The organism is Mesorhizobium sp. M1D.F.Ca.ET.231.01.1.1 (assembly GCF_003999155.2).
Taxonomy (GTDB): domain Bacteria; phylum Pseudomonadota; class Alphaproteobacteria; order Rhizobiales; family Rhizobiaceae; genus Mesorhizobium.
This window is the reverse complement of sequence record NZ_RZOZ02000001.1, coordinates 155,215-210,869: the sequence shown is the minus strand read 5'-3', so window position 1 is coordinate 210,869 and position 55,655 is coordinate 155,215. Positions and strand designations below refer to the sequence as shown.

At 63.2% G+C, this 55,655-nt stretch carries 55 protein-coding genes and 3 tRNA genes (1 of these 58 running past the window's edge); 21 read left to right on the top strand and 37 right to left on the bottom strand.

Features of this window, described 5'->3' with window-relative positions; genetic code table 11:
• From EN874_RS01025 to EN874_RS00990, 8 genes are all read left to right on the top strand, one after another.
• Positions 1-231 carry the 3' portion of a hypothetical protein gene (locus tag EN874_RS01025; RefSeq protein ID WP_127428128.1) on the top strand. The gene continues 72 nt to the left of window position 1, outside the view, so only the last 231 of its 303 coding nucleotides appear in the window; its start codon lies beyond the left edge, outside the window; the stop codon is at positions 229-231.
• A 15-nt stretch (positions 232-246) separates the two neighbouring features.
• Positions 247-573: a hypothetical protein gene (locus tag EN874_RS01020; protein WP_127428127.1), complete on the top strand. Its 327-nt coding sequence runs from the start codon at positions 247-249 to the stop codon at positions 571-573.
• Between the two features lie 352 nt (positions 574-925).
• Positions 926-1,810 (top strand): cytochrome c oxidase subunit II, encoded by an 885-nt coding sequence (locus EN874_RS01015; protein ID WP_126088797.1) that lies wholly within the window; start codon positions 926-928, stop codon positions 1,808-1,810.
• A 21-nt stretch (positions 1,811-1,831) separates the two neighbouring features.
• The gene (ctaD, locus tag EN874_RS01010; RefSeq protein ID WP_127428126.1) at positions 1,832-3,607 is read left to right on the top strand and encodes a cytochrome c oxidase subunit I; all 1,776 of its coding nucleotides are present in this window, start codon (positions 1,832-1,834) and stop codon (positions 3,605-3,607) included.
• Positions 3,604-4,308: a cytochrome c oxidase subunit 3 gene (locus tag EN874_RS01005; RefSeq protein WP_127428125.1), complete on the top strand. Its 705-nt coding sequence runs from the start codon at positions 3,604-3,606 to the stop codon at positions 4,306-4,308. The genes ctaD and EN874_RS01005 overlap by 4 nt, the downstream gene beginning before the upstream one ends.
• Positions 4,309-4,318: 10 nt before the next feature.
• Positions 4,319-5,041: a heme-copper oxidase subunit III family protein gene (locus EN874_RS01000; protein WP_127428124.1), complete on the top strand. Its 723-nt coding sequence runs from the start codon at positions 4,319-4,321 to the stop codon at positions 5,039-5,041.
• Between the two features lie 23 nt (positions 5,042-5,064).
• Positions 5,065-5,457, top strand: coding sequence for a cytochrome C oxidase subunit IV family protein (locus tag EN874_RS00995; RefSeq protein ID WP_126088793.1), 393 nt, complete (start codon positions 5,065-5,067; stop codon positions 5,455-5,457).
• A 125-nt stretch (positions 5,458-5,582) separates the two neighbouring features.
• Positions 5,583-6,056 carry an aminoacyl-tRNA deacylase gene (locus tag EN874_RS00990; protein WP_127428123.1) on the top strand — a complete coding sequence of 158 codons (474 nt, stop codon included), beginning with the start codon at positions 5,583-5,585 and terminating at the stop codon, positions 6,054-6,056.
• Positions 6,057-6,130: 74 nt separating this feature from the next.
• On the opposite strand, the gene EN874_RS00985 is transcribed toward EN874_RS00990, so the two are convergent.
• From EN874_RS00985 to tig, 4 genes are all read right to left on the bottom strand, one after another.
• A complete protein-coding gene (locus EN874_RS00985) occupies positions 6,131-6,949 on the bottom strand; it encodes a DUF2189 domain-containing protein (RefSeq protein WP_126089800.1) in 819 nt (272 codons plus the stop codon).
• Between the two features lie 469 nt (positions 6,950-7,418).
• Positions 7,419-7,799: a cytochrome c family protein gene (locus tag EN874_RS00980; protein ID WP_127428229.1), complete on the bottom strand. Its 381-nt coding sequence runs from the start codon at positions 7,797-7,799 to the stop codon at positions 7,419-7,421.
• A 186-nt stretch (positions 7,800-7,985) separates the two neighbouring features.
• On the bottom strand, positions 7,986-8,504 hold the full coding sequence (locus tag EN874_RS00975) for a hypothetical protein (protein ID WP_126088791.1): 519 nt from the start codon (positions 8,502-8,504) through the stop codon (positions 7,986-7,988).
• Between the two features lie 186 nt (positions 8,505-8,690).
• Positions 8,691-10,190 carry a trigger factor gene (tig, locus tag EN874_RS00970; RefSeq protein ID WP_127428122.1) on the bottom strand — a complete coding sequence of 500 codons (1,500 nt, stop codon included), beginning with the start codon at positions 10,188-10,190 and terminating at the stop codon, positions 8,691-8,693.
• A 352-nt stretch (positions 10,191-10,542) separates the two neighbouring features.
• On the opposite strand from tig, the gene EN874_RS00965 reads away from it, so the two are divergent.
• Positions 10,543-10,627 (top strand) — tRNA-Leu (locus EN874_RS00965).
• A 95-nt stretch (positions 10,628-10,722) separates the two neighbouring features.
• Here EN874_RS00965 and EN874_RS00960 read toward each other — a convergent pair.
• Together EN874_RS00960 and EN874_RS00955 are read right to left on the bottom strand one after the other, a co-directional pair.
• Positions 10,723-11,304, bottom strand: coding sequence for a GDYXXLXY domain-containing protein (locus EN874_RS00960; protein WP_127428121.1), 582 nt, complete (start codon positions 11,302-11,304; stop codon positions 10,723-10,725).
• Positions 11,301-12,419, bottom strand: coding sequence for a DUF2157 domain-containing protein (locus EN874_RS00955; protein ID WP_127428120.1), 1,119 nt, complete (start codon positions 12,417-12,419; stop codon positions 11,301-11,303). Before EN874_RS00955 ends, EN874_RS00960 begins: the two co-directional genes overlap by 4 nt.
• A gap of 234 nt (positions 12,420-12,653) precedes the next feature.
• Here EN874_RS00955 and EN874_RS00950 point away from each other — a divergent pair, with 234 nt between their 5' ends.
• The 3 genes from EN874_RS00950 (at position 12,654) to trmFO (ending at position 14,752) form a co-directional block, all read left to right on the top strand.
• On the top strand, positions 12,654-12,794 hold the full coding sequence (locus EN874_RS00950; RefSeq protein WP_071031999.1) for a DUF1127 domain-containing protein: 141 nt from the start codon (positions 12,654-12,656) through the stop codon (positions 12,792-12,794).
• Positions 12,795-12,844: 50 nt separating this feature from the next.
• Positions 12,845-12,985 (top strand): DUF1127 domain-containing protein, encoded by a 141-nt coding sequence (locus tag EN874_RS00945; protein WP_071096637.1) that lies wholly within the window; start codon positions 12,845-12,847, stop codon positions 12,983-12,985.
• Between the two features lie 357 nt (positions 12,986-13,342).
• Complete coding sequence (gene trmFO / locus EN874_RS00940; RefSeq protein WP_127428119.1) at positions 13,343-14,752, top strand: methylenetetrahydrofolate--tRNA-(uracil(54)-C(5))-methyltransferase (FADH(2)-oxidizing) TrmFO; 1,410 nt, start codon at positions 13,343-13,345, stop codon at positions 14,750-14,752.
• On the opposite strand, the gene EN874_RS00935 is transcribed toward trmFO, so the two are convergent.
• The 7 genes from EN874_RS00935 to yajC all read right to left on the bottom strand — a co-directional run bounded on the left by EN874_RS00935 (position 14,753) and on the right by yajC (position 21,704).
• Positions 14,753-15,703 carry a sterol desaturase family protein gene (locus EN874_RS00935; RefSeq protein ID WP_127428118.1) on the bottom strand — a complete coding sequence of 317 codons (951 nt, stop codon included), beginning with the start codon at positions 15,701-15,703 and terminating at the stop codon, positions 14,753-14,755.
• On the bottom strand, positions 15,703-16,128 hold the full coding sequence (locus EN874_RS00930) for a hypothetical protein (protein ID WP_127428117.1): 426 nt from the start codon (positions 16,126-16,128) through the stop codon (positions 15,703-15,705). The genes EN874_RS00935 and EN874_RS00930 overlap by 1 nt, the downstream gene beginning before the upstream one ends.
• 80 nt (positions 16,129-16,208) lie before the next feature.
• A complete protein-coding gene (locus tag EN874_RS00925; protein ID WP_127428228.1) occupies positions 16,209-17,033 on the bottom strand; it encodes a phytoene/squalene synthase family protein in 825 nt (274 codons plus the stop codon).
• Positions 17,034-17,057: 24 nt separating this feature from the next.
• Positions 17,058-17,447 carry an Mth938-like domain-containing protein gene (locus tag EN874_RS00920; RefSeq protein WP_127428116.1) on the bottom strand — a complete coding sequence of 130 codons (390 nt, stop codon included), beginning with the start codon at positions 17,445-17,447 and terminating at the stop codon, positions 17,058-17,060.
• 228 nt (positions 17,448-17,675) lie between these two features.
• The gene (gene secDF / locus EN874_RS00915; RefSeq protein WP_127428115.1) at positions 17,676-20,228 is read right to left on the bottom strand and encodes a protein translocase subunit SecDF; all 2,553 of its coding nucleotides are present in this window, start codon (positions 20,226-20,228) and stop codon (positions 17,676-17,678) included.
• 89 nt (positions 20,229-20,317) lie between these two features.
• A complete protein-coding gene (locus EN874_RS00910; protein WP_127428114.1) occupies positions 20,318-21,313 on the bottom strand; it encodes a hypothetical protein in 996 nt (331 codons plus the stop codon).
• Positions 21,314-21,365: 52 nt separating this feature from the next.
• Positions 21,366-21,704, bottom strand: a complete 339-nt coding sequence (gene yajC / locus EN874_RS00905; protein ID WP_067000009.1) for a preprotein translocase subunit YajC — start codon at positions 21,702-21,704, stop codon at positions 21,366-21,368.
• Between the two features lie 268 nt (positions 21,705-21,972).
• On the opposite strand from yajC, the gene EN874_RS00900 reads away from it, so the two are divergent.
• Complete coding sequence (locus tag EN874_RS00900) at positions 21,973-22,845, top strand: ATP-binding protein (RefSeq protein ID WP_127428113.1); 873 nt, start codon at positions 21,973-21,975, stop codon at positions 22,843-22,845.
• 102 nt (positions 22,846-22,947) lie between these two features.
• Here EN874_RS00900 and EN874_RS00895 read toward each other — a convergent pair whose 3' ends face one another.
• The 11 genes from EN874_RS00895 to EN874_RS00845 form a co-directional block, all read right to left on the bottom strand.
• On the bottom strand, positions 22,948-24,477 hold the full coding sequence (locus EN874_RS00895) for a LysM peptidoglycan-binding domain-containing M23 family metallopeptidase (protein WP_127428112.1): 1,530 nt from the start codon (positions 24,475-24,477) through the stop codon (positions 22,948-22,950).
• A gap of 325 nt (positions 24,478-24,802) precedes the next feature.
• Positions 24,803-25,456 (bottom strand): protein-L-isoaspartate(D-aspartate) O-methyltransferase, encoded by a 654-nt coding sequence (locus EN874_RS00890; RefSeq protein WP_127428111.1) that lies wholly within the window; start codon positions 25,454-25,456, stop codon positions 24,803-24,805.
• Between the two features lie 13 nt (positions 25,457-25,469).
• Positions 25,470-26,228 carry a 5'/3'-nucleotidase SurE gene (gene surE, locus EN874_RS00885; RefSeq protein ID WP_127428110.1) on the bottom strand — a complete coding sequence of 253 codons (759 nt, stop codon included), beginning with the start codon at positions 26,226-26,228 and terminating at the stop codon, positions 25,470-25,472.
• Positions 26,229-26,232: 4 nt separating this feature from the next.
• Positions 26,233-27,537 carry a serine--tRNA ligase gene (gene serS / locus EN874_RS00880; RefSeq protein WP_127428109.1) on the bottom strand — a complete coding sequence of 435 codons (1,305 nt, stop codon included), beginning with the start codon at positions 27,535-27,537 and terminating at the stop codon, positions 26,233-26,235.
• Between the two features lie 109 nt (positions 27,538-27,646).
• On the bottom strand, positions 27,647-28,510 hold the full coding sequence (gene tatC / locus EN874_RS00875; protein ID WP_127428108.1) for a twin-arginine translocase subunit TatC: 864 nt from the start codon (positions 28,508-28,510) through the stop codon (positions 27,647-27,649).
• A complete protein-coding gene (tatB, locus tag EN874_RS00870) occupies positions 28,507-29,247 on the bottom strand; it encodes a Sec-independent protein translocase protein TatB (protein WP_127428107.1) in 741 nt (246 codons plus the stop codon). Before tatB ends, tatC begins: the two co-directional genes overlap by 4 nt.
• A 44-nt stretch (positions 29,248-29,291) precedes the next feature.
• Positions 29,292-29,510 (bottom strand): twin-arginine translocase TatA/TatE family subunit, encoded by a 219-nt coding sequence (locus EN874_RS00865; protein WP_127428106.1) that lies wholly within the window; start codon positions 29,508-29,510, stop codon positions 29,292-29,294.
• A gap of 180 nt (positions 29,511-29,690) precedes the next feature.
• Positions 29,691-30,446: an SMC-Scp complex subunit ScpB gene (gene scpB, locus EN874_RS00860; RefSeq protein WP_126088775.1), complete on the bottom strand. Its 756-nt coding sequence runs from the start codon at positions 30,444-30,446 to the stop codon at positions 29,691-29,693.
• Positions 30,443-31,243, bottom strand: coding sequence for a ScpA family protein (locus EN874_RS00855; protein ID WP_126089797.1), 801 nt, complete (start codon positions 31,241-31,243; stop codon positions 30,443-30,445). Before EN874_RS00855 ends, scpB begins: the two co-directional genes overlap by 4 nt.
• A 63-nt stretch (positions 31,244-31,306) precedes the next feature.
• On the bottom strand, positions 31,307-32,326 hold the full coding sequence (gene nagZ / locus EN874_RS00850; protein ID WP_127428105.1) for a beta-N-acetylhexosaminidase: 1,020 nt from the start codon (positions 32,324-32,326) through the stop codon (positions 31,307-31,309).
• Between the two features lie 133 nt (positions 32,327-32,459).
• On the bottom strand, positions 32,460-35,273 hold the full coding sequence (locus tag EN874_RS00845; RefSeq protein ID WP_245513396.1) for an SPOR domain-containing protein: 2,814 nt from the start codon (positions 35,271-35,273) through the stop codon (positions 32,460-32,462).
• On the opposite strand from EN874_RS00845, the gene EN874_RS34205 reads away from it, so the two are divergent.
• A complete protein-coding gene (locus EN874_RS34205) occupies positions 35,172-36,194 on the top strand; it encodes a hypothetical protein (protein WP_245513389.1) in 1,023 nt (340 codons plus the stop codon). The genes EN874_RS00845 and EN874_RS34205 overlap by 102 nt on opposite strands.
• On the opposite strand, the gene argS is transcribed toward EN874_RS34205, so the two are convergent.
• Both argS and EN874_RS00835 read right to left on the bottom strand, forming a co-directional pair.
• The gene (gene argS / locus EN874_RS00840) at positions 36,178-37,935 is read right to left on the bottom strand and encodes an arginine--tRNA ligase (RefSeq protein WP_127428103.1); all 1,758 of its coding nucleotides are present in this window, start codon (positions 37,933-37,935) and stop codon (positions 36,178-36,180) included. The two genes, EN874_RS34205 and argS, sit on opposite strands and share 17 nt — an antisense overlap.
• Before the next feature lie 61 nt (positions 37,936-37,996).
• Entirely contained in the window at positions 37,997-39,214 is a 1,218-nt protein-coding gene (locus EN874_RS00835) for a deoxyguanosinetriphosphate triphosphohydrolase (protein ID WP_127428102.1), read from the bottom strand.
• 70 nt (positions 39,215-39,284) lie between these two features.
• On the opposite strand from EN874_RS00835, the gene erpA reads away from it, so the two are divergent.
• From erpA to EN874_RS00815, 4 genes are all read left to right on the top strand, one after another.
• Entirely contained in the window at positions 39,285-39,632 is a 348-nt protein-coding gene (gene erpA / locus EN874_RS00830) for an iron-sulfur cluster insertion protein ErpA (RefSeq protein WP_127428101.1), read from the top strand.
• 6 nt (positions 39,633-39,638) lie between these two features.
• Positions 39,639-40,031, top strand: a complete 393-nt coding sequence (locus tag EN874_RS00825; RefSeq protein WP_127428100.1) for a VOC family protein — start codon at positions 39,639-39,641, stop codon at positions 40,029-40,031.
• Between the two features lie 7 nt (positions 40,032-40,038).
• On the top strand, positions 40,039-40,833 hold the full coding sequence (gene xth / locus EN874_RS00820) for an exodeoxyribonuclease III (protein WP_127428099.1): 795 nt from the start codon (positions 40,039-40,041) through the stop codon (positions 40,831-40,833).
• A gap of 79 nt (positions 40,834-40,912) precedes the next feature.
• The gene (locus EN874_RS00815; protein WP_127428098.1) at positions 40,913-41,206 is read left to right on the top strand and encodes a hypothetical protein; all 294 of its coding nucleotides are present in this window, start codon (positions 40,913-40,915) and stop codon (positions 41,204-41,206) included.
• A 72-nt stretch (positions 41,207-41,278) separates the two neighbouring features.
• Here the strand turns inward: EN874_RS00815 and EN874_RS00810 are convergent, their stop codons facing one another.
• The 3 genes from EN874_RS00810 to EN874_RS00800 form a co-directional block, all read right to left on the bottom strand.
• Positions 41,279-42,106: a tetratricopeptide repeat protein gene (locus tag EN874_RS00810; RefSeq protein WP_127428097.1), complete on the bottom strand. Its 828-nt coding sequence runs from the start codon at positions 42,104-42,106 to the stop codon at positions 41,279-41,281.
• Positions 42,093-43,817 carry a dihydroxy-acid dehydratase gene (ilvD, locus tag EN874_RS00805; protein ID WP_127428096.1) on the bottom strand — a complete coding sequence of 575 codons (1,725 nt, stop codon included), beginning with the start codon at positions 43,815-43,817 and terminating at the stop codon, positions 42,093-42,095. Before ilvD ends, EN874_RS00810 begins: the two co-directional genes overlap by 14 nt.
• A 290-nt stretch (positions 43,818-44,107) precedes the next feature.
• Positions 44,108-45,346, bottom strand: coding sequence for an OmpP1/FadL family transporter (locus tag EN874_RS00800; protein WP_127428095.1), 1,239 nt, complete (start codon positions 45,344-45,346; stop codon positions 44,108-44,110).
• Between the two features lie 90 nt (positions 45,347-45,436).
• Between EN874_RS00800 and EN874_RS00795 the strand changes: the two genes are divergently transcribed.
• Complete coding sequence (locus tag EN874_RS00795; protein ID WP_128261482.1) at positions 45,437-45,685, top strand: hypothetical protein; 249 nt, start codon at positions 45,437-45,439, stop codon at positions 45,683-45,685.
• 18 nt (positions 45,686-45,703) lie between these two features.
• Here the strand turns inward: EN874_RS00795 and EN874_RS00790 are convergent, their stop codons facing one another.
• From EN874_RS00790 to EN874_RS00765, 6 genes are all read right to left on the bottom strand, one after another.
• The gene (locus EN874_RS00790) at positions 45,704-48,487 is read right to left on the bottom strand and encodes a valine--tRNA ligase (RefSeq protein ID WP_127428093.1); all 2,784 of its coding nucleotides are present in this window, start codon (positions 48,485-48,487) and stop codon (positions 45,704-45,706) included.
• 322 nt (positions 48,488-48,809) lie between these two features.
• Positions 48,810-49,622 carry a PopZ family protein gene (locus tag EN874_RS00785; protein WP_127428092.1) on the bottom strand — a complete coding sequence of 271 codons (813 nt, stop codon included), beginning with the start codon at positions 49,620-49,622 and terminating at the stop codon, positions 48,810-48,812.
• A 235-nt stretch (positions 49,623-49,857) separates the two neighbouring features.
• Positions 49,858-51,252, bottom strand: a complete 1,395-nt coding sequence (locus EN874_RS00780; RefSeq protein ID WP_127428091.1) for a TolC family outer membrane protein — start codon at positions 51,250-51,252, stop codon at positions 49,858-49,860.
• A gap of 184 nt (positions 51,253-51,436) precedes the next feature.
• Entirely contained in the window at positions 51,437-52,111 is a 675-nt protein-coding gene (locus EN874_RS00775; RefSeq protein WP_127428090.1) for a protein-L-isoaspartate O-methyltransferase, read from the bottom strand.
• A gap of 126 nt (positions 52,112-52,237) precedes the next feature.
• Positions 52,238-52,311: transfer RNA gene (locus tag EN874_RS00770), tRNA-Cys, on the bottom strand.
• Positions 52,312-52,485: 174 nt separating this feature from the next.
• Positions 52,486-52,746, bottom strand: a complete 261-nt coding sequence (locus EN874_RS00765) for a hypothetical protein (protein WP_127428089.1) — start codon at positions 52,744-52,746, stop codon at positions 52,486-52,488.
• Between the two features lie 217 nt (positions 52,747-52,963).
• Here EN874_RS00765 and EN874_RS00760 point away from each other — a divergent pair.
• Positions 52,964-53,038: transfer RNA gene (locus EN874_RS00760), tRNA-Asn, on the top strand.
• 1,015 nt (positions 53,039-54,053) lie between these two features.
• Complete coding sequence (locus tag EN874_RS33540; protein WP_168247330.1) at positions 54,054-54,206, top strand: hypothetical protein; 153 nt, start codon at positions 54,054-54,056, stop codon at positions 54,204-54,206.
• 438 nt (positions 54,207-54,644) lie between these two features.
• Here EN874_RS33540 and EN874_RS00755 read toward each other — a convergent pair whose 3' ends face one another.
• Positions 54,645-54,926 (bottom strand): hypothetical protein, encoded by a 282-nt coding sequence (locus EN874_RS00755; RefSeq protein ID WP_127428088.1) that lies wholly within the window; start codon positions 54,924-54,926, stop codon positions 54,645-54,647.
• A 295-nt stretch (positions 54,927-55,221) separates the two neighbouring features.
• Positions 55,222-55,655, bottom strand: a 434-nt coding sequence (locus EN874_RS00750) for a thermonuclease family protein (RefSeq protein WP_168247329.1), incomplete at its 5' end; no start/stop codon positions are given.

Here is a 55,655-nt window from a genome sequence, read left to right as displayed (position 1 = left end):
AAAGACATTGCGGCAAAGATCGGATGCTCACTGGCGAGTTTGAAAGTCAGCGCCAGCAAACTTGGCTGCACTCGAACTCCAAAAGAAGCGGCTGACTTTCGACGCGGCTTCAGCATACCGGAAAACAAGCGACAGGACTATCACCAACTTATGACAGTCGGGCAATATAGATCTCGCGAATGCGCACAGATTTTGGGATTATTGACAACGCAATCGCCGATCATGGAGTAACATTACTAGAAGGCTGTGGACAACATCGTTCAAGCCTCGGTGATAAAGGCCCGCCGCGGAGAACGGCCGGCGGGCCCGGAAAGGTTCGCTCAAATGCTGCGTCGCCGTTTCAATCGCACCTGTCTTAGCCCTCTCGATCTGGCTGTTTGCGAACGCGTGTTCAATCAGGTCTGCGCGGATGAACAGCTCGATCCCTTGGACCCGGACGCCGAAATCTTGGCGGTATTGGTTGTGGCCATTTTTCGCAATGCTCACACCAACGAGCGCGAACTGCTGGAGGCGGTCAAAGCTCGCCGACAATTGACCACGACAGCCGCGCGGATGCCTAAAATTACCAATTGATCACCCGCCTGCGTCATCAAGCCGGGCCATTTCGCCGCTCTCACTCGGAACGCGGCTTCGCTGCCGGTGCGGACCGCAAATATCGACGGGCGATAAGAAACGGCTCGATCCGCCGTCGCAACCGTCGCGACCTCAAGGCGGCAGCCGGCTCGATCGTTGCGCGCAGAATGGCAACACCGGCACGAAGGGCTGCTGCCGATCCAAAGCGGTACACCGCTCCCGGCGGTTCGAAAAGTTACTTTTCCACCGGCAAGTAGTCGGCTCTGGAATTTCAACCACAAATCACGCTAAGATGACCCTGGCATCCGCCGGGACGGCTTCGCGCCCCCTCGGAATGCCGGGAGGACGGGACATGGCCATTGCGCTTGTACTCGTTTTGATCGTCGTGGGCTCGGTGTTGTTCCACTTCCTGAGCCCATGGTGGTGGACGCCGATTGCGTCGAACTGGGACTATATCGACAACACCATCATCATCAGCTTCTGGATCACCGGCGTCGTCTTCTCCGCCGTTGTGCTTTTCATGGCCTATTGCGTGTTCCGCTTCCGCCATCGCGAGGGCAACCACGCCGCCTATGAGCCCGAGAACAAGCGGCTCGAATCGTGGCTGACGGTCGGCACCGCGGTTGGCGTCACCGCCTTGCTGGTCCCTGGCCTGTTCGTCTGGAGCCGCTTCGTCAACGTTCCCACTGGGGCGGCCGATATCGAGGTTGTTGCCCAGCAATGGCAATGGAGCTTCCGCCTGCCCGGCAAGGACGGCAAGCTCGGCACGTCCGACACCCGCGACGTATCGGCTGAAAATCCGCTCGGCATCGCGCCCGGCGACCCCAACGGCCAGGACGATATCGTGGTAGAGGCGGCAGACCTGCACTTGCCGGTCGGCAAGCCGGTCAAGGTGCTGTTGCGCTCGATCGACGTCCTGCACGATTTCTACATCCCGGAATTCCGCGCCAAGATGGACATGATCCCGGGTTCGGTCACCTATTTCTGGTTCACCCCTACCAGGACCGGCACCTTCCAGGTCCTGTGCGCCGAGCTGTGCGGCCAGGGACACCCGCTGATGCATGGCGTGGTCGTGGTCGACACCGAGCAGGACTATTCGGCCTGGGTCGGCCAGCAGCAGACCTTTGCGCAGTTGTCGGCGCCCAAGCAAACGGGCTCGGCGAGCCAACCGACAGGAAAGACGATGGCGTCCGCTTTGGACGTCGCGGCAAAACTCGAAACGCTCGAGGCCCGCTGAACACGGCACGGAGGTGCTCCGATGGTCGACGTCACACCGGCAGATGCCGTCCCCCCCGCCGAAGTCGGGGAGGTGGAACTCTACCATCCGCACAGCTGGTGGACGAAATACGTCTTCTCGCAGGACGCCAAGGTCATTGCCATCCAGTATTCGGCGACGGCGACGGCGATCGGCCTTGTGGCGCTGGTGCTGTCCTGGCTGATGCGCCTGCAGCTCGGCTTTCCCGGCACCTTTGATTTCATCACCCCGGAGGCCTATTACCAGTTCATCACCATGCACGGCATGATCATGGTGATCTACCTGCTCACGGCGCTCTTCCTCGGCGGCTTCGGCAACTACCTCATCCCGTTGATGGTCGGTGCCCGCGACATGGTCTTTCCCTATGTCAACATGCTGAGCTACTGGGTCTATCTGCTCGCCGTTCTGGTGCTGGTGTCGAGCTTCTTTGCGCCGGGCGGACCGACGGGCGCGGGCTGGACGCTTTATCCGCCGCAGGCGATCATGACCGGCACGCCGGGCGGCCAGGACTGGGGCATCATCCTGATGCTCTCCTCGCTCATCCTGTTCATCATCGGCTTCACCATGGGCGGCCTGAACTATGTGGTGACGGTGCTGCAGGGCCGCACCCGCGGCATGACCCTGATGCGCCTGCCGCTCACCGTCTGGGGCATCTTCACCGCCACCGTCATGGCGCTGCTCGCCTTCCCGGCGCTGTTCGTTGCCTGCGTGATGATGCTGCTCGACCGTGCGCTCGGCACCTCCTTCTTCATGCCGGCGATCGTCGAGATGGGCGAGCAGCTGCAGCACAATGGCGGCAGCCCGATCCTGTTCCAGCACCTGTTCTGGTTCTTCGGCCACCCGGAAGTCTACATCGTGGCGCTGCCGGCCTTCGGCATCGTCTCCGACCTTATCAGCACTCATGCGCGCAAGAATATCTTCGGCTACCGCATGATGGTCTGGGCCATCGTCGCCATCGGCGCGCTGAGCTTCGTGGTCTGGGCGCACCACATGTATGTCAGCGGCATGCACCCCTATTTCGGCTTCTTCTTCGCCACCACCACCTTGATCATCGCGGTGCCGACCGCGATCAAGGTCTATAACTGGGTGCTGACGCTCTGGCGCGGCGACATCCACCTCACCATCCCCATGCTGTTCGCGCTCGCCTTCATCGTCACCTTCGTCAATGGCGGCCTGACGGGCCTGTTCCTGGGCAATGTCGTCGTCGACGTGCCGCTCTCCGACACGATGTTCGTCGTCGCCCATTTCCACATGGTCATGGGCGTCGCGCCGATCCTGGTCATCTTCGGCGCGATCTATCATTGGTATCCGAAGGTCACCGGACGGATGCTGGACGAGACGCTCGGCCGCTTCCATTTCTGGGTGACCTTCCTCGGCGCCTATCTGATCTTCTTCCCCATGCACTATCTCGGCCTGATGGGCATCCCGCGGCGCTACGCCGAACTGACCGACATGACCATCATGACGGAGTCGGCCCACCACCTGAACTCGTTCATCTCCATCATGGCCTTCATCGTCGGCTTCGCCCAGATGGTGTTTCTGTTCAACCTGGTCTGGAGTATCCGCCATGGCCGCGAGGCCGGCGGCAATCCGTGGCGGGCAACGACGCTCGAATGGCAGACGCCCCATACGCCGCCGGTGCACGGCAATTTCGGCAAGGAGCTGCCGATCGTCTATCGCTGGGCCTATGATTACAGCGTGCCGGGCGCCAAGGAGGACTTCATCCCGCAGAACGTGCCTGGTTCCTTCGGCCTCGGCCCTTCCAGGGAGCCAGCATGAGCGTCATCCTGGTCTTCTTGGCTGTGATCGCAGGCTTTGCCGGGTGGTGGCTTTCGCACCAGCGGCTGACCGCGAAGCCGTGGCTCGAGCAAGGCCTGGCGGGGGATTTCGTCGGTCTCGATCGGTCGGCGCTCCCCACCGCCAAGATCGGCCTCGGCGTCTTCCTCGCTGTCGTCGGCTGCCTGTTCTCGCTCTTCACCAGCGCCTACTTCATGCGCATGGGCCTGCCGGACTGGCAGCCCCTGCCGTTGCCGCGCCTGCTCTGGCTGAACACCGGCGTGCTGATGCTGAGCAGCGTCGCGCTGCAATGTGCCGTGGTCGCCGCGCGCAGAAGCCAGCCGGACATGGTCAGGCTCGGTCTTGCAACGGCCGGACTGACCGCCCTCGCCTTCCTTGCCGGCCAGTTGATGGCCTGGCGGCAGTTGACCGAAGACGGCTACCTCTTGGCCTCCAATCCGGCCAACAGCTTCTTCTATCTGATCACCGCAATGCATGGTCTGCACATACTGGGCGGGCTGGTCGGCCTCGGCAGGACGAGCGCGGCCGCCTGGAACGGAGCGCGTCCGGAGCGGCTGCCCCTCAGCGTCGAGCTGTGCGCCATGTATTGGCATTTCCTGCTTTTTGTCTGGCTCTGCATCTTCGCCGTTCTGGCCGGCTGGGCGGCGACTTTCATCGACATTTGCCAACGGCTGCTGACCTAGGAGACCGGCGATGGCCGAGACGACCCTGATGCATACCGACCGGACAGCGCCCCGGCCAACCGGCTGGCAAGGCATCGCCGCCGACTGGGCCTCGGATCAGCGCGCGTTCAAGAACGTGTCCTGGGGCAAGGCCATGATGTGGATCTTCCTGCTCAGCGACACCTTCATCTTCGGTTGCTTCCTGCTTTCCTACATGACGGCGCGCATGTCGACGCGCGTGCCATGGCCAAACCCGAGCGAGGTCTTCGCCCTGCGCATCGGCGGCTCGGAGATCCCGCTCATCCTGATCGCCATTATGACCTTCGTGCTGATCTCGAGCAGCGGCACCATGGCCATGGCGGTCAATTTCGGCTACCGCCGCGATCGCCGCAAAACCGCGATCCTGATGCTTTTGACCGCCGCGCTCGGTGCGACTTTCGTCGGCATGCAGGCCTTCGAATGGACCAAGCTCATCACCGAAGGAGTACGGCCCTGGGGCAACCCCTGGGGAGCCGCGCAATTCGGATCGTGCTTTTTCATGATCACCGGCTTCCACGGCACCCACGTGACCATCGGCGTGATCTTCCTGATCATCGTCGCGCGAAAAGTCTGGCGCGGCGATTTCGACGTCGGGCGCCCCGGGTTCTTCACCAGCCGCCGGGGCCGTTACGAGAATGTCGAGATCATGGGTCTTTACTGGCACTTCGTCGACCTGGTCTGGGTGTTCATCTTCGCGTTCTTCTATCTTTGGTGAGAGGCGGGCTTTGAGAGGAAGACATGGCTGAAGCAACCGCAAACGGTCTCGGGCAACACGCGCTGCACTCCACTCACGATGCGATGGCCGCCGCCAAGGCGGACACGCATCAGGAGCACCCGATCAAGCTCTATCTGGTGGTCTGGGCATGGCTGTTCATCTTGAGTACCTGCTCCTATCTGGTCGACTATTTCGGCCTCCACGGTTACCTCAGATGGTCGCTGATCCTGATCTTCATGATGCTCAAGGCAGGACTGATCGTCGCCGTATTCATGCATATGGCTTGGGAGCGGCTGGCGATGATGTATGCGATCATCCTGCCGCCGATCCTGGTGCTGGTCTTCGTGACGATGATGGTCTTCGAGGCCGACTATACGCTTTTGACCCGTATCGCATTTTTCGGGCCCGGCCCCTGACGCGGTTCGAGTCCGGCCGCAGCACAACCAGCCGGGCACGGTGGGGCCTGCCATGAAACCATCGGGCCACCGGTCCGTTTTTGGTTTGGCGTGAGCGTCGTAAACTCAAGCAGAGGACGCGGACAATGACGATAGCAAACAGACTGAGAGACTTTATCGACGGCAAGGGCATCCCCTACGACACCGTCGCACATCATCGAACCGCCACCAGCAGGCAGGCCGCCATCGCGGCGCATGTGCCCGGCAGCATGATGGCGAAATCCGTGCTCGTTCATCACGAGCTCGGCTATGCGCTGGCGGTGGTCCCAAGCACCCACAGGATCGAGCTCGCCAAGCTGCAGGATGTCATGGACAAGCGCCTCGGCCTCGCTTCCGAGGACGAGGTGGTATCGCTCTTCGATGATTGCGACATCGGCGCCGTACCGCCGATCGGCGCGGCCTATGATGTGCCGGTCATCCTGGACGAGAGCCTCGGCGAGGCCGCCGATATCTATTTCGAGGGCGGCGATCACAAGACGCTCGTGCATGTCAGCGGCAAGGATTTCCGCAACCTGACCACAGGCGCGCGTCAGGCACGGTTCAGCCACCCGGCCCTGTAGGAGAGTACCGACACTTTCGCCGGTGCTCTTGACCTCGGCCGGTACTCCGGACCGCTACCCGTGACGGGGTTCGCTCAGGTCGCCGGTCTTGGCACGGCCGGCGCTTCCACCACCTTGCGATACACGTGCCATGTGGCATGGCCGAGGACTGGCAGCACGACCGCCAGCCCCGCAAACACCGGCAGCGATCCGATGATCAGCCCGACGGCGACGATAAGTCCCCAGACGGCCATGACGATCGGGTTCGCCAGCACAACGCGCACAGATGTGTGAATGGCTTCATAGGCGCCGACATCGCGATCAAGCAGCAGCGGGAAAGCCACCACCGTGGTGCACAACACGACCACGGCGAATACGAACCCAATGACGTGACCCAGCACGATCAGGCTCCAGCCGCGCCCGGTTGCGAATATCTCGGTGATGAAGCTGGACAGCGACGCCGGTGGCTCGGGGCCGAACAGCTGCTCGTAGAAAATCTTGGCGGTCAAAAGCCACGTGATGAAGATGGCAAACAGCATGATCCCGACCGCGGCGATTGCCGGCAGCGCCGGGGAATTCCTGACCTCGAACGCGTGGCGCCAGGATGTATCGAGACCGGCTTCCCGTCTGCGGCTGATTTCGTAGAGGCCGATCGCCGCGAACGGGCCGATCAGCGCAAAGCCGGATACCAGTGGAAATAGCAGCGGCAGCGCGTTCGCCCCCGATGTCCAGGTCGCGAGCACCACGCCGACGAGCGGATAGATCATGCACAGAAACACGATGTGAGAGGGTTTGACCATGAAGTCGTCGATACCGCGCCTCAGCGCATCAAAAAGATCGGAAATACCGATCTTTCTCACTCTCGTATGCTCCAGCGTTTCGCTGGCCCCTGCAATCACGTGAAAATTTGCCATGACCATTCCTCCAGACAAGGTCCGGCAAGGTCGCGGATATGACGGTGCAACCGCTCTGCGTGACTGGCACGCAAACCGCGACCTGCACCGGCAGCCAACATACTCCTTCGTGCCCGATTTGTCGTCTCTTCATTGGACCAGGCGCGGTGGCCAGCCGGCGCTATACACTGGTTCCACAGGTTTTTTTGCAGTATTCTCCTGTAGCGCCGCGCGTCCCTGGAGGGGCGCGCAAAGGACGCGGGATCACTTTGATTGGCCCATGATCCTGTCCCGATTTTCGGGATCATGCGCCCGGTCGAAGGCGAATATCATGGACACGCGGACGCTTCTCATACTCGGCCTTGGCATCCTTATTCTGCTGGTGTTGGGATTCTTTGCCCTGCCGGCATGACGGCGCCGGGCGCGGCACTTCAGCAACGCAATCGGCCGGGGCGGGCCGGCGACCACCGACGAGCCTATGAGAACCCGCTTACTTGGAAAACTGCTTCAGGTAAGCGATGACGTTGGCTACGTCCTCATCGTTCTTGAGACCGGGAAACGCCATCTTCGTCCCTTTGACCATCGCCTTGGGGTCGTGAAGATATTTTGTCAGCGTAGGCTCGTCCCATTTGATGCCGGATTTTCCAGCTTCGATCATGGCCGTGGAATAAGTGAAACCGGGATGCGTGCCTGCGGTGCGCCCGATGACGCCGTTCAGAGACGGGCCGACCTTGTTCTGGTCCTGGTCGGCGATGTGGCAGACCTTGCACTTGGTGAAGACCTTCTCGCCTGCGGCAGCATCCTGGGCCTGCGTTGGGCTTGCGAGGAAGGGTATAGCGGACAAGACGATGAAAAGCGCGATTGAGCGCATGGCACTTCCTCCCTGAACGTCGTTTGCGCCGGACGATCCGCACCACACCAGCCCGCTGGCGTGCCCTGCACGGTAAAGCGGAATATTCACGTCCTTCGTGGAATTGCGGCATCTGCATACCACAGAATCCTCGCAGTGGGTAGAAAAAGCCCGCGTTTGCGAAGCTTTAGGCCGCGCGCGGACAGGTCACGGCGGATCGGTGTTGCAGCTTGAGGCCATCTGTCCGATCGCCTCGGACAGCCCGGCGAGGTCGAAATCGGCCTCGCCGCGTCCGGACAGCAGGCCGAAGCGCCAGGACAGCAACAGCCGGCTCGCCGAAACCAGCCGCTTGATGCCGTCATCGCCTTCCCTGACCAGAAGCTTGCCGCGTGGCCCGACGGACCAGCTTTCGTCGAATTTGCTGCCGCCGTCGAGCATGACCGACATGGTGATCTTGCGGCTGGCCGACACAGCGTCGTTGAGCTGCAGCCATTCGCTCCAGCGCGGTTCGCCGCCCGGCCGGCAGGCCAGCGTCAATACCGGACTGTAGCCCAGCGCGCCGTTGCCGGTGATCAGCTTGTTGGTGGCGTAAAGCGATGCCGTCACCTGGCCGTCGCTGCCGGCATCGACGCGCCAGTTGCCGAGATCGGGTCCGGCCTGTGCCACACAAGCGGTGGCAAGCAAGAGCGCCGCGGCAACAACCACGCCCCTCGTCTTGAATGCCATGATCACCCGTGCCTCCAAACGACCCTGCCGAATGCGATATCGCGCAGATAATCATCAACGTTCGGTATCGCCAGCAGCGGACATCCATCCGAAGCCGGTTGTGTTGCCGCGCGGCAACAAACGAATACGGCAACGAAAAAGGCCGCCCTCGAGGGCGGCCTTTCGAAATCGCGTTGATGAGCCGTATTACTCGGCGTCCTTGGCTGCCTTCTTCTTCGGCGCGGCCTTCTTCTTGGGCTCTTCGGCCTCGCCGGCGGCTTCGCCCGCCTTTGCTTCGCTTGCCTTGGCCTCGGCCTTCTTCGAGGATGCCTTCTTCGCCGGCTTCGCCTTGGTTGCGGTTTCCGCCTCCTCGTCGTCGGCCATCAGCTCTTCCTTGCTGACCTTGACGTCATCGACCGAGATCTGACCGAGCAGGTAGTCGACGACCTTCTCCTCGAACATCGGCGCGCGCAACGAATTGATCGCTTCCGGGTTGCTGCGATAGAACTCGAAGGCTTCCTGCTGCTGGTTGGCCGGGAAGCGGCGGACCTGCTCGAACAGGCCGCGCTGCAGCTCTTCGTCCGACACGCTGACGCCGGCTTTCTCCCCGATCTCGGCGAGAACCAGGCCGAGACGCACCCGGCGTTCGGCCAGACGCATATATTCGGCGCGCGCCTCTTCTTCCGTCGTCTCCTCGTCGGCGAAGGTGCGGCCGGCAGCCTCGAGGTCGCGGTTGACCTGCGCCCAAATGTTGTTGAACTCGGCCTCGACGAGCTTCGACGGCGCCTCGAAGGAGTAGGCGGCATCGAGCTGGTCGAGCAGCTGGCGCTTCACCTTCTGGCGGGTCATCGAACCGAATTGGTTCTCGATCTGGCCGCGCACGATCTCGCGCAGGCGTTCCAGCGATTCCAGGCCGAGGTTCTTGGCCGTCTCGTCATTGATTTCCAGCGCGCCGGGCGCCGAAACTTCCTTGACTGTCACGTCGAAGATGGCTTCCTTGCCGGCCAGATGCGCCGCCTGGTAGTTCTCCGGGAAGGTGACGGTGACCTGCTTCTCGTCTCCCGCCTTGGTGCCGATCAACTGGTCCTCGAAGCCCGGGATGAATTCCTTGGAGCCAAGCACCAGCGGCTGGTCGGTGCCGGCGCCGCCGGCGAAGGCCTCGCCGCCGATCTTGCCGACATAGTCGATGCTCACGCGGTCGCCTTCGGCGGCCTTGCCGTCCTTCGGCTCGTAGCTGCGAGCCGACTCGGCGACCCGCTTCACCTGGTCTTCGACTTCCTGTTCAGGCACGTCGTAGACCTGACGCGTCACCTTGATGTCGGAGAAATCCTTGACCTCTATGGCCGGGATGACCTCGTAATTCAGGCGGAACTCGAAATCGGCGCCGCCGGCCAGGATCTTTTCGGCTTCCTTCTCGTCTTCGGTCATAATGACTTCGGGCTGCATGGCGGCCTTTTCGCCGCGGCCCGAGATGATCGAACGGGTCGAGTCGTTCAGGATCTCGTTGACGACCTCGGCCATGAACGACTTGCCGTACATCTTGCGCAGGTGCTGCACCGGCACCTTGCCGGGGCGGAAGCCGTTGATCCGCACCTTGTCGCGGGCGTCGTTCAGCCGCGCCATCAGCTTGGCTTCCATGTCACCGGCCGGCACGGTGATCTTGATCTCGCGCTTGAGACCGGAGTTGAGCGTTTCGGTGACCTGCATCCTAAAACCTTTGTTTTCACCAATGAGGCTGCCAAACGGTTCTTAGCCGTTCACAGCCTGCCGGTATAATCTTGCCGGAAATGGCTTTTGGTACGGAACCCAGTGATTTGACCGCTAACGCGGCTCAAACTCTCCTGAACTGCGCTTCCAAAATGTGAAGAAGTCTTTGTTTTTCCTACTTCTTTTTACATTCTGCAGAAGCGGATAGTCGCGTCCCGTCACATTCGACACGCCTTTTGTCACAGGCTAGGCTAATTTTCAACCATCTTCGCGATTGGGCGAATGAGGGTGCCCCCGACCCATTGGACCCCGACATTGACAGAATGATGGCTACATGGGATTGCCGGGGAACGCGGATGTGGCGGAATTGGTAGACGCCCTGGATTTAGGTTCCAGTGCCGAAAGGCGTGGGGGTTCGAGTCCCTTCATCCGCACCATCCTTCGCTCTTCGAGCTTCGGGTGGCAGGCCACCCCAGTTCGTTAGGCCTAGTCGTTAGACGAAGGCGTAGCCTCCGAAGCCTTCGAAGGGGGATTAATAAAGCGGCTCCTCGAACAGCGTTTTGTCGCCGTCCATCAGCGCCTTGATCTGCGCCGTGCCGTCGGCCGCGAGCGCCAGCTTGATGCCGAACGGCCGCACGCGGATGTCGTCCTGGATCAACGTCCCTTCGCCTTCCGGCACATAGAAGCGATCGATTCCGTATTCCGGCGCGATCGTCATGTCGGGTGAGCGTAGATCCCAGCCATCCGCCACATGCCCTACGATGTCGGCCTCATCGGAAACGGCAGGCGCCGGCGCTTGGTTGAACCATGCCGCGGTCGGCTGCCAATAGCCGTCGGCACCCTTCTTCAACCTGACGACGAGCTCGGAGTCGTTGCTCGTGACCCTGCCTGGCGGAATGTTGGCGATGAGCTTCACCGGGATCCGCGAGATGTTGTTGTTGACCGAAATATAGTCGCCGCGCAGGAGATCGCGCGGATCGACGGGCTCGACCTTGAGCAGGACTTCCTTGCCGTTGCGCAGGATCGCCGCGCGTCCGGCAATGATCCAGCTGAGGAAGCCTATCTGGACGAGCGCCAGCGCCAGCGCCGCGATGATCAGTCTTTTGCCGCTCATGCCGCTGCTCCTCCACCGGCGGGCGTTTTCATGCGTTTTTCGACGCGGATGATGACCAGAGCCAGTATCCCCAGCAGCACGCCCGCGGACAGGAAGAAGCCCGCCGTGTCGAGCATCGACTGCAACATCACCACATAGATGATGGCGAGTTCGAAGGCGAAGCCGGCATAGGCCACCCAGCGCAAGCCCCTGCTCTCACGGCCGCCGAGCATGATCGCCGCGACGATGCCGGCAAGCGCGACCGCCGAGGCAACGGCAAAGCCGCTATTGTAGCTCGCCTCGTCGGCCAGTTCGAACTGGACCATTGCCAGGCCGGCAAGAAAGCCGATCAGCGCGTGCAAGGGCAGCCGGCCGCCGAGTTGCGCGATCCTGTCGACGGGCTCGGCGGCGAAGACCGCCGCTGCAAACAGCAGCGCCGAGACGAGCACGAGGGGAATCGCGACCTGGAGCGTGTTGTGGTCTATGGCCAGCAGCGCCAGATAGAACAGGATCGACAGGATGATCAGGTGTCGCGCCGCCTGGCTGCGTGTCCAGAATGAAATGGCGAACAGCACCAGCGCCACGGCGGCGAAGAGATAAGGAAACTCGGCCCGGCGGAAAAATCCGCCCCATTTGAGGAACAACCAGGCGTCGGCGATGCCGACCGACGCGACGGTGAGCGGGTTCGAGCGCAATGCGACCGCCGCCAGCGCCGTGCCGGCGCACCAGGTCAGCAGCGCCGAGGTCTCGTCGCCCGACAGGTGGTACATCTGGCCGATCAAGGCGATCGATCCGCCGAAGGCCGCGGCGGCGACGACCCACAGCGCCTCGCCGATCGCCGCGTGGTCGCGTGTCTTCAAGACGGCGCCGCCGACATAGCCGCCGAGGATGACGGCAAACAACGCCGCCACCCGCGCCAGCCGCGGAATGGCTTCCCAATTGGCCGCGACGAAGATCAGGATCGCTGCGCCGAACAGCAACGCCGCCATCATCGCCAGGATCGAGCCGAAGCTCAGCGAAGTGCGCTCGTTGGCGGCCACGTCGCGCGCCAAGGCGTCCGCGGTTGGCGCGTCGATCAGGCCCGCCTCCCGCCAGCGGGCGATATCCGCCCCCACCCGTGTCACATAGCCCGCCATGCGTTTCCCCCGAGCTTGGCCCTTTTTCTAGCCGCGCGGCCCAAACCGTTGACGCAGCGGCATTTTCCGATTCGGTCTTCTTTGCGTCTGAAGCGTGAATGGCCGTTAATGTTGCATTGCACAATTTGCATTGCTGCCATGCGCCAATGGCACTTTTAAACCGATATAACCCCACCTATTTTCTGTTCGTACACAAACGGAATGATCCGAACCAAAGACGAAACGAGCACTACCATGAACTTGATCCGCAACTACCGCAACTGGCGCCGCTACCGGGAAACCGTTTCCGAGCTGAGCCGCCTGTCGAACCGTGAACTGACCGACCTCGGCATCAGCCGCAGCGACATCCACTACGTCGCCCGCAAGGCGGTCTAATCCGCTTCGGACCGCGAATGGTCCGAACCAGTTTTGAGAAGAGTAAGACAATGAACCTGATCCGCAGCTATCGTAACTGGCGCGTTTATCGCGAGACGGTTTCCGAGCTGGGTCGGCTTTCAAACCGCCAGCTCCATGATCTCGGCATCGTTCGCGACGAGATCAAGATGATCGCCCGCAAGGCGGTCTAAGCAAGGCATTTCGCCAGGGTCGACCTCCTCCCCGACCCTGACGGATACGGTCAGCCTTTACCTCCTCCCAAAGGTTGACCATCGAAACGGCGCCCGCCGGACCTCCTCCCCCGGCGGGCGTTGTTCTCCAGAAAGGATCCGCCCCTTTTCAATTGGCGGAAGGAATTTCGTCAAAGCCGACCTCCTCCCCGGCGATGGCGAATACGGTCGATCTTCACCTCCTCCCGAGGATCGACCCCCAAAACGACACCCGCCGGACCTCCTCCCCCGGCGGGTGTTGTTGTTTTGGCGGCAGCTTCCGCAGTGCCCATTGCCCGGCAATTGCAATCAGGCCGCCAACCGACTATTCCGGCGCTCATGAGCAAAAATCCCGTACATGTCGTCGGCGGCGGCCTCGCCGGCTCCGAAGCCGCATGGCAGATCGCCGAGGCCGGCGTCTCGGTCGTGCTGCATGAAATGCGCCCCGTGCGCGGCACCGACGCGCACAAGACCGAGGGGCTTGCCGAGCTCGTCTGCTCCAACTCCTTCCGCTCCGACGATGCCGAAACCAATGCCGTCGGCCTGCTGCATGCCGAAATGCGGCTTGCCGGCTCGCTGATCATGAGCGCCGGCGACGCGCACCAAGTGCCGGCCGGCGGCGCGCTTGCCGTCGACCGCGACGGCTTTTCCGACGCGGTGACGAAGAAGATCGAGGCGCATCCGCTGATCACGATTGAGCGCGAGGAAGTGTCCGGACTGCCGCCGGCGGAGTGGGACCAGGCGATCATCGCCACCGGTCCGCTGACGGCGCCCTCGCTCGCGCAGTCGATCTCCGAGGCGACCGGCGCCGATGCGCTCGCCTTCTTCGACGCCATCGCGCCGATCGTCCATTTCGACACGATCGACATGAACACGGCCTGGTTTCAATCGCGCTACGACAAGGTCGGCCCCGGCGGCACCGGCAAGGACTACATCAACTGCCCGATGGACAAGGAGCAGTATCTCGCCTTCGTGGCGGCGCTGCTGGAAGGCCAAAAAACCGAATTCAAGCAGTGGGAAGGCACGCCCTATTTCGACGGCTGCCTGCCGATCGAAGTGATGGCCGAGCGCGGCGTCGAGACGCTGCGCTACGGGCCGATGAAGCCGATGGGCCTGACCAACGTCCACAATCCGTCGGTCAAGGCCTATGCGGTGGTGCAGCTTCGCCAGGACAATGCGCTGGGCACGCTCTACAACATCGTCGGCTTTCAGACCAAGCTGAAGCATGCCGAGCAGGTGCGCATCTTCCGCACCATCCCGGGGCTCGAAAACGCCGAGTTCGCGCGTCTCGGCGGCCTGCACCGCAACACCTACATCAACTCGCCGACGCTGCTCGACCGCTCGCTGCAACTCAGATCGCGGCCGGGCCTGCGTTTCGCAGGCCAGATCACCGGCTGCGAAGGCTATGTCGAAAGCGCCGCCATCGGCCTGCTTGCCGGCCGCTTCGCCGCCGCCGAGCGCCTCGGCCAGACGCCCTCGCTGCCGCCTATCACCACGGCCTTTGGCGCGCTGCTCAACCACATCACCGGCGGCCACATCGTCTCTGACGACGAGCCCGGCAAACGCTCCTTCCAGCCGATGAACGTCAATTTCGGCCTGTTTCCGCCAGTCGAGGCGCCAAAGTCCGAGGGCAAGCGCCTGCGCGGCAAGGACAAGACCGTCGCCAAGCGCCGCGCGATCACGGCGCGCGCATTGGCCGACTGTCGCGAGTGGTTGGGTCTGCCTTCGGAGGCGCAGGCGGCGGAATAGCTACTCCGCCGGCTCGGCAGCCGCATCCGGCAACCCCGGCTTGCCGGCCTCTCCCGGATTTCTCCGCACATAAGCCGCCTTCAGCGTCTCGGAGGTGTCGCGCGAACCGTCATGGCTCCAGCCCGGCGGCCGGATGAGGTAGTTGAGGCGCTGACCGAGCGCCAGCCCTGGCGCAAAAGCATCCTTGAACATGCCAATCCATTCGTGGAAGGCGACCTTCAGCGGATTGAAGGTGCCGATGTTCTTGACGATGCCGTAGCGCGGCCGGTCTTCCTCAAGTTCCTCGACGAAGGTGCCGAACATGCGGTCCCAGATGATGAGCGTGCCGGCGAAATTGGCGTCGAGATAGCGCGGATTGGTGGCGTGGTGGACGCGGTGGTGCGAGGGCGTGTTGAAGATGAACTCGAACCAGCCCCACATCTTGCCGATTGTCTCTGTGTGGATCCAGAACTGCCAGACGAGGTTGAAGCCGAAAACGAAGGCGATCACCGCCGGATGGAAGCCGAGCAGCACCAGCGGCGCCTGCAGGATGAAGGTAAACGTAAAGAGGCCGGTCCAGCTCTGCCTCAGCGCCGTCGAGAGATTGTAGTGCTGGCTGGAATGATGGTTGACGTGCTCGGCCCACACCCAGCGCACCCGGTGCGCGATGCGGTGATAGACATAGTAGCGCAGATCATCGAGCAGGAAGGCGGCGACAAACACCCAGACCGACAGGCCAAGATTGAAGAACCGGAACTGCCAAAGCCACAGCAGCGCCCAGTAGGACACGACGCCGAGCAAGAGGCCGGCAACGACATTGCCGGTTCCCATCATCAGGCTGGCAAGTGTGTCGCGTGTCTCGAAAGATCCCTTGGCGCGGCCCGTGCGCACCAGCCAGAGCTCGATCAGGATCGCGGTGACGAAGAACGGGATGGCAAGCTGGGTGACCTGCGGGAAATTGTAGTCGTCCATTACGCTGCCTTTCGAATCCGATCGTGGCCCTGCAGCGCCGCCGCCACGGCCAGCGCGTCGGCTTCGTTGGCAAAGGCAAACCGCCCGCCTTTCCAGGTGAAATCGTCCATTCGCAGCGCCACGGCGTTCCCTTCCCGCGCCAGGGCGAGAACATCCCGCGGCGTGACGATGCGCGTCAGGAAGCAGTCGCCGATGCTCTGGACGATGCCGCAGCGCTGCAGGCCAAGTTCAAGAAACGCGGCATGCCTGTCCGATGTCAGCCGCGCGGCACCCGGCTTTTCATCGGGAAAATCTTCGGCGAAGCGCGCGAGCGCCTGATCGGCAGTGGCAAGCGCCGCGGTCGTCGTGCCGCCGGTGAAATGCACGGCCGCGACCGACAGCGCGATGCCGAAAACGACAAGGACGACCAAGACTGGCAGGCTCATGGAAAGGCGCTCCTCCGGCGGCTCGCATTTCTTTGACGCGAGTCCGCGCGACGGAATCCCTAGCATGATTGACGTTTACGTCAAATGGGTGTCCAGCCTCGCATGGCATGGCGCAAGAGCAGCCAATGCCGGCGCAAGGTTGAAAGCGTCCCGGTGTCTGGGAGTGGAGACGGTCCCGCTTTGTCCATCTTGTCGAGATAGGCGCGCGTCAGCGCCAGCGGCAGAAAAGCCGGGCGCAACGACGCGGGAAGCGCCGGCACGCCCTTCTCGAAGGCATTGAGATGCTCCCGCGCCAGGGCGATCATCGCCGCCACCGCCCGCTCCGCGCCGGCGCCGCCGTCGCCTTTGACGAACTCTTCCGGTGTCGTACCCGCGGCCGCCAGGATATCGGCGGGCACGTAGCATTGGCCTCGCCTGCGGTGCAGCGGCAACAAAAGCAGCAGGCCCGTAATCGCCTGCGCGCAGCCCGCCCTGCCTGCCAATTCGGCAAAGTGCGGCGCGGCAGCAGCATCGAGCACCATCGCCGCAAGCTGGATCAGCGCCGCGGCCGTCTCGCCGCAATAGCCCTCGAGATCGGTTCGCGACGGCATCGGGTCGTCATAGAGGTCGAAGATGCGCGCTTCGAGCATGTTGTCGAAAGCAGCCTTCGGCAGATGACTGGCGGTCATCGTAGCCCTCAGCGCATCGGCGGTCGGATGACCGGTCTCAGCCCCGCCCTCGGCCATGATGACATCGCGCCACCATTGCAGCCTCACCTCACCCGGCAGCGGCTCATGGATGCGGTCGCGAACGCTGGCGATCTCCGCATTGAAGGCATAGAGCGCAAGCAACGCGTCGCGCTTGTCAGCCGGCGCGTAGAGCGCGCAGAGATAGCGGTCAGGATCGGCGGCGCGCACCGCGTCCATGACAATGGTCGAGCCGCCGCCCATTCAATCGACGGCAATGAGCGCTGCAGCCACGGCGCGGTCCTCGGCCAGAAGCACGTTGTAGGTGCGCACCGCCGCGCCCGTCGACATCGGGTCGGCCGAGATGCCGGCCTCTTTCATCGCGGCGCGCAACGCCGCCGGCAGCGGCCGCAGATCCTTGCCGGTGCCGACCAGCAGGATTTCGACCTTGTCGGCCTGGGCGAACAGCTTGTCGAAGTCCGAAGCTTTCAGTGCCAGCGGATCGGCTGGCTCCCAGCCATGGATGCCCGACGGCAGGCAGAGCAGCGAGCCGCGATGCGACATGTCAGCAAAGCGGAACCCGCCATTGCCATAGGCTTCAATCGGCGCCCTGCCGGGAAAATGCGCCTCGCGGATGACTATGCCTTTGGCCATGGGTCTAGAGCGCGATGCCGAAAAGTGTGGAGCGGTTTTCGGACGACATCATGCTCTGTCTCTTTGATTTAGAGCCGGATTCAGGTTTCAGGTCGACTCGATCTGAAATCATCCGGCATCAGAGCATGATCCCGAAAAGTGAGAACCGGTTTTCGGAAAAGATCATGCTCCAACAAAAGATTAGATCAGGATGACGGTTCAATGAAACGCCATCCTGATCTAACGGCGTCAGGTCGTCACGGCCTTGCCGTTCACCGGCTTCTTCTCCTCGTCGGCGGTCGCGGCCTGCGGCCGTAACTTGAACAGGATCAGCAGCGGCGCGGCGATGAAGATCGACGAATAGGTGCCGAACACCACGCCGAACAGCATTGCCAGCGTGAAGGAGCGGATCACCTCGCCGCCGAACAGCACCAGCGCCAAAAGCGCCAGGGATGTCGTGACCGAGGTCAGCGTGGTTCGCGACAGCGTCTCGTTGATGGCATTGTTCAGAAGCTGCGGCAGCGGCATCTTCTTGTATTTGCGTAAATCCTCGCGGACGCGGTCGTAGACGACGATGGTATCGTTCAGTGAATAGCCGATGATGGTGAGGATCGCCGCCAGCGACGACTGGTTGAATTCCAGCCCCGATATGACGAAGAAGCCAATCGTCATCACCACATCGTGCACGGTGGCGACGATGGCGCCGACCGCGAACTGCCATTCGAAGCGGAACCAGACGTAGAGCAGGATGCCGACCAGCGCGATCAGCATGGCGATCGTGCCTTGCTTGGCAAGCTCCCCGGAAACCGTCGGTCCCACCACCTCAACGCGGCGGAAGTCATACTGGTCCTGCAGCTCGCCCCTCACCTTGTCGATGACGGTCTGCTCGGCATTCTCGCCGGCGTCCTGGGTGCCGACGCGGATCAGCACGTCATTCGGCTGGCCGAATTGCTGCACCTGGATCTCGCCAATGTTGAGCTCGGACAGCCGGCCACGGATGTCGGCGAGATCGGCGTTGCCCTGCTTCGCCTGCACCTCGATCATCGAGCCGCCCTTGAAATCGATGCCGTAGTTGATGTCGATGGTCAGGAACCCGACCACCGACAGGATCGACAGCAGGCTGGACAAAGCGAAGGTCCAGCGGCGGATGCCCATGAACGGGATCTTGGTGCCCGGCGGGATGAAGGTGACCGGCGCTCGCGGCAATTCCTTAGGGCGGGCGCGGCGCAGCCAGATCGCCACCAGCATGCGGGTGAAGGTGAAGGCGGTGAAGACCGTCGTCAGGATGCCGATCGCATAGGTGATGGCGAAGCCCTTCACCGGGCCGGTGCCCAGCCAGAACAGCACCACGGTCGCGATCAGCGAGGTGACGTTGGAGTCGACGATGGTGGCCAGCGCCTTGGTGAAGCCGGTATCGATCGCCTGGATGACCGAACGGCCGTTTCGTCGCTCCTCGCGGATACGCTCGTAGATCAGAACGTTCGAGTCCACCGCCATGCCGATGGTGAGCACGATACCGGCGATACCCGGCAAGGTCAGCGTGGCGCCAAGCAGCGAAAGCGCACCCACGATCATCGCCACGTGCACGGCAAGCGCGACGTTGGCGAGGAAACCGAGAAAGCCGTAGGCGACGAACATGAAGGCGACGACCAGAATCGAGCCAATCACGCCCGCGACCTTGCCGGCATGAATTGAATCCTGACCGAGGCCAGGACCAACCGTGCGCTCTTCGATGATGGTCAATTTGGCCGGCAACGCGCCGGCGCGCAGCAGCACGGCAAGATCGTTAGCGCTCTCGGCGGTGAAATTGCCGGAGATTTGCCCGCTCCCGCCAAGGATCGGCTCGCGGATCACCGGCGCCGAGATCACCTGATTGTCGAGCACGATGGCGAACGGCTTGCCGACATTCTGCTGGGTCGCCTGACCGAACCGGGTCGCCCCGCGAGAATTGAACGTGAACGAAACCACCGGCTCGTTGGTCTGCGAGTTATAAGTCGGCGTCGCGTTCGACAGGTCTTCGCCCGACACGATCACGCGGTTCTCGATCAGATAGGGAACCGGAGGATCGTCCTGGGAATACAGGACCGAATCGCCTGGCGGCGGGCGGTTCTTCATCGCGTCCTGGACCGGCACCGACGTATCGACCATTTGGAACGTCAGCTTGGCGGTCTGACCGATAATGTCCTTGAGCCTTTGCGGATTCTGAAGCCCAGGCACCTGGACCAGAATGCGATCATCGCCCTGCCGCTGCACGATCGGCTCGGTCGTGCCGAGCGCGTTGACACGCCGCTCCACGACTTCGATCGCCTGCGACAGGGCCGTCGACGTACGGTACTTGATACCGCCATCCGTGACGGTGAACTTCAGCAAGCCGGACCCGGAATCGTCCAGCGTCATCGATTGCACGGAACCGCCGGTGAAGAGGCCGGCCGCGATCGGATTGGTTATCGGCTTCAGCGCTGTCTTGGCGGCTTCGAGCTGGCTCGGATCACTGATGCGCACCTGCACGGTCCGGCCCGTTCCACCAAGGCCGGTGTATTGGATCTTGGCTTCCCGCAACAGCGTCCTGATCTCGTCGCGCGTCGTCTCCAGTTGATCCTTGATCAGGTCGTTCTGATCCATCTGGAGCAGGATGTGCGAGCCGCCCTGGAGGTCGAGGCCAAGCGTCATCTGCCGCTTCGGCACCCAGCTCGGCAGTTGCGCCAGCATGCTTGCCGGGAACAGGTTGGGCGCGGCGAGGATCACTGTGACGGCCACTGCCAGCCAGATCAGGATCATCTTCAGGCGCGAGAAATACAGCATTCGTTCTTATCCGTTCAGGCGTACAAGCGGCAGCGTTCCGCCATCGGCTCGGTTGTCGTCTAATGTCGTCATTTCAACCACGGCCGGCCCTATCTCGCTTCCTCGACGATTGTCAATCGCGCCGGCAGCGCACCAGTGCGCATCAGCAGCGCAATGGTCTTGGCGTCGTGGTCCGTGAAATTTCCTGAAATCTGACCGGTGTTGCCCTTGATCGGCTCGCGAATGATCGGTGCCGAAATCACCTTGTCGTCCAAAATCACCGCAAATGGCTTGCCGATGTTGCGCTCAGTTGCCCATTTGAAGCGTTCCGTACCCCTGGAATCGAGCAGGAATACGACAACGGGCTCGCCGATCTCAGGGCTATTTATCGCCTTCGCATCCACCACGCTTTTGCCTGCCACGATCACCCTGTCCTCGACCAGATAAGGGACGGGCGGATCGTCTGAAGTATAAACCACTTTCGTTCCGGGAGGCGGGCCGCTCTTAATCGCGTCCTCCACCGGCATCGAGGTGTTCACCAATTGCAAGCTCAGCCGGCCCGGCCGGACGAGAATTTCCCCCAGCCCCTGCAAATCCCCGGCGCTCGGCGCCCGAACCAGTATCTCGTTGTCGTCCGCTTGCTGGACAGCCGCGTCAGCCATGCCAAGATCGTGCAGGCGATTTTTGATGACCTCGATCGATTGCTTGAGAGCGCCGGACGTTCGGGATTTCACGCCAGCGTCCGTCATCGTGAACTTCAACAGGCCGGACTCGCTCCCGTCCAGGGCCATTTGCTGCATGCCCGCGACAGGATCGGTCAACACCTTGAGTACCGCCTTGGCGGCCTCGACCTGATTGACGTCGTCGATATGGACTTGAACGGCGCGGTCCGACGCGGCAAGGCCGCTGTAGCCGATCCTCGGTTGGGCATCGCGCAGCAGCGTCCTGATCTCGTCGCGCGCCGCCGCCATGCGACTGCTGACTAGATCGGTCACATCGACGCGAAGCAGCATATGGGGATCGGCGAAGGCATTCGACGCGCCGAAGACCATCGAGACCAGGGCAAGACCGATCAGAATGACCTTCAGGCGCGAAAGATAAATCATGTGCCGCCGCTCGTCAGAGCCTTGCCCGCGGCTAATGCCGCCGGGATTTCGCCTACTTCTTGGCGTTCTGGTTCGCCACCGGCTCGCCCTTGACGCGAACGTCAGAGATCGTCGAGCGCAGCGCCGTCACCTTGGTTCCGCCGCCAAGGTCGATCTCCAGTTCGTTGTCGTCGATCACCTTGGTCACCTTGCCGACGAAGCCGCCGCCGGTCACCACCGTATCGCCGCGGCGCACCGCGGCCAGCATTTCCTGGCGCTTCTTCAACTGCGTGCGCTGCGGCCGGATGATCAGAAAATACATGATCACGAAAATCAGGACAAACGGCAAAATGCTGATGAACATGTCTGGCGAGGTACCGACGCCTTGGGCGTATGCCGGTGTGACGAACATCAAGAAACTCCTGGATGATTGAAAACCGCCGGGGCGGCCTCGCGAAAATTTGGCCGGAATATAGTCGGTAAAGTTGCCAATGCAACTCTGCGACCAGCTGAATCCGTTGCTTTTCCAGCCGTTTGGCGCGTGCTAGAGGGTCGCAGCCGGAAGCCGCTTGGAGCTGGCCGAAAAGATCGTGCTCCAACAAAAGCTTGCAGTTGGTTCTTGGTGTGCGGTCCCGGACCCGTTTCACGTTCCGAGATTGCCAAAGCGAAGAAGACCGCAAATGACCGATAGCCTGGATGACCTGAACAAGAAGCTCGACCGCCTGATCGAGGCCGTCTCCCGCCTCGCCCCGCCGCCGGTTCCTGAGACCGACCTCGGCGTGGCCGACTGCTTCGTATGGCAGGCCGATCCCGGCTACCTTGAGCCGGTGCGCAAGGTCAACCGCGTCGACATCGGCCTGATCCGCGGCGTCGACCGGGTCCGCGACATCCTGCTCGACAACACCGAGCGCTTCGCGTCCGGCTTCGCCGCCAACAACGTGCTGCTCTGGGGCGCGCGCGGCATGGGCAAATCATCGCTGGTCAAGGCCGTACATGACAGGGTCAACGCTTCGGACAAGCTCGACCGGCCGCTGAAGCTGATCGAGATCCACCGCGAGGACATCGACACGCTGCCCAAGCTGATGGGACTGCTGAAGGTGGCGCCTTACCGCTTCATCCTGTTTTGCGACGACCTCTCCTTCGACCATGACGACACCTCCTACAAGTCGCTTAAAGCGGCGCTCGAAGGCGGCGTCGAAGGCAGGCCGGCCAATGTCGTCTTCTACGCCACGTCGAACCGGCGGCATCTGTTGCCGCGCGACATGATCGACAATGAACGTTCGACCGCCATCAACCCTTCCGAAGCGGTGGAGGAAAAGGTCTCGCTCTCGGACCGCTTCGGCCTGTGGCTCGGCTTCCACAAATGCTCGCAGGACGAATATCTCGACATGATCGACGGCTATGTCCGCTATCACGGCCTCGCCATCGATCCCGACACGCTGCGCGCGGAAGCGCTGGAATGGGCAACGACGCGCGGCAGCCGCTCCGGCCGCGTCGCCTGGCAGTTCACCCAGGACCTCGCAGGCCGTCTCGGCAAGCCGCTCAAGGATTGATCGAACTCGATTGACCGCAACTGAAAAAGCCCGCTCCTGGTGGAGCGGGCTGAAGCCGGCGGTCCGAACTGGAGGTCAGGCGGCCCGCAATTTGTTCTTGTTCTATTCGAGATAGCCGCTCGGGTCGACCGGGGCGGAGTTCTTGCGCACCTCGAAGTGCAGCTTCGGCGAGTCCGTGGTGCCGCTCATGCCCGAAAGCGCGATCTCCTGGCCGCGCTTGACCTTCTGGCCGCGCTGCACCTCGATCGAGCTGGCATGGCCATAGACGGTGACCAGCCCGTTCTCGTGGCGCACCAGCACGGTGTTGCCGAACTCCTTGAGACCGTCGCCCGCGTAGATGACGACGCCGTTCTCGGCCGCCTTGATCGGCGTTCCTTCCGGCACCGCGATGTCGACGCCGTCCTTGCCGGAGCCGAAGCCGGAGATGACGCGGCCGCGCACCGGCCAGCGCATCTTGCCGATGCCGGTCGCATCCGGCGCAACCGCATCGTCGTCCTCGGCCTGCTGGATGACCTTGGCGTCCTTCTTCGGCGGCGTGTAGGAGGCGAGCGTCTCCGACGGCGTGGTCTTTGCCGGCGGCTGGGTGGTCGCCGTCGTCACCGGGTCGACGGCCGACTTGGTCGCGGCAGGTTTGGCGGCGGCAGCAACGGTGCCGCCGGCCGGAACCTTGAGCGTCTGGCCGATCTTCAGCAGCCCGTCCTTCATGCCGTTGGCCTGCTTGAGCGCCGTGACGCCGACGCCGGTCTTCCGGGCGATCGAGGACAGGGAATCGCCCTGCTGGACGGTGTAGGTTCCGCCGGCGCCGGCCGGCTTTGCATCGGCCATCTGCGCCGGCTTGGCGTTCTTCGAACCGCTGGCCGCCGCCGATGCATCGACCTGCGCGGCCGACTTGCCGTCCTTGAGCTTCGGCTGCTGCGGCAGCACGGCAACCTTCTCCGGCGCGCCCGCGGGCTGCTTCGGCGTGTTGGCGGGCTTACCGGCGTCGGCAGCCTTCGGCTCGCCCTTGCTCGAATAGGCATAAGCCGGGATGACGATCTTCTGGCCGGTCCTGACACCCTTGCTGGCATCGAGCCCGTTGACCTTGATGATCGCGTCAGCCGGCACATGATATTGCCGCGCGAGGCCCGAAATCGTCTCGCCTTCCCTCACCACGATCTCGGTCGCGTGCGGCGCAGCGCTTGCGTTGCGCACGGCATCGGGCTCGGCGGTCTTGAAGGGCTTCGCCGCCGGCTCGACCGTGCCGGTGGCCGTCTTGTCGAGATGCGGCGCGGCGGGAGCCGGCGCCAAAGCCGGGGCCGACGCGGTGCGCATCGGCTTGGCGGGCGCGGCAGCCGGCGCCGAGGGCGGCGGCAGTTGCTGGGACGTCACCGGCTCGAGGCTTGATCGGCTCACCGACTGGGTGTGGGTGCCGTCGACGGGTGCCGGCGCCACCGTATCGCCCGGATAGGGCTGGTCGGCGCCCTGCTTGTTGATGATGGCGCGCTGGTTGTTGGTCGACGAGGTGAAGACGTCGTCGACACCGTTGAAACGCATCGCCTGCGAGCTGCATCCTGCCGCGGCGCCGGCGATCATGAGGACGGCGCAGCCACGCGCCAGATTGCGTCCGTTTGCCTTCAAACCATTGAATTGCATCGCACTAACCCGCACAGACCCGGTACAAACTGGTCATGATTAAAGCGCGTTAATGTTACTGGCCGGTTAACCCATTAGAATCCGTCGAAAATTTTCTTAAAACTTTTTGGGCGCCTTGGGACGGGCTGAGATTCAGGTCAGGCCGAGTCGAGAATGGTGGTCTTTGAGAACCGGAGCGGAGCGTACTTAAAGCACGTGAGCACCGGCCTACGCCAGCCGTAGCCTTAGAGCAATTCCAAGAAAAGTGTGAGCGGTTTTCCGTCCGGAATTGCGTAAAAACAAATACTTAGAGCGGTTCGGCGATTCTATAAATCGCTGAAACGCTCTAGATCACTGCGGCGACGCTGCGCAGGATCGGTTGCAGCCTGACCATGCCGATATCCTCGCGCTCGAAACGGCTGCCGACTTTGGTGAGCTTGGCCAACACCTGCTCGCCTTCCTCCGGGCCGATCGGCGCGATGACGACGCCACCGCTCGACAATTGATCGAGCAGGAAGCGCGGCAGGCTGTCGAAAGCCGCCCAGGCGAGGATGCGGTCGAACGGCCCTTCGTTGGGCAGGCCGTTAGAGCCGTCGGCCTGGCGCACGATGACATTGCTGATGCCGAGCGCCTCGAAACGCTGTTTTGCCTGCTCGGTCAAGGTCTTGTAGCGGTCGACGGTGACGACGCGCGCGGCAAGCCTGGACATCACGGCGGCCGTATAGCCCGACCCGGTGCCGATCTCGAGCACGCGGTTGCCCGGCTCGATGGCCAAAGCCGCGATCACGGCCGCCTGCAGGTCCGCGCCTTCGATCGCTTCGCCGCATTCGATCGGCAGCATGCCTTCCGACCAGGCCATGGAATGAAATTGCGCGGAGAGGAAGCCGCGGCGCGGCGTCGCCTCGAAGGCGGCGACCAGCGCCTTCGGCGCCGTGCCCCTGCCCCGCAGGCGGAGCAGGAAAGCGGCAAAACCTTCGCGTTCGTCGATGGCCGTGCTCATGCCAAAACCTTATTCATGACAACGCCTTGGTCAGCTGGTCGCGGAGTTCATGGGCGGTGAGATCAAGCTGCAGCGGCGTCACCGACACCAGCCGGTTGCGTAGCGCGTGAAGATCGGTGCCCTTCTTGCCTTCGACGGGCTCGCGGCCGAAGCGCAGCCAGTAGTAAGGCAGGCCGCGGCCGTCACGGCGCTCGTCGACCCAGAGGCTGTGCACCAGCTTGCCCTGCGAGGTGACGACCGTGCCCTCGATCTCGTCCGGCGCGCAGTTCGGGAAATTGACGTTGAGCAGCACGCCTTCCGGCAGCGGCGTCGCGATCAGCTTCTTCAGCAGCGCCGGCGCCAGCGCCTCGGTCGTCTCGTAAGGGACGACGCGGTCTTCGCCGACATAGGAGTAGGCCTGGCTCACCGCGATCGAGCGGATGCCGAGCAGCGCGCCTTCCATGGCGCCGGCGACGGTGCCGGAATAGGTGACGTCGTCGGCGATGTTGGCGCCGGAATTGACGCCCGACAGGATCAGGTCGGGCGGTCCCGGCAGGATCTTTTTCGTGCCCATGATAACGCAATCGGTCGGCGTGCCGCGCACGGCAAAGTGCTTCTCGCCGACCGTCCTTAGCCGCAGCGGCTCCGAGATCGACAGCGAATGCGCGTAGCCGGACTGGTCCTGCTCGGGCGCCACCACCCAGACGTCATCCGACAGCGTGCGGGCGATGCGTTCGAGTGACGCCAGCCCCTCGGCATGGATGCCGTCGTCGTTGGTCAGCAGGATGCGCATGAACTCATTTCGATTCGATCTTGGCGAGACCAGCCATGTAAGGCTGCAGCACTTCAGGAATGGTTACGCTGCCATCCTCGTTCTGGTAGTTTTCGATGACGGCAATGAGCGCGCGGCCGACTGCGGTGCCCGAGCCGTTCAACGTGTGGACGAAACGGTTGCCCTTGCCGTCCTTGTCCTTGTAGCGGGCGTCCATGCGCCGCGCCTGGAAGTCGCCGCAGACCGAGCAGGACGAGATTTCGCGATAGGCGTTCTGACCCGGCAGCCAGACCTCGATGTCGTAGGTCTTGCCCGCGCCAAAACCCATGTCGCCAGTGCAAAGCGTGACGGTGCGGAACGGCAGGCCGAGCCGCTTCAGCACCTCCTCGGCGCATTGCGTCATGCGCTCATGCTCGGCGAGCGAGCTCTCCTGGTCGGTGATCGAGACCAGCTCGACTTTGTAGAACTGGTGCTGGCGCAGCATGCCACGCGTGTCGCGGCCGGCCGAGCCCGCTTCCGAGCGGAAGCATGGCGTCAGCGCCGTGTAGCGCAGCGGCAGCTTTTCATGCGCGGTGATCTCCTCGCGCACGAGGTTGGTGAGCGGCACCTCGGCCGTCGGGATCAGCCCGAGACGCCCGTCGCCATGCGGCGTGAAGAACAGGTCGAGCTCAAACTTCGGCAGCTGGCCGGTGCCGAACAGCACTTCGTCGCGCACCATCAATGGCGGCTGGACTTCCTCATAACCGTGCTCGGTCGTGTGCAGGTCGAGCATGAACTGGGCAAGCGCCCGGTCCAGGCGTGCGAGCTGGCTCTTCAGCACCGTGAAGCGCGAGCCCGATAGTTTCGCCGCGCGCTCGAAATCCATCATGCCGAGCGCTTCGCCGATCTCGAAATGCTCCTTCACCCAGTTCGGGCGCGTCGGCACCTCGCCGACGATGCGCTTGACGACATTGTCGTGCTCATCCTTGCCGACCGGCACGTCGTCGAGCGGAACGTTGGGCAGCACCGAGAGCGCGTCGTTCAGCGCCTTGTCGAGCTCGCGCTCGCGCGCCTCGCCGTTCTGGATGAACGCCTTGATGTCGCTGACCTCGCCCTTGAGCTTTTCGGCAAGCGCGGCGTCGCCCGAGCGCATGGCGTTGCCGATCTCCTTCGAGGCGGCGTTGCGGCGTTCCTGCTTGACTTGCAGTTCGCTGAGATGCGCGCGGCGCGCCTCGTCCCCGGCGATCAGATCGTCGACGGTGGACTGCGCGTCGCCAGCCGACCACGAGCGCTTCACAAGCGCCTCGACAAGGGCCTTGGGGTTGTCGCGAATCCATTTGATGTCAAGCATGGTCTGAACGCTCCTGGCTGAGGCCAGAGGGCGTAAACCGCATCGGTCACCGATGCAAGACGGCGGGTAAACGGACTGCCTTGATTTTCCCGGGCCTTGGCGGTTCCGTCTAGGTCGACGAGGCGTCCGGCGTGTTGCCCGCGACAGAGCTGCCTGCATCCTGCTGCTCGCGTGCCAGGCGGTCACGTGCCTGGCTGCGCTCGATCATACGTGAGGACCAGATGGCGACCTCGTAGAGAATGATGGTCGGGACGGCGAGGCCGCACTGGCTCAAGGGATCTGGCGGCGTCAGCACCGCGGCAACCACGAAAGAAAGGACGATCGCCCATTTGCGCTTGTCGGCCAACGCCTGCGACGACAGCAGGCCGACGCGCGTCAAAAGGCTGGTCACCACCGGCAATTGGAACACCAGGCCGAAGGAGAAGATCAGCGTCATGATCAGGCTGAGATATTCCGACACCTTCGGCAGCAGCGAAATCTGTACCTGGTCGTTGGTGCCGACCTGCTGCATGGCGAGGAAGAACCACATCACCATCGGGGTGAAGAAGAAATAGACCAGCGAGGCGCCCATCAGAAACAGGATGGGCGACGCGACAAGGAATGGTAGGAAGGCGTTGCGCTCGTTCTTGTAAAGGCCAGGCGCGATAAACTTGTAGATCTGCGTGGCAATCAGCGGAAAGGCGATCACCATGCCGCCGAACATGGCGAGCTTCACCTGAGTGAAGAAGAACTCCTGCGGCGCGGTGTAGATCAGCTCGACTTTGTGCGGGTCGAGCCCGGCCCATTGCGTCGCCCATTTGAACGGGACGACCAACAGGTTGAACAGGCGCTTGGCGAAAAAGAAGCAGACCAGGAAGGCGACGAAGAAGCCGCCCAGCGACCAGATCAGCCGGCGGCGCAGCTCGATAAGGTGCTCGATCAGAGGCGCCGACGATTTCTCGATTTCTTCTTTGTCCTTGTCCGAAACGCTCACTTGGCGGCTCCCGCCGTCTTCTTGGTGTCGCCCGCAACCTTCTTGTTGTCGGTCACCTTCTTCGCGGCCGGCTTCTTCGCCTGGGCGGGCTTCGCCTCGGCCTTAGGCGACAGCTTCTTGGCCGACGCCGCGGCTTTTACCGTCACCGGCGCAGACTTTGCCGGGGCTTTTGCCGCCGGGCTTTTGGCCGAATTTGTTTTCGCTGCTGCACTGGCGGCCTTCGCCTTGGAGGTCGCCACCCTCTTCGCTGACTGGGCCGGTACTGCGGCCTCCACTGCAGGCGCGGTCACCGAAGCATCGGTCATGGCCGGAAAGGTCGGTGGGGTCGCCTCCGTCCCACTGACGCCGGGCATGTCCGTTGCGCCGTTCTTGAGCGGCTCGGCGGCCTGCGGCGTCGACGCTGCCGGTGTCGACGGATCGACCGCCGGCTTGGGCTTCATCATCGTGTCGACACCGGACCGCACATCGGCCGCCGCCTGCTCGAACGGATTGAGCTGCTTGCGGACTTCTGTCATCGGATTGAGGCCGCGAAGGCTATCTATCGAACTCTTGACGTCGTCGAGTTCGGCTTCCTTCAGCGCGTCGTTGAACTGCTTCTGGAAGTCAGCCGCCATGGCACGCAATTTGGCCGCGGTGCGGCCGAAGGTGCGCAACATGCTGGGCAAATCCTTCGGGCCGACGACCACGATCATGACGACCGCGATCACCAGCAGTTCGCTCCAACCGACTTCGAACATGGCAATCTATTCCAACGAGAGCTGTTCCAACGAGAGCCTGGGGCTCAGCTCTTGCTGACCTTTTCCTTGCCCGGCGAAACGGTCTCGTCGGAACGATGCTCGACGGTACGCTTGTCGTCAACGTCGTCGTCGGCCATGCCCTTCTTGAAGCTCTTGATGCCCTTGGCCATGTCGCCCATCAGTTCGGGAATCTTGCCGCGGCCAAACACCAGAAGCACGATGACCAGCACGATCATCCAGTGCCAAATCGAAAACGAACCCATAACAATCTCTCTCGAATGGTTTCCCTCGGCGATGATCTATGCGTTTTCGCTCAGGGATTCAAACACAACCGCAATGAAGTTGATAAAATGGCTGGCGGATGTCACGCACTTTCGGCGTGAGCGCCTTGCTACGAATCCGCGCAGCCCCTGCTAATAGACCAATCGCGCCGGATTCGCGGGTCACTCTTCCGTGACGCGCGGCGTGAGCAATCCGAGCTCCTCGAGGTCGATGTCGGTCAGCGCATCCTCGTCCTCGGCCAGCGCGTCCGGATCGGCCGGCGGCACCGGCATTGAGAAGTTGGACGGCATGCGCGTCGACAAGAGCCCAGCGCCCTTCAGTTCCTCCATGCCGGGCAGATCGCGGACTTCCTCCAGCGCAAAATGGTCGAGGAAGGCATCGGTCGTACCGTAGGTCACCGGCCGGCCCGGCGTGCGGCGCCGGCCGCGCATCCTCACCCACTCGGTTTCCAAGAGCGTGTCCAGCGTACCCTTGGAAGTCTCGACGCCCCTGATGTCCTCGATCTCGGCCCGCGTCACCGGCTGGTGATAGGCGATGATCGCCAGCACTTCGAGCGCCGCGCGAGAGAGCTTTCTCTGCTGCACGGAGTCCCGGCTCATCAGGAAAGCGAGATCGCCGGCGGTGCGGAACGCCCAGGCGTCGCCGACCCGCACCAGGTTGACCCCGCGCTTGGCATAGATTTCTTGCAGATCGGTCATTGCCGCCGCGATGTTGACGCCCTCTGGCAGGCGCGCCGCCAATTGCCTTTCGCTGACCGGCTCGGCACTGGCGAAGATGATCGCCTCGGCCATGCGGACGGCCTCCGACAGCTGCAGCCGCTCGGCGGGGTTCTCGATGGAACCCTGTTCGGCCATCTCGTCTTCCGGCTCGTCCTCGACCTTGAACGGAATGACCGAAGCGTTGGCGCGTTCGCTCATGATACCACCTCGACTGCCTTAACCCCTTGTGCGCGGCCGCGCAGGTAGATCGGCGCGAAAACCTGATCCTGCCGCACTTCCAGCTTGCCCTCGCGTACCATTTCGAGCGTCGCGGCGAAGGAACTGGCGACTGCCGTGCGCCTCTCTTCCGGCGTCGCCAGATATTGGATGAGGAAGCTGTCCAGCGCCGTCCAGTCGCCAATCGTTCCGACCAGCCGCGCCAGCACGTCGCGCGCGTCCTTCAGAGACCACACCGCTCGGCGGGCGATCGTCACGTTGTTGATCGCCTGCCGCTGGCGCTGCTGCGCATAGGCGGTCAAAAGATCGTAGAGCGAGGCCGAATAGGCGTTGCGCTTCTCGACGATCACCATTTCCGGCATGCCGCGCGCAAAGACGTCGCGGCCGAGCCGGTTGCGGTTGACCAGCCGAGCTGCAGCGTCTCGCATCGCTTCCAGCCGCTTCAGCCGGAATTGCAGCACCGCCGCCAGTTCCTCGCCGCTCTCGCCCTCTTCGCCCGGCTGCTTCGGGATCAGGAGCTTCGACTTGAGGAAGGCGAGCCACGCCGCCATTACCAGGTAGTCGGCGGCGAGCTCGAGCCTGAGCGCCCTCACCTTCTCGATGAAGGCCAGATACTGCTCGGCGAGCGCCAGGATCGAGATGCGCGCCAGGTCGACCTTCTGATTGCGCGCCAGATGCAGGAGAAGGTCGAGCGGTCCCTCGAAGCCGGCGACATCGACCACCAGCGACGGGTCGCCGGTCAGACGTGAATCGTCGTTCTCGGCCCACAGACGGTCCATCGGTGCGGCCTTCGCGGCCTTGCTGTCCAATGTTTCCGCCACTTGCCCTTCTATCCCTTCGGTTCAGGCCACCGCTTCGAAATAGGTGGCGAATTCCGCGCGTATCGCGCTTTCTTCGGCGACGTCGCGGCTCTTTATATAGGTTAGCGCCCGCTCCGCTCTCGCCAGGGACTTGCTTTCGAGCACCGTCGTACGCGACGCGATGCCGGACATTTCCTCGAAAACGCCGTTGCAGTGAAGGACGAGATCGCAGCCGGCCGCAAGGATCGAGGCAGCCTTTGTTGGGAAATCCCCAGAAAGTGCCTTCATCGAGGTGTCGTCGCTCATCAAGAGCCCGTCGAAGCCGATCTCGCCGCGGATCAGCTCGGCGACGACCTTGGCCGAGGTCGTCGCCGGATTGTCCGGGTCGACGGCGCTGTAGACGACATGCGCCGTCATCGCCATCGGCAGGTGGTTGAGCGCCTTGAACGGGGCGAAATCATGTTGCCGCAACTCGGCGAGCGGCGTGTCGACCGTCGGCAGCGCGAAATGCGTATCGGCAAAGGCTCGGCCATGGCCAGGAATATGCTTCATAACCGGCAGGACGCCGCCCGACATCAGGCCCTCGGCCGAAGCCTTGCCAAGGTCGATCACGGCATTGGGTTCCATGCCGTAGGCGCGCGCGCCGATGACATCGCTGGCACCCGCGATGGGGACGTCGAGCACCGGCAGGCAGTCGGCGGTGATGCCATGGCGCAGCAGATCGAAGGCGTGAAGTCGCGCGAGCAGCCACGCGGCGCGGCGGCCGGCCTCGCGATCGTCGCGCCAAAGCGCGCCAAGCGCGCCGCCTGCAGGATAGTTCGGCGCCAGCGGCGGCCGCAGGCGCTGCACCCGGCCGCCTTCCTGGTCGATGAAGACCGGAGCGTCCGGGCGTCCGACGCAGTCGCGCATCGAGGCGACCAGGTCGCGGATCTGCTCGGTCTCGCCGACATTGCGCGCGAACAGGATGAAGCCCCAGGGACGTTCGTCGCTGTAGAAACGGATTTCATCTTCAGTGAGGGATTTCCCGGCGCAGCCGAGGATCATGGATTTTGATTCGGTCATGAACGGAACCTTAGGCCTTTGGGACCGCAATGGGAATCACCCCTCCCCGCTGCCGCCTGAATGCCGGGAACGGTCCACAACGAAAAGCCGGCGCTGCCCCGCGGCGGCGCCGGCTTTGAATGGTTCAGCGCGATCAGCGCGACACGAAGCAGGTGCCGCCGGCCGCCTTGTAGCTGGTGCAAAGGTTGATCGCGTCATTGCGCGACTGCGCCGGCACGCGGACGCGGTAGAAAGTGCCCTTGCCGGCGATCTCCGCCTTGACGATGTTGGCGGTGCGCCCCGAGAGCACGCTGCCGTAGCGGCGCTGCAGGTCCTGGTAGGTCGACTGGGCGCTTTCGACCGTCGGCTGCGAAGCGACCTGCATCGACCACGAGCCGCCGCCTGCTGCCGCCGGATCGATGGAGGCGACCTTGTCGGGCTTGACCTCGCCAACGATGTCGACCGGCTGGTCGGAGGGGCGCGGCGGCGCCACCGGCACCTTCGCCGGCGTGTTGGCCGACTGGGCCTTGGCTTCAGCCTTCGGTGCGGCAGCGGGCTTCGCTGCCACGGCTGGCTTGGCGGTATCGCTCTGGTCGTCCGCGCCCTGATCGGCAGCCTGGTCGGTCGCCGGCGTCACGGTTCCCGTCGGTTGGGCATCGCCCTGTCCGGCCGCGGCGACGTGCTGTGGCGCCGGATCGGCCGGCTCGGTCGCCGCGACTTGCGGCGCAGGAGCCGGGTCCTCGCGAGGAACCAGCGAGCCGTCAGGCTTCACCATCATGGTCTTCACCTTGCGCGGCGCCACGGCGACAACATCGTTGCTGGTCCCCTTGTCGGCCTCCTGCAGCACCTGGGCGATGCGGTCCTCCGATTTCGGCGCCGGGACTGCCGGCTGTGTGCCTGCAGGCGCGGCGGCCTGGGCGGCAGCCGTCGCTGCCGAGTCTGGAGCCGGCGCTGCTGCATCCGGAGCCAGCGCTGCCGCGTCCGGAGCCGCTGCGTCGGAAGCCGGCGCTGCCGCCTTCGGACTGGCCGCCGCGTCGGTACCGGGCGCGGCATCGGTGTCGTCAGGCGAAAGGTCGACGATCCGGCTCTGCGGCGGTTCCTTCGACGCTACATCGATCGGTTCCTCGACATTGGTCACCAGCTTCTGCTGCACCGGTTCGGTGGACTTGGCCGTCCCACCCTTGGCCACGGCGTCATAGACCTTGCTGTCCTGGTTCGGCACCACCGTGCCGCCCGGGTTTTCCGGCTTGACCTTGATCGGCGAATTGTCGGCCTTCACGATCACGGGTGCCTCGCTGCCGCCCTTGCCGCCGAATGAGAAGGCGAGAGCGCCGAGGCCGCCGGCAATCACCGCTGCGCCGACAAGCGCGGCGACCATCAGATTGCGGCTGCGCGGCTTCGGGGCTTCGCGCTCGGCAAGGCCGGGCACAGTCATTGCCTCGTCGAGTTCGGGATCGTAGTCGAGCTCGTCTGCGGCGAAATCGTCCGCCTGAGAGACCGGACGGCTGCCGGGCAAATCATCGGCATCGAACGCGCTCGCGGCCGCGGCATAGGACGAGGCCGCAGGCGCGGCAGGCGTCTCGGCGCGCAGCTCGTGACGATCGTAGCCAGTCTTGAATCCGGCATTGTAGGAATCGTCGTCATAGCCCCGGCTCTGCACCGGGGCGGCCGCGATCTCGGTCGCGTTCATCTCGCTGAGCAGGCCGGCAAACTCGGCGTCGAGATCATCGTAGGCGGGTGCCGCCGGCTGATCCTCCTCGAAGCTGAGCTCCGGGATATCGAGATCGTCGGCCAGCGCCACGACGCGCTCCGGCACGTCGACCGTCTCGACATCGGGCATTTCTTCCTGATGGCGGGGCTGCGGCGCCGCGGCTGGCTTGGCGTAAGCGGAATAGTCCTTCGCCGGCTCGTCATGATAGGCCGGCGCCGCCATCTGCGGCGACGAAGCCGGTTTGGCGTAGGCCAAGTAGTCCTCCGCCGGCTCCTCACGATTGGCGGGAGCAGTCTTTTGCGGCGCCGAGGCCGTAGGCGGCTGCGGCGCGAACGACGCCTGCGTGGGCGCGGCGACCGGGGTCACCCTGCTCCACGACCGGGACGGCTCGGCCGCCGGCAGGTCCTGCTCGATGCCCCTGGCGAAAGCCGCATCGAAAGCCTCATCATCGAAATCGATGCTCGGTTCGGCGTCCTGTTCAGCCGCGAAGTCTTCGAAGCCCTGCCGGTCGAGTTCGCCGGCGAGCAGCGTATCGACATCGGCATCGGCAGGCTGGTCGGTCTGCTCGTTGCGCTCAGGCTTGTCCCCATCCAGATCCCAATCGAGATCATCGGCAGCAGCGGCCTGATCGCCCGTGTAGCTGGCCGGCTGCTGTGCCGGAGCGGATTCTTTGACGACTGAAACTGGGGCGACCGAAGCCGGGGCGACTGGGGCCTGAACGACCGGAATGGAAGCAACCGGGGCCGGCGCAACCGGAACGGGTCGCGCGGTCATGGCGCCGAGCAACGCGTTGAGTTCGTCTTCCAGGCTTCGCTCGCCAGCGGTCGCGGCGGGCTTGGCCGGCTCGACCGCCGCAACTGGCGGAACCGGAGCCGTCACGGCCTGAGCAGGCTCCTCGAAAGACGGCTCGGCTGCGGCGACAGGCTCGACAGCGGGAACTTCCGGTTCCTCGGCGTCGACCAAGTTGAGCTCGAAATCGTCTTCAAGGACCTGATCGGCCGCGGCCTCATGGTCGGCGACGGGTTCAGGCTCGACAGCGGGAGCCTCCGGCTCCTCGGCAAGGGCGTCACGGAAGCTGAGCTCGAGATCGTCTTCGAGGACCGGATCCGCCGCGGCTTCGTGGTCGGCCATGGGCTCCGGATCGGCGGTAGGTTCGTGATCGGCAGCGACATGCGCCGCTTCGATCGCCTGCGGCTCACTGTCATCGACCGACAGTTCCTGTTCCAGGATCAGGTCCTGCGGCTGATCGTGATCCATGTCGACGTCGGCCTGATCAAGCTGGGCCTCATCGGACTGGCCGTCGAAATCTTCGTCGGCGATCGGCCGGTCGGCAACGGCGTGAGCCTCGATCGGCTGAACGTCAGCGGTTTCGGGCTGCTCGATCTCACTGTCGTCGAACGCAAGCTCGTCCTCGAGCGACATCTGGACCGCGTTGTCGAAATCGGCATCGAACGCCGTCTCGGCCGCAGGCGCAGCGACTGCAGCCTCGACAACCTCAGGCGCGGCGGCGCCCTGGTTCGCGTCGGCCGCATCATCGTCGATCCGGAAGTCCTCATCCAGCGAGGCCGCCATTTCCCGGTCGATGGAAAGGTCATCCTGCAGCGGCGAGACTTCCAGGGAACTCACGACCGCCCTGTCGAAATCATCGTCCCTGCCGAAATCATCGTCCCTGTCGTCGGAGGTCGTGTCGGCGACCGGCTCCGGCGCACGGGGCGCGGCAAAATGAGCATGATCCGCTGCGTCGTCAAAAACAAAGTCCCGCTCGAAGGACGCGGCAATCTCATCGTCGGTGAGAGCAAAGTTGGCCGGCTTGTGCTGCATGGCCGGCGCGTCTTCCCCGACGGCGTCGAATTCGCCCATCATCTCCTTTTCGAGGTCGATATCGAAATCGGCCTCCTCCGCAGCCTGGTTTGCGGGTGGAGCCTTTGCGGCCGCTGGCGTCTGCGGCCTGACCGGCTGACGCGGGTCGAAACCCATGATCCGGGTCAGTTCCGCGAACGGATCGTCGTCGGCGATGTGGTTGCTTGCGGCTGCTTTCAGCTGGGTTCTGTCTGCCATTATTGTTCCCGAACTCGCACACAGTCGGACGCCATGGACGTCGCGCAGGGTTGGCCCTTACCAGCGCAATGTGGGCAAAAGGTGACAGGTTTTTTAGTCAAACCTAACGCATTTCGGTAGGCGCATCAGCTCCTATCAGCGTCAGGCCGGAAGTCAAAACATCCGAAACAGCCTGCACCAGCCCTAGTCTGGCATACGTCAATTGTGGGTCGTTAACCTTAACAAAACGTAAGTCCGGGTTGTCGGTGCCCCGATTCCAGTGTGCGTGGAAGCTGGACGCCAGATCGTAGAGATAGAATGCCAGCCGGTGCGGCTCCAGCGCAAGCGCCGCGGATTCAATCAGCCGTGGATATTCAGCCAGCTTACGGATGAGGCCGATCTCGCCCTCGTCAGTCAGCGACGCGACCGAGGCCACAAGCCGGTCGCGATCGAAATTCGCCTCGCCCAATTGCTCGCTTGCCTGCCGGAACACCGAATGGCAGCGCGCCGAGGCGTATTGGACATAAAACACGGGATTGTCCTTCGACTGCTCGGTGACCTTGGCGAAGTCGAAATCGAGCGGCGCGTCGTTCTTGCGGTAGAGCATCATGAAGCGGATCGGGTCGCGGCCGACCTCCTCCACCACGTCGCGCAGCGTGATGAAATCTCCCGACCGCTTCGACATCCTGACCGGCTCGCCGTCACGGAACAGCTTCACCAACTGGCACAGCAGAACGGTCAGCTTGACCGTGTCGCCGGCAACCGCGCGCGCCAGCGCTTCAAGCCGCTTCACGTAGCCGCCATGGTCGGCGCCGAGCACGTAGATGAGATCGACGAAGCCGCGCTCGACCTTGTCCTTGAGATAGGCGACGTCGGCGGCGAAATATGTGAACGAGCCGTCCGACTTCACCAGCGCCCGGTCCATGTCGTCGCCGACGGCGGTCGAACGGAACAGCGTCTGCTCGCGATCTTCCCAGTCGTCAGGCTTCTCGCCCTTGGGCGGCGGGAGCTTGCCCTTGTAGATGTGGCCCTTGAGCGTCAGGTCGGCGATCGCCGCCCGGATCTTCCTAGCATTGTCGGCATGCAGCGTGCGTTCGGAGAAGAACACGTCGTGATGCACATTGAGCAGCGCCAGATCCTCGCGGATCATCGCCATCATCGCGTCGACGGTGCGGTCCTTGACGATTGCCAGCGCTTCCTCTTCCGGCATTTCCAGCAGGCCGAGGCCGAACTCCTCGGCCAGCGCCTGGCCGACGGGGATCAGATAGTCGCCCGGATAGAGGCCGGGCGGGATCTCGCCAATGCCTTCGCCGAGCGCCTCGCGATAGCGCAGCATCGCCGAGCGGCCGAGCACGTCGATCTGCGAGCCGGCATCGTTGATGACGTATTCCTTGGTCACGTCGTAGCCGGCGAAGGCCATCAGATTGGCCAGCGTGTCGCCGACGACGGCGCCGCGGCAATGACCGACATGCATCGGGCCGGTCGGATTGGCCGAGACATATTCGACATTGGCCTTGCGGCCGCCGCCGATCCTGGAGCGGCCATAGTTGCGGCCCTCGCCGAGCAGCGCCGCCAGATGCGCCTGCCAGAACCCGTCCTTGAGCCTCAGATTGACGAAGCCCGGCCCGGCAATGTCGGCGGACGCGATATCGGTATCGGCGCGCAGCGCTTCGGCCAGCTTTTCCGCCAAAGCGCGCGGGTTCTGGCCGGTGGGCTTCGCCAGCACCATCGCCGCATTGGTGGCAAGGTCGCCGTGGCTCGCGTCCCGCGGCGGCTCGACCGCGATGCGCGACAGGTCCAGCGCTCCGCCGTCCTTGTCTTTCAGATCAAGGGCTTCGACAGCTTTTACGATCCGCGCGTTGAAATCGGCGAAGATATTCATTGGTGTGCTCTGGGCTTTAAAGAGGCGACCGGCTGCTTGGCCGGCAAAATCGTGGCTCGCCCTAGCTCAAATCGGGCGTATGGTCAAACAGACGCCTGTGCTCCTTCAGCGCATAGGTGTCGGTCATGCCGGCCAGGAAATCGGCGACGCTGCGCGCCTTGATGCGATCCTCGGCTCTGTCGAGCCCTTCGCGCCAGCCGTCCGGCATGGCTCGCGGGTCGGCGAAATAGACATCGAACAGGTCGCGCACGATCTTTTCGGCGTCGGCCCGCACGCGCATTACTTCCGCGTGCCGATAGAGATGCTTGTAGAGAAAGGCCTTCAGCTCCTTTTCGGCTGCAGCCATGCCTGCGGAGAAGGTCACCAGCGTCTCGCCCGCCGCCCTCACCGCATCGGCGCTGTCCGGCTTGAGGCGCTCGATATTGGCCTTGGCCGATGCAATGACGTCCTCCACCATCAATGTGATCTGCCGGCGCATCAGCTCGTGGCCGGTGCGGACGTCGTCGAGCCGCGGATAGCGGGCGCGCACGCCCTTCAGGATCGAACCCGGCAGGCCGACTTCCTCGAGCATGTCGAGCGTCAGGAAACCGGCGCGCAGGCCATCGTCTATGTCATGCGTGTTGTAGGCGATGTCGTCGGCGATCGCGGCGCACTGCGCCTCGATGCCGGCGAAGCGGTCGAGCTCGAGGTCGTGCAGTTCGGAATAGTCGCGGATCGCCTGCGGCACGGGCCCTTTCAAGCCCCTTCCGCTGTCGTCGGTCAGCGGCCCGTTGTGCTTGACCAGCCCTTCCAGCGTCTCCCAGGTGAGGTTCAACCCGTCGAACTCGGCATAGCGCCGCTCGAGGCGCGTGACGACGCGCAGCGACTGCGCGTTGTGGTCGAACCCGCCCCAGCCGGCCATTTTCTCGTTCAGCGCCTCCTCGCCGGTGTGGCCGAAAGGCGTGTGGCCGAAATCATGCACCAGGGCGACCGCTTCGGCGAGATCCTCGTCGCCGCGCAGCGCCCGCGCCAGGGCACGCGCGATCTGCGCCACCTCGATCGAATGCGTCAGCCTGGTTCGATAGTGATCGCCCTCATGCGCGACGAACACCTGCGTCTTGTGCTTCAGCCGGCGAAAGGCGGTGGAATGGATGATGCGGTCGCGGTCGCGCTGGAACGGCGTGCGCGTCGGACTTTCCGGCTCGTCGAACAGCCGGCCGCGCGACTGCGCAGGATCGCTCGCATAGACAGCGCGCGGCCGGTAGCCGAATCCGATATCGCCGAGAGCATCCTTGCCCATTCGCCCACCAGTTGACTTGCCCCCGCCCGCTTCATACCTATCATGGGAAACCGAAAGCAAGGTGACGCCGATGGGCGCGGATGCCAAGACTACCATGAAGGTCGAGATGACCGAAGCGGCCGCGAAGCGGATCGCCAGGATTCTGTCCGGCGAACCGGGCAAGACGGCTCTGCGCGTTTCCGTCGAAGGCGGTGGCTGCTCCGGCTTTTCCTACAAGTTCGATCTGGTCGAAGGGGCGAACGACGGCGACGTCGCCATCGAGAAGGATGGCGCGACGATCCTGATCGACGACCTCTCGCTGGTCTATATGGGCGGGTCGGTGATCGACTTCGTCGACGACCTGATGGGCCAGTCCTTCCAGATCAGGAACCCGAACGCCGTCGCGTCCTGCGGCTGCGGCACCAGTTTCTCCATCTGATTTCCGATGCGAGCGATCGGCGCGGTCCGCCAGGTCGCGCTCTCGGCTGGCCGTGATCTCGATACGACGCTGGCCTTCTGGCAGGACGTGCTCGGCATGAGCGTGCATGCGCGCTACGATCCGCCGGGCATTGCCTTCATCATGGCCGGCGGCGTGCGGCTGTTCTTTGGCGACGGCGTGCCGCCCGGCACCGTCTATCTCGACATCGCCGGCCTCGAGGCCTTCCATGGCGAAGCGAAGGCCGCCGGCGTTCCTTTCACCGCGCCGCCGACGCTCGTCCATCGCGACACCGAGGGCCAGTTCGGTGCGGCGGGGGAAAGCGAATGGACGGCCTTTCTAAAGGACCCCGCAGGCAATACGATCGGCCTCGTCGAGCGACTTGCGCCGGAAGAGCATTGAGGTCCCAATGAAGATCGTCACCTGGAACATCAACGGCGTCCGCGCGCGCATCGGCAACCTCACCCACTGGCTGACCGAGAGCGCGCCGGACATCGTCTGCCTGCAGGAGATCAAGACGCTCGACGATCAGTTCCCGCGCGCCGAGATCGAGGCGCTTGGCTACAATGTCGAGACCAACGGCCAGAAGAGCTTCAACGGCGTCGCGCTCCTGTCGAAGCTACCCTTCGACGAAGTCAATCGCGGTTTGCCCGGCGACAATGCCGATGACCACGCGCGCTTCATCGAAGGCGTCTTCTCGACCGACAAAGGGTCCTTGCGCGTCGCTTCGCTCTATCTGCCGAACGGCAATCCGATCGACGACGAGAGGAAATTTTCCTACAAGCTGTCGTGGATGGCGAGGCTCGAACGCTGGGCGCAAGAACGGTTGAGGCTCGAGGAAGCGCTGGTGCTCGCGGGCGACTACAACGTCATTCCCGAGCGCGCCGACGCCAGGTTCCCCGAGAACTGGCTCGGCGACGCGCTGTTCCAGCCGCAGACGAGGCAGGCCTTCCGCCGGCTGAAGAACCTCGGCTTCACCGAGGCCGTTCGCGCCGTCACCGATTCGTCCGATGTCTATACCTTCTGGGACTATCAGGCCGGCGCCTGGCAGAAGAACAACGGCATCCGCATCGACCATCTGTTGCTGTCGCCCGAAGCCGCCAACCGCTTTTCCTCGGCCTCGGTCGAGAAACACGTGCGCGCCTGGGAAAAACCCTCCGACCACGTGCCGGTGGCGATCGATCTCGACCTGCAGCCGGCCTGAAGGCGCTGCCTACCGACCCTCGCCGATCCCTGATATCGCCATAAATCGCGCGTTGGATGCGGATTGTTGCGGGGGTTCGATGGTGATCCGATCTGTTCTTTGCCCGATTGGCCTTGCGCTGGCGTTCGCCGTGCCGGCGCCGGCGTTCGCGGCCCCGGAGTGCCTTGCCAACGGCAAATCCTTCAAGGTCGGTGAGACGGCCTGTCTGACCGTTGCCGGCGAAAGCCACCTCGCCCGCTGCGACATGGTTCTCAACAACACGTCCTGGACGAAGATCAAGGACGAGTGCCCCGGGGATATCCCAAAACTCCACCCCACATCGATCTCGACGCCGCCCCCAAGCACAGCGCCGACAGAGCCGACCGATAACTAGAGCAATTCCAGGAAAAGTGCGTAGCGGTTAGGCTCGGCGACTCCTCTTGAGGAGGAGATTGGCAGCCGCTGCCTACTGGTCGCCGTTGTTGCCTTTGGTCAGGATGTCGTCGGCCAGCGAAATCGCCGTGCGGCGGTCGGCTTCGCCGGCGGCGGCGAAGGCCTCTTCCTGCATGCTGCGGATCCAGGGCTGGTCGGCCGGCGGAGCGCGCTCGAGCGCGGCCGTCATCATGGCCAGCCCGCGCACGACTTTGCCGCTCTGGAACAGGAGATTGCCGAGCGTCGCCTGCGCGCCGGCATGGCCTTTTTCGGCTGCCAACTGCAGCCAGCGCCCGGCCTGCTTGACGCTGGCCTTCACGCCGCCCTCGCCCTTCAAGAACATCTGGCCGATCTCGAACTGGGCGTTCGGGTTGCGGTAATTGGCGGCAGCGCGCATGTAGTATTCCTGCGCCGCAACCTCGTTTTCTTCGACCGGGCTGCCCGGGATGCCTTTGCGCAGATAGTCGCCGAGCGCGACAAGCGCGTCCGAGACATAGCTTTCCTCCGGCGAGCCGGGCTCGACATCCTGGTCGACGATCTCCGAGAAGAACTTGAAAGCCGCATAGTCGTCGCGCGTCACGCCGTCGCCTTCGGCATACATGCGCGCAAGCTTCCAAGTGGCGCCGATCTGGCCGTTCTCGGCGGCATATTTATAGGCCTCGACCGCCTGGTCCTTGTGGCCGTTCTTGTAGGCGGAGAAGCCGAACTGGAACACCGCCCACGGGCTCGACTGCGGCTTCACGCCGGTCTTGTCGTCGAACACCTTGTCGTCGAAGGCCATGGCCTGCCCGACGGCGCCCAAGGTCGCAACCGCGACCAGTGCCGAAAAGACAGACGACCTCAACACCTCAAATGTCCGCATAGCAGTGTGTTTCTTTCGCACCGCCCGGATGGGTGACCGCGCCGTCGCGGGCCGACCCTACGGTCTGCGCATATTTCCAGATCGCGCCGGACTGATAGTCGGTCTTGCGCGCCTTCCAACTCTTTGCCCGTGCCGCCAGCTCGGCATCGGACAGAGCCACCTCGATCGTGCCCTTCACGGCATCGATCGAGATCACGTCGCCATTCTTGATGAGCCCGATCGGACCGCCGACCGCCGCCTCCGGCCCGACATGGCCGATGCAGAAGCCACGCGTAGCACCGGAAAAACGCCCGTCCGTGATCAGCGCCACCTTGCCGCCCATGCCCTGGCCGTAGAGCGCCGCCGTCGTCGACAGCATCTCGCGCATGCCCGGACCGCCGCGTGGCCCCTCGTAGCGGATGACGAGAACCTCGCCTTCCCGGTAATTGCGCTGCGTGACCGCTTCGAAGCACTCCTCTTCCGAATCGAAGCAGCGCGCCGGGCCCGAGAATTTCAGCTCCGACATGCCGGCGACCTTCACGATCGCGCCTTCGGGGGCAAGGTTGCCCTTCAAGCCCACAACGCCGCCCGTCTTGGTGATTGGCCGATTGGCGGGACGCACAACATCCTGGCTGTCATTCCAGGCAACGTGCTCCATGTTTTCGGCCAAAGTGCGGCCAGTGACCGTCATGCAGTCGCCGTGCAGATAGCCATGATCGAGCAGCGTCTTCATCAGGAGCGGAATGCCGCCGGCCTCGAACACGTCCTTGGCGACATATTTGCCGCCGGGCTTGAGGTCGGCGATATAAGGCGTCTTCTCGAAGATCGCCGCCACGTCGAAGAGGTCGAACTTGATGCCGGCCTCATGCGCGATCGCCGGCAGGTGCAGCGCCGCGTTGGTCGAGCCGCCGGTGGCCGACACGACGGTCGCGGCATTCTCCAGCGCCTTGCGGGTGACGATGTCGCGCGGCCGGATGTTTTTGGCGATCAGCTCCATGACCTTTTCGCCGGAGGCGAAATTGAAGCGGTCGCGCATCTCGTAGGGCGCCGGTGCGCCGCAGGAGTAGGGCAAGGCCAGGCCGATCGCCTCGGCGACCGTCGCCATGGTGTTGGCGGTGAACTGGGCGCCGCAGGAACCCGCCGACGGACAGGCCGCCTGCTCGATCTCGAGCAGTTCGTCATCGCCGATCGCGCCGACAGAATGCTGGCCGACCGCCTCGAACACGTCCTGCACGGTGATCTGCCGGCCGCGATAGCTGCCGGGCAGGATCGAGCCGCCATAGATGAAAATCGACGGCACGTTGAGCCGCACCATCGCCATCATCATGCCGGGCAGCGACTTGTCGCAGCCGGCAAGCCCGACCAGCGCGTCATAGCAATGGCCGCGCATGGTGAGCTCGACCGAATCGGCGATCACCTCGCGCGACACCAGCGAAGACTTCATGCCCTGGTGGCCCATGGCGATGCCGTCGGTAACGGTGATGGTGCAGAATTCGCGCGGCGTGCCGTTGGCGGCCGCCACGCCCTTCTTGACCACCTGCGCCTGGCGCATCAGCGAGATGTTGCAGGGAGCCGCCTCGTTCCAGCAGCTGGCGACGCCGACCAGCGGCTGCGCGATCTCGGCCGCCGACAATCCCATGGCATAGAGATACGAGCGATGCGGCGCGCGCGCCGGACCAACGGTCACGTGGCGGCTGGGCAGCTTGGCCTTGGAGATTGCCTTGGCGTCCATACTCGTCCTTGCCGCACACCCCGCGGCCCGCCCCATCGCCGGGCCAACCTGGCACGCATCCCGAGACCTATTCGAGTTGCTCCGGGTTTATGGCGGGAAATGGGCAGTTCCCTCGGCAAGACTTCTAGCGCGGGGGTTGTTCATAAACTGTTGCTGAAACGTCACAATCGTGAGGGGCGCCAGCTGTGACACCAACCTGCAACAGCGCGTCGGTCGGTCAGCCCGGACAGCCGATTGCCCAACAAAAAAGGCCGGGCGATGCCCGGCCATTTTCCTGAATTTTCAGTCCCTTAGAACTTGATCTTCACGCCGCCGGAAAGCGCGGTGACCAGATCGTTGCCGAAGTCGTAGCTGACCTCCGTGCCGGCCTGGTAGCCGTTCTCGCCATTCACTATCCCCGAATGACCGCTGGTCATGACGCCGATCGCGCCGGCGAGGCGAACTTCGATGTTTGGCCGCGGAGTATAGGCAACGCCGCCACCAAAGGTCCAGGTATCGGTCTGCGAGCCATAGCCATGGGACGTGCCACGGTCCCAACTGAGCTGGCCGGCAGCGCTCCATTGATCGTTGAACTTGTGGCCGATGCCTCCAGAAACCGTCCAGCCGTCACGATACATCAAATCCAGCGATGTAATCTGTTGCGAACCAGACGCGGCGTTGCCGGTGAAGCAGAGCGACGAAGGAACACCCACCGGGCAGATCGGGACGCTTTGCAACGTGCTCCAATTAACCCACTTGATCGAACCGAAGGCAAGCCAGCCCGGCGCGATGCCGGACTGAAGTTTCAGTTCCACCACATCCGGCATGTACTGGATCGAGCCGTAGATCGGGATCACGCCCACGCCGACGTTCGTCAAGTCCAGCGTGCCCTCGATATTGTCGAGCTTGACCTTCGAGTTGTAGACGAGGCTAGCGCGCAGCGCGATGTCGGGGATTTCATAGGCGATGCCGGCACGCCAGCCCCAGCCGCTGCTCGTCAAATCGACCCGGCCAGTGCCCGCGAAGTTGGGCACCAGCGGCGACACCAAATCCTCCTTGAAACCGTAGACCTTCTGGTAGAAGACACCGCCGATGAAGCGAAGCTGGCCTTTGCCGGCGTCCATCTTGTAGGAGCAGGTCGCCCCGTAGCTGTCGCTTTTGATATCGGTTTCCATATTGGACTGGGCGCCGGCCCAGAGACCGGGTGTCGTATGCGCCCCCCAAGGCTGCGAATAGTCGACCATGCAGTCGACGCCCTGGACGATCTGGGCCTTCGCGCCGATGCGCGGCACCCAATAGTCCGCGCTTTCATTCGTCGAGCTGCCGAGAGCAGTGATGTTGCCATCGAGCGGGTTGGTGTCCACTCCGTTCTTGAGCTTGCGGTTCGGCATCACATAGGTTGCCTCCGCTTCCGTGGCGAACGGCGCCGGATCGAACAGCAGATCGATATCGTAACCGCCGCGCTCTATGCCGCCGGCATGCGCCGCTCCGACCAGAGCTAACGAAAAGCACCCCGCGCCCAGCAGTGCTTTGAGCCGCAAAATATTCATGGAGTCCCTCCCCGAAATACCAGTGAGGCAAGCTAGAACCAATTCGGGTTAACGGCGCAACTACGAATTCAAGAGTTGTACACGTACAGCTTGACAGCTCGCATTTTTGCCATGGTACCCGGCCGCGAAATCGAGCCTGATCGCGGCTTAACAGGCATTGAATGGCAGGAAAAAGCTGCAAAAACCTTTCAATACGCCCAAAAACAGGCCATTTCGGGAGAAATAGGCCCCATTGTTACATTATGGCAACAATGGGGCCGAAACTTTCCGTTTACGTCAAAATTAACGCTGCGGAATGCCTATTTTCGAGGCAACGAAGCCCCTTTAAGCGGCTCCTGAACACACGAATCTTGGCCCTTAGCCGGCGTCGCGAACCCTGGTCAGCGCGACCGAAAGTTTCTCTTGCGCCTCGCGATATTCGGCAAGCTTTTCGCGCTCGGCCTCGACCACCTCTTCGGGCGCGTTGGCAACGAATTTCTCGTTCGCAAGCTTCTTGTGCAGGCGGGCGATCTCCTCGGTCACCTTGGCCAGTTCCTTCTGCAGCCGCGCGGCTTCGGCCGCAAGGTCGATCAGGCTGCCGAGCGGCAGGCAGACGGTGGCTTCGTTGAGGACGATCTGGGCCGAGCCCTTGGGCGGCGCTTCCGCCAGCGATATGTTGCCGACGCGCGCCAGGCGCTTGATGGCCTGGTCGTGGCGTTCGAGCCGCTCGCGTGTCACGGCGTTGGCGCCGATCACCGCCAGGGGTGCGATCGCCGCCGGCGGCACGTTCATTTCAGAGCGAACCGAGCGGATGCCGGAAACGAGATCGACCAGCCAGTTGATGTCGGCGGCCGCGTCGTCGTCCTCGAAATCGGGCGACGGCCAGGCGGCGTGGCAAAGCAGCGAGGCGCGTTCCTTGCCTTCGCCGGCGGTCTGCGCCCACAGCTCCTCGGTCATGAACGGCATCATCGGATGGAGCAGCTTGTAGATCTCGTCGAGCACGAAGGCGACGCAGGCCCGGCTCTCCGCCTTGGCGGCCTCGTCCGTGCCCATGAACACCGGCTTGAGCAGTTCCAGATACCAGTCGCAGAAGAGGTTCCACACGAACCGGTATGCGGCGCCCGCCGCCTCGTTGAAGCGATAGCTGGTGATGCCCTCGGTGATCGCGCGCGCCGCCCGCGTCAGCTCCGTCAGGATCCAGCGGTTGACCGCGAGCCTGGCGTCGTTCAGCCAGAAATCGTCGTTGCGCGCGACCTCGTTCATTTCGGCAAAGCGCGTCGCGTTCCAGAGCTTGGTGCCGAAATTGCGGTAGCCGGCGATGCGCGCCGGGTCGAGCTTCACGTCGCGCCCCTGCGCCGCCATCACGGTCAAGGTGAAGCGCAGCGCATCCGCGCCGTACTCGTCGATCAGATCGAGTGGGTCGATGACGTTGCCTTTCGACTTCGACATCTTCTGCCCGTTCTTGTCGCGCACGAGCGCATGGACATAGACGGTATGGAACGGCTCCTCGTCCATGAAATGCAGGCCCATCATCATCATGCGGGCCACCCAGAAGAAGATGATGTCGAAGCCGGTCACCAGCACATCGGTCTGGTAGTAGGTCTTCAGCTCCGGCGTACGGTCGGGCCAGCCGAGCGTCGAGAACGGCCACAGCGCCGAGGAAAACCAGGTGTCGAGAACGTCCTCGTCGCGCGACAGGATCTCGCCCGGCTGGAAATTCTCCAACTTGTCCTCGACCCATGCCTTCCACGGACCTTCCAGCGCCAGATAATATTCGATCGCCGCGGCAAGCGCCTCTTCCTCGGTCTTCTCGACGAAGACGCGCCCGTCCGGCCCATACCAAGCCGGAATCTGGTGACCCCACCACAGCTGCCGCGAGATGCACCAGGGCTGGATGTTCTCCATCCAGTCGAAATAGGTCTTCTCCCAGTTCTTCGGCACGAAGTTGGTACGGCCCTCGCGCACCGAGGCGATGGCCGGCTTGGCGAGTTCGGCCGCGTTGACATACCACTGGTCGGTGAGGAACGGTTCGATCGGCACGCCGCCGCGGTCGCCATGCGGCACCGTGTGGCGATGCGGCTCGACCTTTTCCAGGAAGCCGCCGGCTTCCATCAGCTCGACGACCTTCTTGCGCGCCGTGAAGCGGTCCAGCCTGTCGAGCTCGTCCCAGACGGCCTGGCGCTCCGGCGTCACCTCGAGACCGGCGAGGAAGTCCTCGTTGTCCTTGAGCTTGATGTTGGCTTCGACCGTCAGGATGTTGATCGCCGGCAGCTTGTGGCGCTTGCCGACCTCGAAGTCGTTGAAGTCATGCGCCGGCGTGATCTTGACCGCGCCTGTGCCTTTCTCCGGGTCCGAATATTCATCGGCGACGATGGGGATCCGCCGGCCGACGATCGGCAGGATGACATTCTTGCCAACCAGGTCGCGAAACCGTTCGTCGTCTGGATGCACGGCCACCGCAGTGTCGCCGAGCATGGTTTCGGGGCGCGTCGTGGCGACGGTGATGAATGTCTTCGGGTTCTCAGGGTCGAACGCCGCGCCTTCGACCGGATAGCGGAAATGCCAGAGATTGCCATTGACCTCGTGCTGCTCGACCTCGAGATCGGAGATGGCCGTCAACAGCTTCGGATCCCAGTTCACAAGGCGCTTGTCCTTGTAGATCAGGCCTTCCTTGTAAAGCGTGACGAAGACCTCCAGCACCGCCCTGGACAGGCCCTCGTCCATGGTGAAACGCTCCCGGCTCCAGTCGGCCGAGGCGCCGAGCCGCTTCAGCTGGTTGAAGATCGCGCCGCCGGATTCGGCCTTCCACTCCCAGACCTTTTCGATGAACTCCTCGCGCGTCAGGTCGCGGCGGTGGATCTGCCTTTCCATAAGCCGGCGCTCGACCACCATCTGCGTGGCGATGCCGGCATGATCCATGCCGGGCTGCCACAGCACATTCTTGCCGCGCATGCGCTCGAAGCGCACCAGTATGTCCTGCAGCGTGTTGTTGAGCGCATGGCCCATATGCAGCGAGCCGGTGACGTTCGGCGGCGGGATGACGATGGTGAAGGCTTCCGCTCCTTCCTCGGCGCCGGCGCCGGCGCGGAAAGCGTCGGCCTCTTCCCAGATTTTGGCGATCTTCGGCTCGACGGTCTTGGCGTCGTAGGTTTTATCAAGCATGGAGGAAGTCCGAACTGTCGGGAACAAGCGTCCGCTGTAAATCGGAAGCTCTTGGCCGAGTCAACCGCGAGAAGGATAGGCCCACCTCGCCCAGATAGGCTTGCCGCGATCGGCGGCAATCCCATCGCTTATCGCAAATCGATCCTAAAGCGCGGCGCGATCTTTCGGATTCGCTCTACGCGCTTTGGATTTTTGATCTTACGCATGTCCTTGTCCCGAAGCCGGTTCCCACTTTCGGGAGACATGCTTTAGGGCCGCATGTTCCGGAAAACGAAAGCGCCGTCCGGTGGCGGCGGATTTCACCTTGAACGGTTCAGCGAAATCATTGCGCGCCGCGGGCCACGCGCTCGATTTCCTCGCGCACCAGCCGTTCGACCAGCGTCGGCAGGTTGTTGTCGAGCCAGTCCTGCAGCATCGGCCGCAGCATCTCCTCGGCCATCTCGTCGAAGGTCTTTTTGCTGCGGCTGGCGAAAGCATCCGAAAGCTCGCCGAACGCCGCCGCGACCTGACGGCCCGCATGCTCGGACAGGATCGCCGGCCGCCCCGGCGGGGCGTCGACCGAGGATGGCCCTGAACCCGTGCCGGTCGTCGTGGCTTCGATAGGTGGCGGGGCAAGATCCTCCTCGTCGATCTCGACTTCGGGCGCAACCTCCGGCTCGCGGGTTGGCGCCTTCGCCTTGACGGAGCTTCCGCCGACGGCGGCGATCTCGCGCCGCCAGTCGGCAACAATGCTATCGGCGCTTTGCGGCGCGCTTGCAACGCCCCCCGCAACCGCCGGCGTGTCGGCCTCGGCGGCGACCCTGGCCCCGACTTCCGCCAGGGTGGTGAGCGATGGCGCGGCCTTCACGGGTTCGGGACGCGGCTCGGCGCGCGCGGGCGCCGGATCGGACGCCGCAAGCTGGGCCTGTATCTCCGCCAGACTCACCGGCTTCCTGGGAGCGGATTCCGCATTCAGCTCGGAACGGAAGGCGTCAACATCAGCGGTCGGCGCCGCCGGCTGGAGGTCCTGCCGCAGGTCATCGCTGTCCGCCGCCGGCTGCTTGCGGCCGGTATCGCTGTCCTCGATGATCCTCCGGATGGAAGCAAGTATCTCTTCCATCGAGGGTTCGCGCTGTGCGCTGCTTGCCGTCGCCATCGTCACATCCGCCGCCCTTGTGACCCATTGCAGATTTCGATTTCGGCCGGGCCGGAATTCGAATCAATGGCAACAGCGTAACCGACCGATCGCCATCCGAGAATCCCCAATCTGGGGAGACGTTGGATTTCAACAGATTAGCGGCCTCCACTGCCGGCAGCCGGACGGTCGACTTTCAAATGCAAAAGCGCCGCGCATCCGTCGGACACGCGGCGCATTTGGAATTAAAAAAGGATCAGCGGCCGTCCGGCGTGCGCAGCCCGATCCACTTGTCCTTGACGGCGTTGTAGTGCTCTTCCGGCTTGTACTTCGTGACCGCCAGGCCGAGCCGGTCGGCCGAAAGGCGGCCGATGGCCGACAGGATGGCGTAGCTCGCCACTACGACATCGCGCTCGGAGCTGGCCTGGTTGATCTTGGCGGTGATGACGGCGTTCTGCGCGTTGAGCACGTCGAGCGTGGTCCGCTGGCCGACATTGCGCTCCTCGATGACGCCGTTGAGCGCCAGCTGCGCGGCGGCGATCACCTGACGGTTGGCATCCACGCTTTCACGCGCAGCGGTGTATTGCGTCCACGCCGAGGCCACCGCCTGGCGCACCTGGTCACGGCTGACGTCGACCTCGATGCGCGCCTGGCTGAGCGATTCCTTCGATTGGCGAACCAGAGCCGAGGTGCGGCCGCCCGAATAGATCGGCACGGTGAGCGTGGCGCCGATATTGGCCGAATTGGTCGTCCCTTCAGACGAGGACGACGCAAAAACGCCGGGCGTGGTGTTGCGGTACTGGCTCGAAATTCCGGCACTGGCGGAAAGCTGCGGCAAAAGCGCCCCTTCAGCCGATTTCACCGAAAACGCCGCGGCGTCTACGAGATGCTCGGTGGCAAGGATGGCCGGATGCTCGGCAGCGGCAATGGTGAAGGCCGAATCGAGGCTGCCCGGCAACAGCTTCCCTACCGGCGCGGCCGCCTTGAGCCTGCCCGGCTCGTCGCCGACGATTTGGTGGTAGGTAGCCGCACTGGCCAGCGCCGTCGCGCGGGCTGCGCTAAGCTGAGCCACGGCCGTGGAGCGCGAGGCGTCGGCCTGCGCGACGTCCGTGCGCGTACCCTCGCCGACCTCGAAGCGCGACCGTGCGGCACGCGCCTGCTCGGTCAGGAACTGCAGGTTCTGTTCGGTCAGCACCGCGATCTGGCGATCGCGGATCACATCCATGTAGGCGCTGGCCGCGTTGAACAGGATGTTCTCCTCGGTGTTGCGCAAACTCTCTTGCGAGGCGCTGACCTGCGCCTCCGCGGCAGCGACATTGTTCTTGGTCTGGAAACCGTCGAACAGCGTCTGGTCGATCTCAACCCCGAAGTTGCCTGTGGTTATGTTTAAGGTTTGACCCAGGCTGTTGGAGTGGCTGCTTGTGTAGTCGATGCTTGCCGATCCCTTGATCGTCGGGCGGTAACCCGACTTGGCGATAGCCACGCCCTCGTCGGTGACACGGGTGCCGGCGCGGGCGGAGTTCAGCTGCGAGTTGTATTGATAGGCCTTGGCGAGCGCGCCGGTAATCGTTTCGGCGGATGCGGCCAGCGGCGAAAGCGCGGTCGCCGAAACAAGCATGGCTGTTAGAAAAGTCTTGCGTAGGGGCGGCACGTATTATCCCTCATTCGTTTTGCATGGGAACCACGCCACGCCAGCCCACCCCTTCGGATCGGCCCGCGCCGCGCAATTTCTCGTTCCCCCGCTGACTGCCCCCGAAAACCCTGGAAAGCAAATCAGCAACGATTGTTCAAGCGCAAGCGATCATGACCACGCCTTCGCTGCAAGGCAAAATCGCTTAAAATTCGAACGCATGGACACGTTCGAAGCCCGGTAGTGGCTTAATTGCCGCATTAAATGCCCGTCTTCCGGTTACAACCCCCCCGGCCTTGAAAAATAGCCGGGCCACGCCGGAGTTGCCCTGGCCTTCGACCACAACCAGCCGCCCGTCCTCGGCGAGTTGGTCGAGCAGCGCCGCCGGCACCTCCTCGACGCTGCCGCCAATGAAGATGACATCATAGGGCGCCTTCGCGGCATGACCCTGCGGCAACGGCCCGGTCACCACCGTCACGTTCTGGCAATCCAGCGCCGACAGCGTCGACTTCGCTGCCTCGGCCAGCGCCGGATCGCTTTCCAGCGCAACCACCGATTTTGCGATTCGGGAGAGCAGAGCGGCCGAATAGCCGGTGCCGCAGCCGACATCGAGCACCGAATCGCCGTCGCTGATTTCGGCCAGCTGCAAAAGCTTGGCGAGCGGCGACGGTTCCATCATGTAGCGGGCGCCGCCGCCGTTGACGCCGCCGGAAACACGGATGTCCTCGTCGATATAGGCCAGGTCCTGCTGCCCGGCGCCGACAAAAGCCTCGCGCGGCACCGACAGCATGGCTTCAATCAGCGGCGCGCTGGTCACGTCGGTGGTGCGGATCTGGCCATCGACCATCTTCACGCGGCGTTCGGAGAAATCAGCGTTCATGTTCCAACCAACCCGCTTTCCGCGCCCAATTCGCTACCCGCGGCCAATGCAATTCTCAGGCAAAGTCCGCAGGCAAATTCGACCGGAACCTGGCGCTCCGGCGCGACAGCGCCGGAGTCCGGGCATTGGAGGCCTCGCCCGGAATCGAACCGGGGTGCAAGGATTTGCAGTCCTCTGCGTAACCACTCCGCCACGAGGCCTTCCATGCTCCCGGCGTTCCGAGCGAACTCATTATGTTGGCCGTTAAAGGTCGTCAAGCGCCGGCAAGTCATTCCCGGCGCTTTCCATACGTCATCCAAGACAGTGGTTGCCAATCGCTTGCCGCAGGTCCCGACGGTGCCGCCGGAGCTCGCCGGCCGCCTCCAGGCAGGCTCTCAATCCGGCCGCCGCCGGCGTTGCCACCAGACGACGAAGCGCCGCCGGTGGCGACGCACCAGCGCGAATTCGTAGGACAGCACCAGCAGGCCCAGAGGAACCATCCAGAAACCCAGAATCGGCAGGAAGCCCAGAATCCCGCCGATGGTGAGCAGCACGCCGATCGCGATCCGCAATCCCCGCGAGCGCGGCATCGTGAACTCGCGGCCGAATACCGTGATCTTGCGCGCCGGGCCGTTATCGTCGTCAGTTGCCGTCATTCAAAACCAATCCCGTCTGCAATGGCCGAGGCCATAGCTACCAAAGGCGACAACCGGCCGCTTTGTTCCGTGCCGGTGTGAAGCGGTTCATATGTGGGCACGCCGAAACGATGCCACAAATGGCCGCACGAAAAACTGGAGAAAAATTACGAATTGCTGCTTTGCAAAGCCGAAAGGTGTTTGCTATAGGCTGCGCCACTCACATCAGAGCCTCCGTTCCCCGGTAGCTCAGTGGTAGAGCAACCGGCTGTTAACCGGTTGGTCGCTGGTTCGAATCCGGCCCGGGGAGCCAACAGCCATTGATTTCATTACATTTTTCGAGGCAATCGGGAATCTTCCCCGCTTTCCCTCCCCGCTTTTGGCGCCCGTGAAGAAGGCCGCCGGCTAGGCCGTCACCGCCCCAGTTGATATCGCCCTTTGCATTGGCTGCAGGCGTAGCGACTCATATCATCTTCGTCCTCAATGGCCTCAAGCGTCGATGGCTTGTTCCATAAAATGTGACAGGCCGGACACATAGGTGAACCGTCTGTGACCGGTTCGAATGTGCGCCGTCGCCCGTCGGCAAAACTGAGGTGCTTGATACGCTCCGCAGTCCGGTTCGCGATTTCGACTAGCGCACCGTGGAGGGGCAACTTTGAACCGTGCACATACATTTTGGGCTCCTGTTTGTGACTGCGGATCGAACTAGCGATCCGCGGAATCACATCATATGGGGCGCGCCTGCCGAAAAAAGTCTGCGCGAGTGCATGAAAAAGCCCGCCTCCCTTTCGAGAGACGGGCCTTTTTGCCGGCACGCCGGTCGGGGGGATTGACTAGCTGCCTCGGCAAATCAACCCGCAACTGCCTTGATACCAGAGCGGACACTCTGCGCACCGCGCTCCGCCAGGTTCGTTAGCTGTGGCCGTGAGCACCCACGTCGTTTCTTCATCACAGTCGTCAAAAGTACGAAGCACTCTATACAGAAGCTCGCCGCTCAGCAGTGCGGCGCGCTCCAAAACAATTCCGTTTTCCTCGTCACTTATTCTTACGCACTGTCCGACGACCAACTCCACATCGCCGGTCCCACCCAAAGTCATTTCCATTTCAAACCCCCGCATGAAGCGCCGTTATTGGCGCAAGGGTAGTTTGCGACGGTTTCGCAGTGAAAGTCAAACCGCTATAGCAACCGCTTTAGTAACGGTAAGTAAAGCAGTAATTTGCCGTTAAATCGGTAAAGCGGCACGTGGCGAAAACGCCTAACTATTCTCCTCTAGACTCCAACGTTGTTCTGTGGAATCCATCTAACGTCTCTTTGCGCGAGAAAACAGATGGAACGCACCTTCGATGAACTCGCTCGCATTCTAACAGCGCCGCGCCGCCACTTCCCGTACGGCGCCATCCTGCTACGCCTGGCTGAAAGCCTCGCTGCGGGCTTCGCGATCGGGGTGGGGATTGCGGTGGTACGCGCGCTGGCTGGATAGCGGCGCCGCGTGCTAATCTGCGCAATGGCAAAGGATGAGTTCCAGGCAAACTGGCGTGGTGCCCGCAAGTATCAATTCGACGAGGAAGCGCGCCGAAAGCAGGCCGCGCTGGATCGTAAGTATTCCTCCGCCGCGGACCACGACGCAAAGATCGGCCCCTGGTCACGGCCTGACAAGATCGAGTTGCCGCCTGCGCCTGCGCCTCCTCCTGTGGAGCCACCCGTTCAACCCCAGCCAAAGCGACGACGGCGGCTCCTAGTCACTCTCCTAATCGCAACCATCGCTTTGGTTATAGGGTACGTTTCGCCGCTCCTTTTCGAACGGCCACAGGTTCTCTCACCGATTGAGCCTCAGAGCACGGAGCCTCAGAGCGGCACCCAAGAATTGCCAGCGAAGGTGTCCCTCCCAACGAAAAGGCCCCACAAATAGTTTCGGTGGCTATGGACAAGGCGTCCAGCCCTTCCGCTTGTCCGGCGTCCTGGCATGGTTGGTGAAATGGAGGTTCCGATCGTCGCGGCCGGCTGCCCGGCACTCGTGGCAGAAGATCATCTTGATCAGGTCGTAGTGCATTGACCCATGATCCGGACCTAGCCGCTTGACCAGAGCAGCGACGTCGAGGACAGCGTTGCGCTTGCATGTGAGGCAGTCGACCGACAGGCCTGTGTCGGCCTCGAGCTTCTTGCCGAGTGTGTCTTCTGTGAAGGGGAATTTCATTGTCATGGCGATCCTCGCGAAATGGGGGTCGCCGCACCGAGGAGGATTGTATTCCTGATCTCCGATCGCTTGCCAAGGGCTTACGCGATCACACCATATCCTTTTGAGGTAGATATTAGCTATCTTGCATATGCGGCGGACCATGGTTCGCCAGACCGGCGCCAGGGCCCAGGCAATTCTCCCAACGAGAAGGCGCCGGTCACCTTAGCCCGCCGCGCGGGTGTGGGGGCACACCCAGCGGCGGGCTATCGGCCCGTCGGCGGCCGAATATCGATGAGTGAGCGCACTGCGGCGATAGCAGCTATGGACGTCCACCCCTTCTATATTCGCCTGGATCGATAAAGGTCCCTGCCCATAAGTTACGTTTGGCAATGCGGGCTTCGCGCTCTTCGGCAAGGTATCGAGTGTCGGCTACCGCCAATCCGTGTTTCACGAGGTCGCGTCCGAGATCGATGCCTCCCACGAAGCAGACGCCGACATCGTTGTCATAACGGTCCTTGCCTTCGATGATGCAGGATACACCCCCTGAGGCTATAAGATGCTGAATGTGGTCACGCGCATATTTGCCGCAGGGCCAGATTTTGTCAGCGGCATCAAAACACGGCTGCGAAAGTTCGGGGGCATCGATACCGAGCAACTGAACTCGTTTCTTGTCATGCCACAGCGTGTCGCCGTCATGAGCAAACCAATGCTCTACTGCCGACACGGGGCCACAGGTGAGCATGAAGGCGAGCG

What these genes read in the sequence shown, in the direction of transcription:
- EN874_RS01015 (WP_126088797.1), top strand. Translation starts at nt 926, where the DNA reads ATGGCCATTGCGCTTGTACTCGTTTTGATCGTCGTGGGCTCGGTGTTG.
- ctaD (WP_127428126.1), top strand. Translation starts at nt 1,832, where the DNA reads ATGGTCGACGTCACACCGGCAGATGCCGTCCCCCCCGCCGAAGTCGGG.
- EN874_RS01005 (WP_127428125.1), top strand. Translation starts at nt 3,604, where the DNA reads ATGAGCGTCATCCTGGTCTTCTTGGCTGTGATCGCAGGCTTTGCCGGG.
- EN874_RS01000 (WP_127428124.1), top strand. Translation starts at nt 4,319, where the DNA reads ATGGCCGAGACGACCCTGATGCATACCGACCGGACAGCGCCCCGGCCA.
- EN874_RS00995 (WP_126088793.1), top strand. Translation starts at nt 5,065, where the DNA reads ATGGCTGAAGCAACCGCAAACGGTCTCGGGCAACACGCGCTGCACTCC.
- EN874_RS00990 (WP_127428123.1), top strand. Translation starts at nt 5,583, where the DNA reads ATGACGATAGCAAACAGACTGAGAGACTTTATCGACGGCAAGGGCATC.
- EN874_RS00985 (WP_126089800.1), bottom strand. Translation starts at nt 6,949, where the DNA reads ATGGCAAATTTTCACGTGATTGCAGGGGCCAGCGAAACGCTGGAGCAT.
- EN874_RS00980 (WP_127428229.1), bottom strand. Translation starts at nt 7,799, where the DNA reads ATGCGCTCAATCGCGCTTTTCATCGTCTTGTCCGCTATACCCTTCCTC.
- EN874_RS00975 (WP_126088791.1), bottom strand. Translation starts at nt 8,504, where the DNA reads ATGGCATTCAAGACGAGGGGCGTGGTTGTTGCCGCGGCGCTCTTGCTT.
- tig (WP_127428122.1), bottom strand. Translation starts at nt 10,190, where the DNA reads ATGCAGGTCACCGAAACGCTCAACTCCGGTCTCAAGCGCGAGATCAAG.
- EN874_RS00960 (WP_127428121.1), bottom strand. Translation starts at nt 11,304, where the DNA reads ATGAGCGGCAAAAGACTGATCATCGCGGCGCTGGCGCTGGCGCTCGTC.
- EN874_RS00955 (WP_127428120.1), bottom strand. Translation starts at nt 12,419, where the DNA reads ATGGCGGGCTATGTGACACGGGTGGGGGCGGATATCGCCCGCTGGCGG.
- EN874_RS00950 (WP_071031999.1), top strand. Translation starts at nt 12,654, where the DNA reads ATGAACTTGATCCGCAACTACCGCAACTGGCGCCGCTACCGGGAAACC.
- EN874_RS00945 (WP_071096637.1), top strand. Translation starts at nt 12,845, where the DNA reads ATGAACCTGATCCGCAGCTATCGTAACTGGCGCGTTTATCGCGAGACG.
- trmFO (WP_127428119.1), top strand. Translation starts at nt 13,343, where the DNA reads ATGAGCAAAAATCCCGTACATGTCGTCGGCGGCGGCCTCGCCGGCTCC.
- EN874_RS00935 (WP_127428118.1), bottom strand. Translation starts at nt 15,703, where the DNA reads ATGGACGACTACAATTTCCCGCAGGTCACCCAGCTTGCCATCCCGTTC.
- EN874_RS00930 (WP_127428117.1), bottom strand. Translation starts at nt 16,128, where the DNA reads ATGAGCCTGCCAGTCTTGGTCGTCCTTGTCGTTTTCGGCATCGCGCTG.
- EN874_RS00925 (WP_127428228.1), bottom strand. Translation starts at nt 17,033, where the DNA reads ATGGACGCGGTGCGCGCCGCCGATCCTGACCGCTATCTCTGCGCGCTC.
- EN874_RS00920 (WP_127428116.1), bottom strand. Translation starts at nt 17,447, where the DNA reads ATGGCCAAAGGCATAGTCATCCGCGAGGCGCATTTTCCCGGCAGGGCG.
- secDF (WP_127428115.1), bottom strand. Translation starts at nt 20,228, where the DNA reads ATGCTGTATTTCTCGCGCCTGAAGATGATCCTGATCTGGCTGGCAGTG.
- EN874_RS00910 (WP_127428114.1), bottom strand. Translation starts at nt 21,313, where the DNA reads ATGATTTATCTTTCGCGCCTGAAGGTCATTCTGATCGGTCTTGCCCTG.
- yajC (WP_067000009.1), bottom strand. Translation starts at nt 21,704, where the DNA reads ATGTTCGTCACACCGGCATACGCCCAAGGCGTCGGTACCTCGCCAGAC.
- EN874_RS00900 (WP_127428113.1), top strand. Translation starts at nt 21,973, where the DNA reads ATGACCGATAGCCTGGATGACCTGAACAAGAAGCTCGACCGCCTGATC.
- EN874_RS00895 (WP_127428112.1), bottom strand. Translation starts at nt 24,477, where the DNA reads ATGCAATTCAATGGTTTGAAGGCAAACGGACGCAATCTGGCGCGTGGC.
- EN874_RS00890 (WP_127428111.1), bottom strand. Translation starts at nt 25,456, where the DNA reads ATGAGCACGGCCATCGACGAACGCGAAGGTTTTGCCGCTTTCCTGCTC.
- surE (WP_127428110.1), bottom strand. Translation starts at nt 26,228, where the DNA reads ATGCGCATCCTGCTGACCAACGACGACGGCATCCATGCCGAGGGGCTG.
- serS (WP_127428109.1), bottom strand. Translation starts at nt 27,537, where the DNA reads ATGCTTGACATCAAATGGATTCGCGACAACCCCAAGGCCCTTGTCGAG.
- tatB (WP_127428107.1), bottom strand. Translation starts at nt 29,247, where the DNA reads ATGTTCGAAGTCGGTTGGAGCGAACTGCTGGTGATCGCGGTCGTCATG.
- EN874_RS00865 (WP_127428106.1), bottom strand. Translation starts at nt 29,510, where the DNA reads ATGGGTTCGTTTTCGATTTGGCACTGGATGATCGTGCTGGTCATCGTG.
- scpB (WP_126088775.1), bottom strand. Translation starts at nt 30,446, where the DNA reads ATGAGCGAACGCGCCAACGCTTCGGTCATTCCGTTCAAGGTCGAGGAC.
- EN874_RS00855 (WP_126089797.1), bottom strand. Translation starts at nt 31,243, where the DNA reads ATGGACCGTCTGTGGGCCGAGAACGACGATTCACGTCTGACCGGCGAC.
- nagZ (WP_127428105.1), bottom strand. Translation starts at nt 32,326, where the DNA reads ATGACCGAATCAAAATCCATGATCCTCGGCTGCGCCGGGAAATCCCTC.
- EN874_RS00845 (WP_245513396.1), bottom strand. Translation starts at nt 35,273, where the DNA reads ATGGATCACGATCAGCCGCAGGACCTGATCCTGGAACAGGAACTGTCG.
- argS (WP_127428103.1), bottom strand. Translation starts at nt 37,935, where the DNA reads ATGAATATCTTCGCCGATTTCAACGCGCGGATCGTAAAAGCTGTCGAA.
- EN874_RS00835 (WP_127428102.1), bottom strand. Translation starts at nt 39,214, where the DNA reads ATGGGCAAGGATGCTCTCGGCGATATCGGATTCGGCTACCGGCCGCGC.
- erpA (WP_127428101.1), top strand. Translation starts at nt 39,285, where the DNA reads ATGGGCGCGGATGCCAAGACTACCATGAAGGTCGAGATGACCGAAGCG.
- EN874_RS00825 (WP_127428100.1), top strand. Translation starts at nt 39,639, where the DNA reads ATGCGAGCGATCGGCGCGGTCCGCCAGGTCGCGCTCTCGGCTGGCCGT.
- xth (WP_127428099.1), top strand. Translation starts at nt 40,039, where the DNA reads ATGAAGATCGTCACCTGGAACATCAACGGCGTCCGCGCGCGCATCGGC.
- EN874_RS00815 (WP_127428098.1), top strand. Translation starts at nt 40,913, where the DNA reads ATGGTGATCCGATCTGTTCTTTGCCCGATTGGCCTTGCGCTGGCGTTC.
- EN874_RS00810 (WP_127428097.1), bottom strand. Translation starts at nt 42,106, where the DNA reads ATGCGGACATTTGAGGTGTTGAGGTCGTCTGTCTTTTCGGCACTGGTC.
- ilvD (WP_127428096.1), bottom strand. Translation starts at nt 43,817, where the DNA reads ATGGACGCCAAGGCAATCTCCAAGGCCAAGCTGCCCAGCCGCCACGTG.
- EN874_RS00800 (WP_127428095.1), bottom strand. Translation starts at nt 45,346, where the DNA reads ATGAATATTTTGCGGCTCAAAGCACTGCTGGGCGCGGGGTGCTTTTCG.
- EN874_RS00790 (WP_127428093.1), bottom strand. Translation starts at nt 48,487, where the DNA reads ATGCTTGATAAAACCTACGACGCCAAGACCGTCGAGCCGAAGATCGCC.
- EN874_RS00785 (WP_127428092.1), bottom strand. Translation starts at nt 49,622, where the DNA reads ATGGCGACGGCAAGCAGCGCACAGCGCGAACCCTCGATGGAAGAGATA.
- EN874_RS00775 (WP_127428090.1), bottom strand. Translation starts at nt 52,111, where the DNA reads ATGAACGCTGATTTCTCCGAACGCCGCGTGAAGATGGTCGATGGCCAG.
- EN874_RS00765 (WP_127428089.1), bottom strand. Translation starts at nt 52,746, where the DNA reads ATGACGGCAACTGACGACGATAACGGCCCGGCGCGCAAGATCACGGTA.
- EN874_RS33540 (WP_168247330.1), top strand. Translation starts at nt 54,054, where the DNA reads ATGGAACGCACCTTCGATGAACTCGCTCGCATTCTAACAGCGCCGCGC.
- EN874_RS00755 (WP_127428088.1), bottom strand. Translation starts at nt 54,926, where the DNA reads ATGACAATGAAATTCCCCTTCACAGAAGACACACTCGGCAAGAAGCTC.